The 53,867-nt window shown below is 66.8% G+C and carries 59 protein-coding genes, 1 tRNA gene and 1 pseudogene (2 of these 61 running past the window's edge); 33 read left to right on the plus strand and 28 right to left on the minus strand.

Annotated features, from left to right (window positions below):
- Positions 1-171: the end of an acyl-CoA reductase gene (locus AB0P21_RS18640; protein WP_363698084.1), read on the plus strand. Its footprint begins 1,275 nt before the window's first position; 171 of the gene's 1,446 nt are visible here — the last part of the coding sequence; its start codon lies off the left edge, out of view; its stop codon occupies positions 169-171.
- Between the two features lie 512 nt (positions 172-683).
- Positions 684-1,457, plus strand: a complete 774-nt coding sequence (locus AB0P21_RS18645; protein ID WP_363698451.1) for a cytochrome P450 — start codon at positions 684-686, stop codon at positions 1,455-1,457.
- On the opposite strand, the pseudogene AB0P21_RS18650 reads toward AB0P21_RS18645, so the two are convergent.
- Together AB0P21_RS18650 and AB0P21_RS18655 are read right to left on the minus strand one after the other, a co-directional pair.
- A pseudogene (locus AB0P21_RS18650) lies at positions 1,443-1,535 on the minus strand (hypothetical protein); the annotation flags it as partial. The gene AB0P21_RS18645 and the pseudogene AB0P21_RS18650 sit on opposite strands and share 15 nt — an antisense overlap.
- A gap of 9 nt (positions 1,536-1,544) precedes the next feature.
- The gene (locus AB0P21_RS18655) at positions 1,545-2,060 is read right to left on the minus strand and encodes a hypothetical protein (RefSeq protein WP_363698085.1); all 516 of its coding nucleotides are present in this window, start codon (positions 2,058-2,060) and stop codon (positions 1,545-1,547) included.
- 372 nt (positions 2,061-2,432) lie between these two features.
- On the opposite strand from AB0P21_RS18655, the gene AB0P21_RS18660 reads away from it, so the two are divergent.
- A complete protein-coding gene (locus AB0P21_RS18660) occupies positions 2,433-5,840 on the plus strand; it encodes a S8 family peptidase (RefSeq protein ID WP_363698086.1) in 3,408 nt (1,135 codons plus the stop codon).
- An 18-nt stretch (positions 5,841-5,858) separates the two neighbouring features.
- On the opposite strand, the gene AB0P21_RS18665 is transcribed toward AB0P21_RS18660, so the two are convergent.
- Complete coding sequence (locus tag AB0P21_RS18665) at positions 5,859-7,409, minus strand: SbcC/MukB-like Walker B domain-containing protein (RefSeq protein WP_363698088.1); 1,551 nt, start codon at positions 7,407-7,409, stop codon at positions 5,859-5,861.
- A gap of 72 nt (positions 7,410-7,481) precedes the next feature.
- Between AB0P21_RS18665 and AB0P21_RS18670 the strand changes: the two genes are divergently transcribed.
- Together AB0P21_RS18670 and AB0P21_RS18675 are read left to right on the plus strand one after the other, a co-directional pair.
- Complete coding sequence (locus AB0P21_RS18670) at positions 7,482-8,030, plus strand: Scr1 family TA system antitoxin-like transcriptional regulator (protein ID WP_363698089.1); 549 nt, start codon at positions 7,482-7,484, stop codon at positions 8,028-8,030.
- Positions 8,027-8,239, plus strand: a complete 213-nt coding sequence (locus AB0P21_RS18675) for a DUF397 domain-containing protein (RefSeq protein ID WP_363698091.1) — start codon at positions 8,027-8,029, stop codon at positions 8,237-8,239. The genes AB0P21_RS18670 and AB0P21_RS18675 overlap by 4 nt, the downstream gene beginning before the upstream one ends.
- A gap of 169 nt (positions 8,240-8,408) precedes the next feature.
- Here the strand turns inward: AB0P21_RS18675 and AB0P21_RS18680 are convergent, their stop codons facing one another.
- From AB0P21_RS18680 to AB0P21_RS18700, 5 genes are all read right to left on the minus strand, one after another.
- Entirely contained in the window at positions 8,409-8,846 is a 438-nt protein-coding gene (locus AB0P21_RS18680; protein ID WP_363698093.1) for an Imm1 family immunity protein, read from the minus strand.
- The gene (locus AB0P21_RS18685) at positions 8,843-9,598 is read right to left on the minus strand and encodes a DddA-like double-stranded DNA deaminase toxin (RefSeq protein ID WP_363698096.1); all 756 of its coding nucleotides are present in this window, start codon (positions 9,596-9,598) and stop codon (positions 8,843-8,845) included. Before AB0P21_RS18685 ends, AB0P21_RS18680 begins: the two co-directional genes overlap by 4 nt.
- Before the next feature lie 78 nt (positions 9,599-9,676).
- Positions 9,677-9,877 (minus strand): hypothetical protein, encoded by a 201-nt coding sequence (locus AB0P21_RS18690; protein ID WP_363698098.1) that lies wholly within the window; start codon positions 9,875-9,877, stop codon positions 9,677-9,679.
- 362 nt (positions 9,878-10,239) lie between these two features.
- Positions 10,240-10,572: a hypothetical protein gene (locus AB0P21_RS18695; protein WP_363698100.1), complete on the minus strand. Its 333-nt coding sequence runs from the start codon at positions 10,570-10,572 to the stop codon at positions 10,240-10,242.
- Between the two features lie 82 nt (positions 10,573-10,654).
- Positions 10,655-10,852, minus strand: coding sequence for a hypothetical protein (locus AB0P21_RS18700; protein ID WP_363698102.1), 198 nt, complete (start codon positions 10,850-10,852; stop codon positions 10,655-10,657).
- Positions 10,853-11,209: 357 nt separating this feature from the next.
- Here AB0P21_RS18700 and AB0P21_RS18705 point away from each other — a divergent pair, with 357 nt between their 5' ends.
- The gene (locus AB0P21_RS18705; protein WP_363698103.1) at positions 11,210-12,622 is read left to right on the plus strand and encodes a helix-turn-helix domain-containing protein; all 1,413 of its coding nucleotides are present in this window, start codon (positions 11,210-11,212) and stop codon (positions 12,620-12,622) included.
- Position 12,623: 1 nt separating this feature from the next.
- Here AB0P21_RS18705 and AB0P21_RS18710 read toward each other — a convergent pair whose 3' ends face one another.
- Positions 12,624-13,184, minus strand: a complete 561-nt coding sequence (locus AB0P21_RS18710) for an NUDIX hydrolase (protein WP_363698105.1) — start codon at positions 13,182-13,184, stop codon at positions 12,624-12,626.
- Here AB0P21_RS18710 and AB0P21_RS18715 point away from each other — a divergent pair.
- On the plus strand, positions 13,140-13,658 hold the full coding sequence (locus AB0P21_RS18715) for a DddA-like double-stranded DNA deaminase toxin (protein WP_363698106.1): 519 nt from the start codon (positions 13,140-13,142) through the stop codon (positions 13,656-13,658). The genes AB0P21_RS18710 and AB0P21_RS18715 overlap by 45 nt on opposite strands.
- On the plus strand, positions 13,658-14,101 hold the full coding sequence (locus AB0P21_RS18720) for an Imm1 family immunity protein (RefSeq protein WP_363698108.1): 444 nt from the start codon (positions 13,658-13,660) through the stop codon (positions 14,099-14,101). The genes AB0P21_RS18715 and AB0P21_RS18720 overlap by 1 nt, the downstream gene beginning before the upstream one ends.
- A gap of 435 nt (positions 14,102-14,536) precedes the next feature.
- On the opposite strand, the gene AB0P21_RS18725 is transcribed toward AB0P21_RS18720, so the two are convergent.
- A tRNA-Thr gene (locus tag AB0P21_RS18725) sits at positions 14,537-14,609 on the minus strand.
- Positions 14,610-14,689: 80 nt separating this feature from the next.
- Here AB0P21_RS18725 and AB0P21_RS18730 point away from each other — a divergent pair.
- Complete coding sequence (locus tag AB0P21_RS18730) at positions 14,690-15,883, plus strand: MFS transporter (protein ID WP_363698110.1); 1,194 nt, start codon at positions 14,690-14,692, stop codon at positions 15,881-15,883.
- On the opposite strand, the gene AB0P21_RS18735 is transcribed toward AB0P21_RS18730, so the two are convergent.
- Complete coding sequence (locus AB0P21_RS18735; protein WP_363698112.1) at positions 15,855-17,036, minus strand: MFS transporter; 1,182 nt, start codon at positions 17,034-17,036, stop codon at positions 15,855-15,857. The genes AB0P21_RS18730 and AB0P21_RS18735 overlap by 29 nt on opposite strands.
- A 281-nt stretch (positions 17,037-17,317) precedes the next feature.
- Here AB0P21_RS18735 and AB0P21_RS18740 point away from each other — a divergent pair, with 281 nt between their 5' ends.
- A complete protein-coding gene (locus AB0P21_RS18740) occupies positions 17,318-18,007 on the plus strand; it encodes a response regulator transcription factor (protein ID WP_363698114.1) in 690 nt (229 codons plus the stop codon).
- A 122-nt stretch (positions 18,008-18,129) separates the two neighbouring features.
- On the opposite strand, the gene AB0P21_RS18745 is transcribed toward AB0P21_RS18740, so the two are convergent.
- Positions 18,130-18,405, minus strand: coding sequence for a GNAT family N-acetyltransferase (locus AB0P21_RS18745; protein WP_363698453.1), 276 nt, complete (start codon positions 18,403-18,405; stop codon positions 18,130-18,132).
- 102 nt (positions 18,406-18,507) lie between these two features.
- On the opposite strand from AB0P21_RS18745, the gene AB0P21_RS18750 reads away from it, so the two are divergent.
- Positions 18,508-20,547 (plus strand): family 43 glycosylhydrolase, encoded by a 2,040-nt coding sequence (locus tag AB0P21_RS18750; protein WP_363698116.1) that lies wholly within the window; start codon positions 18,508-18,510, stop codon positions 20,545-20,547.
- A 6-nt stretch (positions 20,548-20,553) separates the two neighbouring features.
- Here the strand turns inward: AB0P21_RS18750 and AB0P21_RS18755 are convergent, their stop codons facing one another.
- The 5 genes from AB0P21_RS18755 to AB0P21_RS18775 form a co-directional block, all read right to left on the minus strand.
- The gene (locus AB0P21_RS18755) at positions 20,554-21,465 is read right to left on the minus strand and encodes a hypothetical protein (protein WP_363698118.1); all 912 of its coding nucleotides are present in this window, start codon (positions 21,463-21,465) and stop codon (positions 20,554-20,556) included.
- A gap of 92 nt (positions 21,466-21,557) precedes the next feature.
- Complete coding sequence (locus tag AB0P21_RS18760; protein WP_363698119.1) at positions 21,558-23,492, minus strand: heparinase II/III family protein; 1,935 nt, start codon at positions 23,490-23,492, stop codon at positions 21,558-21,560.
- A 233-nt stretch (positions 23,493-23,725) separates the two neighbouring features.
- On the minus strand, positions 23,726-24,550 hold the full coding sequence (locus tag AB0P21_RS18765; protein ID WP_363698120.1) for a carbohydrate ABC transporter permease: 825 nt from the start codon (positions 24,548-24,550) through the stop codon (positions 23,726-23,728).
- Position 24,551: 1 nt separating this feature from the next.
- Positions 24,552-25,472 (minus strand): sugar ABC transporter permease, encoded by a 921-nt coding sequence (locus AB0P21_RS18770; protein ID WP_363698121.1) that lies wholly within the window; start codon positions 25,470-25,472, stop codon positions 24,552-24,554.
- Positions 25,469-26,818: an extracellular solute-binding protein gene (locus AB0P21_RS18775; protein ID WP_363698123.1), complete on the minus strand. Its 1,350-nt coding sequence runs from the start codon at positions 26,816-26,818 to the stop codon at positions 25,469-25,471. Before AB0P21_RS18775 ends, AB0P21_RS18770 begins: the two co-directional genes overlap by 4 nt.
- Positions 26,819-26,990: 172 nt before the next feature.
- Here AB0P21_RS18775 and AB0P21_RS18780 point away from each other — a divergent pair, with 172 nt between their 5' ends.
- Both AB0P21_RS18780 and AB0P21_RS18785 read left to right on the plus strand, forming a co-directional pair.
- Positions 26,991-29,279, plus strand: coding sequence for a glycoside hydrolase family 3 N-terminal domain-containing protein (locus AB0P21_RS18780; RefSeq protein WP_363698125.1), 2,289 nt, complete (start codon positions 26,991-26,993; stop codon positions 29,277-29,279).
- A 4-nt stretch (positions 29,280-29,283) separates the two neighbouring features.
- Positions 29,284-30,324: a LacI family DNA-binding transcriptional regulator gene (locus tag AB0P21_RS18785; RefSeq protein WP_363698127.1), complete on the plus strand. Its 1,041-nt coding sequence runs from the start codon at positions 29,284-29,286 to the stop codon at positions 30,322-30,324.
- Here the strand turns inward: AB0P21_RS18785 and AB0P21_RS18790 are convergent.
- Positions 30,317-30,811, minus strand: coding sequence for a helix-turn-helix domain-containing protein (locus AB0P21_RS18790; RefSeq protein ID WP_363698129.1), 495 nt, complete (start codon positions 30,809-30,811; stop codon positions 30,317-30,319). The genes AB0P21_RS18785 and AB0P21_RS18790 overlap by 8 nt on opposite strands.
- Positions 30,812-30,866: 55 nt before the next feature.
- On the opposite strand from AB0P21_RS18790, the gene AB0P21_RS18795 reads away from it, so the two are divergent.
- Complete coding sequence (locus tag AB0P21_RS18795) at positions 30,867-31,382, plus strand: GNAT family N-acetyltransferase (protein ID WP_363698131.1); 516 nt, start codon at positions 30,867-30,869, stop codon at positions 31,380-31,382.
- Here the strand turns inward: AB0P21_RS18795 and AB0P21_RS18800 are convergent.
- On the minus strand, positions 31,372-32,067 hold the full coding sequence (locus AB0P21_RS18800; RefSeq protein WP_363698133.1) for a GAF and ANTAR domain-containing protein: 696 nt from the start codon (positions 32,065-32,067) through the stop codon (positions 31,372-31,374). The two genes, AB0P21_RS18795 and AB0P21_RS18800, sit on opposite strands and share 11 nt — an antisense overlap.
- Before the next feature lie 99 nt (positions 32,068-32,166).
- Here AB0P21_RS18800 and AB0P21_RS18805 point away from each other — a divergent pair, with 99 nt between their 5' ends.
- Both AB0P21_RS18805 and AB0P21_RS18810 read left to right on the plus strand, forming a co-directional pair.
- Entirely contained in the window at positions 32,167-33,117 is a 951-nt protein-coding gene (locus AB0P21_RS18805; RefSeq protein ID WP_363698135.1) for a ring-cleaving dioxygenase, read from the plus strand.
- Positions 33,110-33,733, plus strand: a complete 624-nt coding sequence (locus tag AB0P21_RS18810; RefSeq protein ID WP_363698137.1) for an alpha/beta hydrolase — start codon at positions 33,110-33,112, stop codon at positions 33,731-33,733. The genes AB0P21_RS18805 and AB0P21_RS18810 overlap by 8 nt, the downstream gene beginning before the upstream one ends.
- Here the strand turns inward: AB0P21_RS18810 and AB0P21_RS18815 are convergent.
- Complete coding sequence (locus AB0P21_RS18815) at positions 33,714-34,064, minus strand: UBP-type zinc finger domain-containing protein (RefSeq protein ID WP_363698139.1); 351 nt, start codon at positions 34,062-34,064, stop codon at positions 33,714-33,716. The two genes, AB0P21_RS18810 and AB0P21_RS18815, sit on opposite strands and share 20 nt — an antisense overlap.
- A gap of 42 nt (positions 34,065-34,106) precedes the next feature.
- On the minus strand, positions 34,107-35,312 hold the full coding sequence (locus tag AB0P21_RS18820) for an ROK family protein (RefSeq protein WP_363698141.1): 1,206 nt from the start codon (positions 35,310-35,312) through the stop codon (positions 34,107-34,109).
- Positions 35,313-35,432: 120 nt separating this feature from the next.
- Here AB0P21_RS18820 and AB0P21_RS18825 point away from each other — a divergent pair, with 120 nt between their 5' ends.
- From AB0P21_RS18825 to AB0P21_RS18855, 7 genes are all read left to right on the plus strand, one after another.
- Positions 35,433-35,738, plus strand: a complete 306-nt coding sequence (locus AB0P21_RS18825) for a DUF4287 domain-containing protein (RefSeq protein WP_363698143.1) — start codon at positions 35,433-35,435, stop codon at positions 35,736-35,738.
- 51 nt (positions 35,739-35,789) lie between these two features.
- Complete coding sequence (locus tag AB0P21_RS18830; protein WP_363698145.1) at positions 35,790-36,188, plus strand: hypothetical protein; 399 nt, start codon at positions 35,790-35,792, stop codon at positions 36,186-36,188.
- Positions 36,189-36,212: 24 nt separating this feature from the next.
- Positions 36,213-36,968 (plus strand): RNA methyltransferase, encoded by a 756-nt coding sequence (locus AB0P21_RS18835; RefSeq protein ID WP_363698146.1) that lies wholly within the window; start codon positions 36,213-36,215, stop codon positions 36,966-36,968.
- A 111-nt stretch (positions 36,969-37,079) separates the two neighbouring features.
- The gene (locus tag AB0P21_RS18840; protein WP_363698148.1) at positions 37,080-38,720 is read left to right on the plus strand and encodes a sugar ABC transporter substrate-binding protein; all 1,641 of its coding nucleotides are present in this window, start codon (positions 37,080-37,082) and stop codon (positions 38,718-38,720) included.
- Complete coding sequence (locus AB0P21_RS18845) at positions 38,717-39,658, plus strand: ABC transporter permease subunit (RefSeq protein ID WP_363698150.1); 942 nt, start codon at positions 38,717-38,719, stop codon at positions 39,656-39,658. Before AB0P21_RS18840 ends, AB0P21_RS18845 begins: the two co-directional genes overlap by 4 nt.
- On the plus strand, positions 39,655-40,530 hold the full coding sequence (locus AB0P21_RS18850; protein ID WP_363698152.1) for a carbohydrate ABC transporter permease: 876 nt from the start codon (positions 39,655-39,657) through the stop codon (positions 40,528-40,530). The genes AB0P21_RS18845 and AB0P21_RS18850 overlap by 4 nt, the downstream gene beginning before the upstream one ends.
- 12 nt (positions 40,531-40,542) lie before the next feature.
- Positions 40,543-41,544 (plus strand): LacI family DNA-binding transcriptional regulator, encoded by a 1,002-nt coding sequence (locus AB0P21_RS18855; RefSeq protein ID WP_363698154.1) that lies wholly within the window; start codon positions 40,543-40,545, stop codon positions 41,542-41,544.
- Here AB0P21_RS18855 and AB0P21_RS18860 read toward each other — a convergent pair.
- On the minus strand, positions 41,541-42,050 hold the full coding sequence (locus AB0P21_RS18860) for a methylated-DNA--[protein]-cysteine S-methyltransferase (protein ID WP_363698156.1): 510 nt from the start codon (positions 42,048-42,050) through the stop codon (positions 41,541-41,543). The genes AB0P21_RS18855 and AB0P21_RS18860 overlap by 4 nt on opposite strands.
- Positions 42,051-42,113: 63 nt before the next feature.
- Here AB0P21_RS18860 and AB0P21_RS18865 point away from each other — a divergent pair, with 63 nt between their 5' ends.
- Genes AB0P21_RS18865 through AB0P21_RS18875 form a run of 3 tightly spaced genes read left to right on the plus strand, consistent with a single transcriptional unit; the run spans position 42,114 to position 44,227 of the window.
- Positions 42,114-42,863 carry an aminoglycoside 3'-phosphotransferase gene (locus tag AB0P21_RS18865; RefSeq protein ID WP_363698158.1) on the plus strand — a complete coding sequence of 250 codons (750 nt, stop codon included), beginning with the start codon at positions 42,114-42,116 and terminating at the stop codon, positions 42,861-42,863.
- A 58-nt stretch (positions 42,864-42,921) separates the two neighbouring features.
- Complete coding sequence (locus AB0P21_RS18870) at positions 42,922-43,812, plus strand: hypothetical protein (protein ID WP_363698160.1); 891 nt, start codon at positions 42,922-42,924, stop codon at positions 43,810-43,812.
- 34 nt (positions 43,813-43,846) lie between these two features.
- Positions 43,847-44,227: a peptidase inhibitor family I36 protein gene (locus AB0P21_RS18875; protein ID WP_363698161.1), complete on the plus strand. Its 381-nt coding sequence runs from the start codon at positions 43,847-43,849 to the stop codon at positions 44,225-44,227.
- 47 nt (positions 44,228-44,274) lie between these two features.
- Here AB0P21_RS18875 and AB0P21_RS18880 read toward each other — a convergent pair whose 3' ends face one another.
- Together AB0P21_RS18880 and AB0P21_RS18885 are read right to left on the minus strand one after the other, a co-directional pair.
- Entirely contained in the window at positions 44,275-45,240 is a 966-nt protein-coding gene (locus tag AB0P21_RS18880) for a hypothetical protein (protein WP_363698163.1), read from the minus strand.
- On the minus strand, positions 45,230-45,718 hold the full coding sequence (locus tag AB0P21_RS18885) for a SigE family RNA polymerase sigma factor (protein ID WP_363698165.1): 489 nt from the start codon (positions 45,716-45,718) through the stop codon (positions 45,230-45,232). The genes AB0P21_RS18880 and AB0P21_RS18885 overlap by 11 nt, the downstream gene beginning before the upstream one ends.
- Before the next feature lie 51 nt (positions 45,719-45,769).
- Here AB0P21_RS18885 and AB0P21_RS18890 point away from each other — a divergent pair, with 51 nt between their 5' ends.
- On the plus strand, positions 45,770-46,309 hold the full coding sequence (locus tag AB0P21_RS18890; RefSeq protein ID WP_363698167.1) for a molybdenum cofactor biosysynthesis protein: 540 nt from the start codon (positions 45,770-45,772) through the stop codon (positions 46,307-46,309).
- A 44-nt stretch (positions 46,310-46,353) separates the two neighbouring features.
- Positions 46,354-47,166, plus strand: coding sequence for a class E sortase (locus AB0P21_RS18895; RefSeq protein ID WP_363698169.1), 813 nt, complete (start codon positions 46,354-46,356; stop codon positions 47,164-47,166).
- A gap of 1 nt (position 47,167) precedes the next feature.
- On the opposite strand, the gene AB0P21_RS18900 is transcribed toward AB0P21_RS18895, so the two are convergent.
- Positions 47,168-47,587 carry a hypothetical protein gene (locus AB0P21_RS18900; protein WP_363698171.1) on the minus strand — a complete coding sequence of 140 codons (420 nt, stop codon included), beginning with the start codon at positions 47,585-47,587 and terminating at the stop codon, positions 47,168-47,170.
- Between the two features lie 112 nt (positions 47,588-47,699).
- On the opposite strand from AB0P21_RS18900, the gene AB0P21_RS18905 reads away from it, so the two are divergent.
- Complete coding sequence (locus AB0P21_RS18905; RefSeq protein ID WP_363698173.1) at positions 47,700-48,185, plus strand: GNAT family N-acetyltransferase; 486 nt, start codon at positions 47,700-47,702, stop codon at positions 48,183-48,185.
- The gene (locus AB0P21_RS18910; protein ID WP_363698174.1) at positions 48,178-48,735 is read left to right on the plus strand and encodes an NUDIX hydrolase; all 558 of its coding nucleotides are present in this window, start codon (positions 48,178-48,180) and stop codon (positions 48,733-48,735) included. The genes AB0P21_RS18905 and AB0P21_RS18910 overlap by 8 nt, the downstream gene beginning before the upstream one ends.
- Here AB0P21_RS18910 and AB0P21_RS18915 read toward each other — a convergent pair.
- Positions 48,657-49,157, minus strand: a complete 501-nt coding sequence (locus AB0P21_RS18915) for an AAA family ATPase (RefSeq protein ID WP_363698176.1) — start codon at positions 49,155-49,157, stop codon at positions 48,657-48,659. The genes AB0P21_RS18910 and AB0P21_RS18915 overlap by 79 nt on opposite strands.
- A gap of 64 nt (positions 49,158-49,221) precedes the next feature.
- Here AB0P21_RS18915 and AB0P21_RS18920 point away from each other — a divergent pair, with 64 nt between their 5' ends.
- Positions 49,222-50,013: a methyltransferase domain-containing protein gene (locus tag AB0P21_RS18920; RefSeq protein WP_363698178.1), complete on the plus strand. Its 792-nt coding sequence runs from the start codon at positions 49,222-49,224 to the stop codon at positions 50,011-50,013.
- Here the strand turns inward: AB0P21_RS18920 and AB0P21_RS18925 are convergent.
- A complete protein-coding gene (locus AB0P21_RS18925) occupies positions 50,010-50,411 on the minus strand; it encodes a PPOX class F420-dependent oxidoreductase (RefSeq protein ID WP_363698179.1) in 402 nt (133 codons plus the stop codon). The two genes, AB0P21_RS18920 and AB0P21_RS18925, sit on opposite strands and share 4 nt — an antisense overlap.
- Positions 50,412-50,438: 27 nt before the next feature.
- Positions 50,439-51,206: a glucose 1-dehydrogenase gene (locus AB0P21_RS18930; protein WP_363698181.1), complete on the minus strand. Its 768-nt coding sequence runs from the start codon at positions 51,204-51,206 to the stop codon at positions 50,439-50,441.
- A 188-nt stretch (positions 51,207-51,394) separates the two neighbouring features.
- On the opposite strand from AB0P21_RS18930, the gene AB0P21_RS18935 reads away from it, so the two are divergent.
- A complete protein-coding gene (locus AB0P21_RS18935; RefSeq protein ID WP_363698183.1) occupies positions 51,395-52,576 on the plus strand; it encodes a neutral zinc metallopeptidase in 1,182 nt (393 codons plus the stop codon).
- A 23-nt stretch (positions 52,577-52,599) separates the two neighbouring features.
- On the plus strand, positions 52,600-53,867 hold the 5' portion of the coding sequence (locus AB0P21_RS18940) for a neutral zinc metallopeptidase (protein ID WP_363698185.1). Its footprint extends 43 nt past the window's final position; only the first 1,268 of its 1,311 coding nucleotides appear in the window; it begins with the start codon at positions 52,600-52,602; the stop codon falls past the right edge of the window.

A 53,867-nucleotide genomic window follows, 5' to 3' on the forward strand; every position in this document is an offset into this window, starting at 1 on the left:
GTCCAGCGGCTGGTGCCGCTCGGGTTCGCGACCCACTTTCGCCCGGAGCTGCCCCAGGACGCGATCGAGCCGACGCGACGGATGATGCGTTGGATCGTGGACGAGGAGCCGCCACCCGGAGCCCATCCGTTCGACCAGCTGGCGCCTGGCGCGGCCGTGATGACTCCATGAATGTCGCCGAGGTGGAACGGCTGGCAACCGACCTCGATCACCACGACGCCGCTTTCACCCCGGATCTTGCCCGCAAGGTGCACGATGTGATCCGCGAGCGTTCCCGGGTCGGGTTCTCCCGGGCTCACGGCGGTCTGTGGATCCTGTCACGGTACGACGACGTGGCCGCGGCGCTGCGCGATCACGTGAACTACAGCTCGGCCTCGGGGGTGTTCTTCCCGCGGGCGGCCGGAGCCCCGATGTTCGCGCCGCTCGAATACGACCCGCCGGAGCAGTCCCGGTTCAGAAAGCTGATGCGTCCGCCATTCTCCGCGGCAGCCGTCGACGGGGTGCGGGCACGGATGTCCGGGACGATCAGGGATCTGATCGCACCGATCGTGCACCGCGGGTCCGGCGATTTCGTGGCAGAGCTTGCTGTCCCGTTGCCGCTGGCCGTCGTCGGGATGGCAGTCGGGTTCTCGGCGAACGCGCAAGCCCGGATCCGCGAGCTGACCACGAACACCTGGTCGCGAATGGCAGTCGACCGGGACGCCGGGGGATTCTGGCCGCCGTTCGCCGAACTGTTTCGCCAGGAGATCGCGCGCGCACGCAGTGAGCCGGGTGACGACTACTTGTCGGAACTCGTACGAGCCGAACCCGACGGCGTGCCGGTCTCTGACGAGGACCTGCAGGCCATGCTGGTCGCTTTCGCCATCGCCGGCCACGAAACGTCGATGAACACGCTCGCGCACCTGCTGTGGCAGCTCGGCCGCAGGCCGGACCTCCAAGAGCAACTGCGCGCAGCACCGGAGCTCATCCCGGTCGCGATCGAGGAGACTCTGCGCCTGTGGTCGCCGGTCGACCATGGCACCCGAGTGACGACCACCGAGGTCGTCATCGGCGACACGCGCATCCCGCCGGGCGCCCGCGTCGTCCTGCTGACCGGTGCGGCAAACCGCGACCCACGGATCTACTCCGACCCCAACACCTTTCGCCTCGATCGTGGCCTGGCGCGGCATCTGACCTTCGGACACGGCATTCATTTCTGCCTCGGCGCCAGGCTCGCGCGGATCGAGTTCGCCGCGGTCCTGCGCGAGCTGGCCCGATACCCCAATTATCGGGTGACCACGGCGCCACGACGCTACTTCGAGAACGGCCGCCACATCTGCCTGGACCAACTCCAGGTCAGCTGGATCGGATGTGAGAACGGCGGCGATCCGTTCCGGCTGTCAGTACCAGTGCCGGCGGCCACCGACCGCCCGTCCGGTTGCCCCAAGCAGCCAGATCACGGCGCCGATGGCCAGTAGAGCAACACCGATGAAACAAATCGCTGGAGTTTTCAGCACCAGCCCGAGAATCAGAACGACCACTCCGCCGACAAGCATCGGTCTCCCTCAGTCGGTGAGTTTCCAGGTCTGGGACCACCAGCCGGGATCGCATTTCTGCAGCCCGACCTCGCCGGGGTCTCCGGTCCGGAGGACGCGAATGCAATCGTAATAGCTGCCGTTGACGTGGCGGGCAAGCTGGACGCTTCGCCAGTTCGGCCCGTCAGCGACGATCCGGGTCTCCTGCAAGGCAGGAGTAAGCGCCGCGCCCAGTCCGCCGCTGCCGATGAAGAGGTACCGTCTGCTCTTGGCGTTCCAGATCGCCACCAGATCGTGACCGGCTTCCGAACCGATCTGCTCGATTCGCCAGGTCTGGTACTGGTTACGAGCTTCGCACGGCTTCAGGTAGACACGTCCGGCGTCATTCGAGTCGAGGCACCACCCTGGTGCGGACTTACTCTCGAAGCGCCCGAGCAGGACGTAGCCTGCCTGAGCGGACGAGACCGTCAGCCCGGTCGCTGCCGCGACGGTCAGCAGTGCCAGTGAGATCCGCGCCAGCGCGCGACCTGCTCGAGGGCCTCTCACTACAGCATGATGTGACTGGTTGGACACAAGAATCCCCTCCGGGGGCAGTGGGGCAGCGGATGGACAATGGTCAGCCCGGCTTCACAGCATTGAAGGTTCGACGGCACCGTCTTGTCGATAGTTCATTCCCTGTCTGTGACAGAACTACGGTCTTGCGCTGAAAACCTACGGCGCCGCCGTGGGTCGCGAACGGCGTCGTTGTGCGAACATCCGCCTGGCCGGCACGGCGTCTTCCTCGCCTGGTCGTTGATCTCGGCAATGATCTGGCTGATTGCGTGTTTTCGGCACAGCATGATTCGCCGTAGGTTTCTGGACACACCCGGCATTGTTGCTCCTCGGCGCCCCGGTGTCCCTATTCTTACGATTGTCCGAGTGCGGACGGTGACCGAGAACAGGATCGTGATGCGGATTTTTCACAAGCGGTTGATGACGGCAACTGTCGCGGTGGCTGCGGCCGGCTGCGTTGTCGTGGCGGCGAGCGGCAGTCGCACCGGTCGGCCGGTGGCGGCTGACAGCGTTGCTGGGCGATCAGTGTCCAAGCCGGCGCTTCCCGATCAGGTGGTCAGGCTGATCACCGGTGACAGGGTCACACTGGTCGGCGGCGCTACCGAACAGTTGCGGATCGATCGTGGCGCCGGACGGCAGAACATTGTTTTTCGGGTCGAGCGATACGCCGGCCGGGTGATCGTGATGCCGTCGGACGTGGAGGCGGTGGTCGCGGCAGGGCGGCTGGATCAGCGGCTGTTCGACGTGGCCGGCCTGGTCGAGATGGGTTATGACGACGCACACACGTCGAAGATCTCCTTGTTGGTCAGTTATGGCAGCGCGGCCGGAGCCCGATCGGCTCGGCCGGGGACATTGCGGGGTACGACGGTCGCCCGCTCCCTGCCAGTGATCGACGGCGCCGCGGTAACGGTCGCCAAGGGGGACGGTGCGGAACTGCTCGGCCAGCTCGTCGGCGGGCCTGGGGCGAAGGCAGGTGGTACGCCGTTGCGTCGGATCTGGCTCGACGGAAAGGTGAGAACTACGGCCTACGAGAGTGGCGCGACGCGCATCGGCGCGCCGACGGCCTGGAAGGGCGGCTATACCGGCAAGGGCGTCAGAGTCGCCCTTCTCGACACCGGGGTCGATGTCACCCATCCGGACCTGAGAGGCCGGATCGCGGTCTACAAGAACTTCACGAAGGACTCCGCACTCGACTCAGTCGGACACGGCACTCACGTGGCGTCGACACTGGCCGGGACTGGTGCGCTCTCCCACGGTCTGTATCGCGGAGTGGCTCCGGACGCGAGTCTGGTGATCGGCAAGGTCCTGGCCGATCCCGAGGAGGACGGTGAGGAGTCCACGATCCTGGCAGGGATGGAGTGGGCTGCCGTCGAACAGAAGGCCAGGATCGTCAGTATGAGTCTGGGCTACGACGACGAGCCGGGAATCGATCCGCTCGAAGAGGCGGTCAACCGCCTGACCGCGCGGACCGGCGTGTTGTTCGTGACCGCGGCCGGGAACGCAGGACCCGACCCGGGCCTGGGTTCTCCCGCGACGGCCGATGCTGCGCTGGCTGTCGGGGCGGTGGACAAGAACGATCAGCTGGCCCGGTTCTCCAGCCGGGGGCCGCGGCTCGAGGACGGTGCCATCAAGCCCGATGTGACCGCGCCGGGAGTCGACATCATTGCCGCCAGATCGAAGGACAGCTCCCCTCCGGGCGAACAGGTCGGACGCTACTACGTCAATCTGTACGGCACGTCGATGGCGACACCGCATGTGGCCGGAGCGGCCGCGATCCTCGCGCAGCAGCACCCGCAGTGGAAGGCGCCCGAGTTGAAGGCGATGTTGATGAGCACGGCGAAGTCGATCGCCGGGCAGACCGCCTATGAGCAAGGAGCCGGCCGGATCGACGTAGCGACAGCGGTCGCCGGAACGGTGGTGTCCGAACCAGGCAGCCTCAATTTCGGCACGGCGGCGTGGCCGCACCGTGACGACAAACCAGTCGTCCGGACAGTGACGTACCGCAACCTCGGGACGAAGCCGGTGAAGCTCACCCTGAACGTGGTCGCCGCCACCAAGGACGGCCACCGGGCGCCGGTCGGCGCGCTCAAGCTCTCGGTCAGGGCTCTGTCGGTCCCGGCCGGTGGCCGGGCAACGGCGTCGGTGACCTCGAACACCCGGCACGCGGGAGCTGACGGCCTGTACTCGGGCCGGGTGATCGCCACCGATGACGACGGCATCGAGGTCGGCACGCCGTTCGTGGTCGACAAGGAGATCGAGACCGACGACGTCACCGTTCGGCACCTGCTGCCCAACGGTCAGGGCGCGGTCCAGAACTCCACCAGGATCTACAGCCTCGACCGGCCGTTCAGAACCGAGCTCCAGACCGATGCCCACGGGACCGCGAAGATCCGGCTGCCGAAGGGCCGCTATCTGGTCGACGCGACTCTGCGTGACACAGCGGACCGGACCTACCAACTCGTCTGGCCCGCTCTGACCGTCGACGGTCCGACCACTGTCGTTGCCGATGCACGCAAGGCCAAACCGATCAAGATCACTGTGCCTGCCACGAGCGCCAGATCAGCCGGCGTCACAGTTGGTTACAGTCGGACGATTCCGAACCGGCAGGCTGCCAATTACCTGACCGCGCCCGACCAGGACCGGCTGTTCGTCGCCACGATGGGTATCCCGGCGCCGGCCGGAGAGATGCTTTCGTACATCGAGTCGAGCTTGGGGGTTCCGGGCAAGGACGGCAGCTTCACCGACTCGCCCTACACTTACGAGCTGTTCCAGACCACCCGTGGGCGGTACTGGTCAGGTTATCGACGAGTCGTCCGCGATGGTCAGCTGGCGACAGTGGTGGCGCAGTACGTCGCGGACAGACCCGGCCAGCTCAACACCGAGTTACGGGCAGCTTCGGTCTCCGGAACCGAGATCGCGGCCAGCGGACGAAACTTCCGTTTTCGGTCTCCGGCCAAGGTCGTACGCCACGTCGACAGTGGTGAGACGGTGTGGCGAACCATCATGTCGCCGATCGAGGTCGAGGCGGCCGACGACGACCCGTCGGAGCTCGTGGACTATCCCATCGAGGACATGCGCAGCGAACCAAGGACCTACCAAGCCGGTGAATCAGTGGCTGAGCGGTGGGGGGCTGCCGTCGACGGTCCGGACACCTCCGGCCTCTCGGTTCGAACGGGAAACAAGGCCTCTTTCGAGTTCCCGCCCAACTCCGATCAGGACGGCCATCAAGGCACGTCGTCAGATTTCTCAGCTGCGGACACCCGGTTGCTGTGCGACGGCAAACTGATCGCCTCGAACGACTCCACCAATCAGTTCCGCGCCGACATACTTGCCCTCCACAAGGTCGGCTGCCGGCTGGACTTCACGATGACCCGGCCGAGAGCTCAGCTGGCCACGAAGATCGACTACACCTGGGCGTTCAGCACGGAATTCACCGACGCACCGGTCACTTTCCCGCTCTGGGCAACTCGCTACCGACCCGCGGTGGACCCCGACAACTCCTTGCCACGCGAGCCGGTGACCAGGCTGCCGTTCACGGTGGAACAGCAGAAGGGTGCCAAGGCATCGGCCCTGCGGAAGATCACGGTCCAGACCTCCGGCGACGCCGGCAAGACCTGGACGAACACCACGGTCATACCGACGAGCAGTGGCAACTACCAAGCTGTCTTCACCACACCGGCGACGGCCAAGACCATCTCACTCAGGTCGTCGGTAGCCGACGCGGCCGGGAACAGCAGCACCCAAACCATCATCGACGCCTACAACGTTCGTTGATTCGAGCGGCTTGAGGAGCTAAGTCGGAACCTGGACCTCGTCGGCGCTCAGATCGTGACCGTCCCAGGTGAATCTGGCAGTCGTGACGGCGTCATCACCATCAACGGCGGTGACGAGCTGGTGGATCCCGATTCCGGGCAGCTCCGCATACGTGCACCACTCATGGTCCGAGGTCAGCATCAGATCGAGATCCAGCGCGGCCAGGAGCGCGAAGACCTGCCCGCGGTTGGCCGAGTCGACGCCCACGAAGACCTCATCGAGAAGAATCACGCGTGGTGCGTCCAGCACCGACTCGTAGTGCGCGGCGACCACGGCGAACAGCGGCAGGTGCAGGGCTATCGCCTTCTCGCCGCCCGACAGTGCGCCGTGCAGTTTTCTGGTCAGCGGTTGCAAGCCATCGCCTCTGCCCCGGTCGACCTTGACGACGAAGTGGTGCCAGGCGGTGTAGTCGAAGACCTGAGCGAGTTGTTCTGCCCAGGTGGTGGCAGTGTCGTCCGTTCTGGCCAGTTCCACCCGATCACGCAGGAACCGGTGGAGCGATTCGCGGTCGGCGTCGGAGAGGTCGGCAGGATTCTTGAGCAGCAACTGCCGTGCAGACCTGGTGCCGGCGGCGAGTTCGGGAGCAACCTGCCAGACCAGCTGAACGGCCACCTTGGAGGCCGTCTTGACCTGCGCGAGCCGGAGGTTCATCTTGTCGACCATCTCGTTCGCCTGCCTGATCCTGCTGGCCAAGTGCCGACGGGTGTCACCGGTGAGCGTCCGGTCGAAGAGTTCACGTTCCTGATCGGTGATCTCGAGACGGCTCTGATCGGCGTCGTGACGCAGTATCCGCAGGAGTTCGGCCGCCCCGACCCGCAGTCCGTCAACGATCGCCGCGAGCACCTGGACCTCTTCGTCGGTCTCGACATCGAGGTCGGCGCGTGAACGGAGAGTTTCACGGCACTCGTGGACACTTTGTGCCAGGAGCCGTACCGCGTCGGCGAGGTGATTGGGTGCGTGCGGAAGGCTTGGCCATGCCGCTGCGACCCGTCGTGCCGCGTCGAGGGCCGTGCGGACCCCGTCGGACCCCGCCAATCCGTCGTTGAACTCGGCGACATTCGGTAGATCGCTGTCCATCGGGAAGGTTCCGACGGTCAGTCGCCGAAACCGGCCGGCGGCATCGTCCCGGTGGGCTACGGCAGTAGCGTGGTCCGCGGTCGCTGTCTCGAGGCGGCTGCCCAGCTCGCCGATCTCCCGAGCGAGGTTGGTCTTCTGGACCACCGTGGCTCGCCAGATCGACCCGGGCGGCCGCACCCGCTGTCCGCCTGGCGGCCTTCCGTGCACTCTCGACCTGCTGCCGCGGATTGTCCATGTCGCCGACATCTGACCGATGTTCAGCAAGCGCGCCAGATCTGCTTGGTCACGCTTGAGCGCCTTTCTCGCCAAGCGGATCACTCGGCCGAGATCGCCGGCCATCAAGGCGGCGTGCCCGTCGGCCGAGTTCAATGCGGCGATGCTCCGGGAGGAAGCAGACACGACAGCTCCGGTGGCAACCGTGGCCGTGACGAGTCGCAAGAGGCGTTGTCGCATCTGTCATCGTGTAGGTGTGCAAGCTCTCAGACTGAGAGATAAAGTGCTGTCGATCCGCGAGACAGGAGTCGTATGAGTGAAGCGCGGGGCTCAACCGTTCCTCGGCGTCAGCTCGGCCGGCAGTTGCGAGAGCTTCCTCACCAGGCGCGGTTGACAATCTACGGCTCTGACCCAGAGCTCACCCAGTCGCTGATAGCCCGTGCCCGAGAGACGAAGGCAAAGGGCTGGTGGCACAGCTACAACGACGTCATCAACGAGGACTTCGCTGGCTGTGTCGGCCTGGAGGCGGCGTCCGACCTTGCCTGGTACGAGTCCGAGCTGATCCCTGGGCTGCTGCAGACCGAGGAGTACGCCTGGGCGATGCTGACTACCGAGCCACTGCCGTCCGGGACGCGAGACGACGAGACGGTCGAAGCCGTGCTGCGCCCGCCTGTCGGCGATGGAAAGTCGCTGGTTGGTCAGCTGAGCCATCTGTTGGATACCGGACACCGTCCCAACGTCCATATCAAGGTGATGCCGCACAGCACAGGCATTCACGCGGGCATCGTCTCCGGGCCCTTCGTGATCCTCCGGTTCCCACGCAAGTTCATCTCCACCGCATCGAAGGAGCTAACAACGTGAACGACCTCAGCGGCGCGGTATGGCGCAAGAGCAGCCGCAGCAACAACTCGAACAACTGTGTCGAGATCGCGCTTCTACCTGACGGCGGTGCGGCGGTCCGCGACACCAAAGACCATGGTGCAGGTCACACACTGCGGTACACCGCCGGTGAATGGGTTGCCTTCCTTGAAGGCGTCAAGGCTGGTGAGTTCGACCGGCCCACCTCGTAGCGCACGCGCTGCCTGCGCGCTCATTGACTGGATGGATCCTGGTAAAGGTTGGCGAACCCGTTGATGACGGCTTGAGGGTCGTAGCGGAGGTGACGGCCTACTCGCTGACCAGGTGGGCCGACACGTGGTCGACATCCCAGAGGTTGTCGACTAGATCGACCGCGATTCGTCACAGGTTCGAAGGCCATTCGGACCAGATTGGGGAGGTCGGTCGGTTGCCGTCTGATGCGAGGAACTCGTTGGTGGCTGTGCGGATGTCGTCGATGGTGATCTCGGAGTCTTGGGGGTACTGCTCGTCGTGGCCCATGTAGAAGTAGACGACTTCGTCGAGGTTGGACTGTTGGCCGACGGCGTACCAGGCGTTGTTGCCGGACATGTAGCGGATGGCTCCGACTTTGCGTTCGCCGTCGATGGCGATGCGGAGTTCGTGGTCCGGGAGGCCTTGGGGTGTGGTGTGGCGTTCGTTGATGTAGATGCTGGCGATTGTGTTGTCGCCGTCGTCGGTGGACAGGTCGAGGATCAGGGCGTCGATGTCTTGTGGACCGGTGATCTGGGTTGGGTTGGTGGCTTGGCCCCGCTTGTGGTTGGCGCGTGCTGTGTAGGTCATCGGCTGCTCCCGTCTTCTGAGGTGGGGTAGGTGCGTTTGAAGTTGTCGGGTGCGTAGATTGTCAGTTTCGCGCCTGGTGGGAGGAACCTCTTGAGGAGGTTCTCGCAGGAGAACTCTTCGTCGTCGCAGGGGACGTTGTTCAGGATCAGGCGTGCGTTGGTGAGGCCACGCTCTCGCATGAACATCGCGAACTTTATCTCGACGTGAGAGGTCGTCCAGAGACGGCCGAGTCCTAGTTCGACTGCGAGGTCGTCGGCCTGCTTGCGGTATTCGTCGAATCCGCTGATCCACTCATGACGCCGGCCTGTCTCGTCGACCCAGACACCCCGAGTCTTGTCCTTGGGTTTTCGTGCGGGTAGATCGCGCATGACCCGGCTGGCAGTTGGGTCGAACGGATCTTCCGGTTCGGGCTCCGATGCTCGTCGGCCAGGATCGCGCCAGGCGGCCGGGCTGGGGTGGGTGCGGTCGCTTCGGCCCGGAGCTGTTCGCTGACCGCTGACCATCTCCTGGACCCAGCCGCGCGCCTTAGACGGGGCGAGGGACAGGTGATGTGCGGCTTCTTCGCAGCGCCTCGCAGCTTCGTCCAGTTGCATCGCCGCCATCTGGGCACTCGGGTTGTTGCTCATGCCGCCAATCCACCCGGCCGACTCCCGATACTTACCTGCGCGATCGTGCAGATACGCCACGACCCGTGGAATCTCGTCCAAGGTGGCGAGCAGCTGCTGGGCGACTCGTTGTAGCTCTGAAGGCATGGCCGCCGCCTCGGCCGGCTAGATCTGGTCGGCGTAGCTGCGACATCCAGCCTCAGCGATCTGAAGCGCCTGGACGGCCTATTCGACGGACTTTCCCGCAGCATCGAGGACCGCGGAGATATCGCGGTCCGCGCCGGTTGCCGATCCACGGATCAGCGCCTGTACTTGCTCGCCGGATTGCTCAAATCGTTGCTTGAACCCAGCCAGGCTGGCAGCTCCTTGGCGGGATTGGTCGGCCAGACCATGGAGCTGCATCTTCATCTGCTCGACTTGCGACATAGCTACCTCACTTCTCGAGAGTGGTCGATCAACAGGCCCACCCGCCGTCCCTCGCCAGGCGATAAGGGACGGCGTAGATCAGGCCGGCGTGGTCTCCAACTGGGGGAGGGGAATCCCGGTGTTCGACACACCGCGGTCACTGCCAACGGATTCCGGTGTCGGGGAGGTTGGAGCGGCTGGCGCAGATCAGCCTCGTCCACTGATCCGCGCCAGCCGGTCTTTGAAGTCCCTGTCTGAGCCGCCAGGAGAAACAGGGGTGGGGACTCAGACAGGGACGTCGTGAGGACTGAACCGACGAGGGCGTGCAGAGATCGCACCGCACCGAGGAGATGAGGACGACGACTTCCACTGGTTCCGTCGGATCATGGAGTGGAGGCCGCAACGACGACTCGGGCGCCGGTCGCTCGCTCGAAGGTGTCCTTGACGTTGTGCGTGATTGCCAGAGCGGCGAAGTGAAGCCGACTCGGGATGACCACGGTCGTCACCTCGTATCGGTTGACTGCTGCGATCAGGGCTTCGAACGCGGCCGGTGTTGTGTCGGTTTCCTCGACGTAGGTGGTGCCCATCGCGAAGCCCTCGATCCGCGCGAACTCTTCGAGCTGGGACCTGATGTCGGCAAGTTCGCCATCGGTCATGAGCAGGTGCTTCAGTACATAGCCGAGCAGGAGCGGACGCGTGTAATCGACCTCGCTCAAGGCTCCTCGTCCTGCCACTGCCGGAACTTCGCGACTAGACGCCGCCAGAGCACCTCCCACCAGCGCCGACGGCGCTGCCCCTTCACGAAAGGTCTGCATCTGGTACTACCGTGCTTGCCGGCTCGTTCGTCACCCGAAGGCTGAGGAAGCGGCGTCGCATCGCCGCTTCGTACGAGGCAGCCGACTCCGGATCGCTGATGTAGTCGGCGATCAGGTGACCACCGAACCAGACGCACACCTTACGACTCGTCGGTAGGACAGGCTGGGTAGGACTCGTCATTCGCCACGCACCTCTCGCGCGATATCGCGCAGGATGAAGCCGTACAGCACGGCGGCGATGATCGTCAGCAGCCACATCTGGTGGTTCACGGCCCTCACGTCCCCGGTTCGGTTGATTCGTAGAGCACCACCATCCGACAGCGGACCGTGATGGGAAACCTCGTTTCCTCATATGCACATCGGGCGATATGCGCGACCTGCATACGGGCCCTGCGTCACCGGTAGTGTTGAGTTCGTGACGCGTTCCGAGCGGCGGCCCTGTCGTTCATGCGGCGCATATCTGGCGGCAGACAACCGAGGCGACCAGTGTGGGCCGTGTAGACGGCATGCCCCGGACCTTGCAGCTGATGCCCCTCGGTTGGCTGGTGACTTCTGGGAGGCGGCGGCGCTTGTTGAGGCCGCGACCGAGCGGCATTTCGGTAGGTTCCTCTTGGCTTATCGCAAGCTGCAGCATCCCGAACCAACGCAGGCGCTGGTCGGAAGATGGCTCGGACTGACACAGGGACAGGTAAGCCGGATCGAACGCAGCGCGATGCCCGTGCGTGATCTGGACAAGCTCGACCGTTGGGCACGAGCACTGCATGTTCCACAGCAGCTGCTGTGGTTCAGCTTGATGGTTCGCCCGACAGATCAGGGTGACGGAGCTGATCTGCCGAGCCCTTATGCACAACGCAAGCGCAGCGATGTCATCGGTGCATCCTTGTCGTCCGACAGCGGATCTATCGTGCGGGCACCAACGCCCGACGAAGGAGACGAAGTGCAGCGGAGACAGTTCATCAGGTCGGCCGGCATCGGACTATCAGCAGTCGGAACGAGCCTGTTGGTGGGTACCTCGCCGTACCCGAGTAAACGTACAGGGCGGGGGATTCCTGATGTCGGCACCGAGATCAAAGAGATGACCCAGGTGTTCCGCAGACTCGACAACCGTTACGGCGGCGGCCACAGCCGCTCGGTCGTGACCTCATATCTGAACTCAACGGTCGCACCATTACTCAAGGAGAACGCCGCGATCGATCGAGGCCGATCAGAGCTGTTCGGTGCCGCGGCGGAGCTCCACCACTTGGCCGGCTGGATGGCCTACGACACCGGTCAGCATGCCGATGGTCATCGCCATCTACGTCAGGCGTTGCGTCTGTGTCACGAAGCCGACAACGATGCACTCGCGAGTGAGATGTTGGCCGGTATGAGCCATCAGGCCGCATTCCATGGCGCACCTGATGGCGCTGTCGATCTCGCGCTCGCAGCTCAGCACAGCGCGAAACGATGCGGCTCGAAGTCCTTGCAGGCCGAGGCTGCTGTCATGGAAGCCCACGGCCTCGCACTGCAGGGCGACAAGGCCAGCTGCCTCGCCGCTCTGAGCCGCGCGGAGGAGGCTTTCAACCGGGCAGACGCTGAAGAGAGACCGCCCTGGCTCACGTACTTCGACCATGCCTATCTGGCTGCGAAATTCGCGCACACATTTCGCGACTTGGGCTTGCCCCACGAAGCCGAGCCCTTCGCTCGGCGATCTCTTGAGATGACCGAGGGGTACGAGCGAGGTCGTCTCTTCAACACAGCATTGCTCGCAATCATTCTGGCAGACCAACGCCGGCTTGAGGAATCCTGCGCGCTTGGAATGGAGGCCGCGACGCTAGCCAGATCCGTACGATCGATGCGAGGTACCAGCTATCTGCTGGACCTCGGCAAGCAACTCTCGCCGTACCAGGACGTCGCTGTCGTCAGCTCTCTGTTCGACGGCCTGATCGAGATCGGGATTTCACCTGGCGAATAGGTCAGCCAGTACCGAACGCGAGCACGTGCAGCAGGCCGACAAGAGATGCCGCGCCGACAATCTCGCCGGCCTCGATGCGTTGGCGGATCGACGCCAGAGGAACCCAGTCGATGCGTTCGGCTTCGTTGATGTCTTCCGGTTCACCGATGTAGTCAGCGCCGTCCGACACGAAGAGCAGATTCTCGGCGTCTGTTGTACCCACGGAGGGCTGGAGCGAGACCAGCGGCTTCACGTTCCTAGGACGCCAGCCGGTCTCCTCTTCGACCTCTCGCGCGGCAGTGACGCTTGGATCCTCATCCGGATCGACATATCCGCCGGGGAGTTCCCACACCCAGCGATCGATGATGAAGCGATGCCGCCACAGCATCAGTACGTTGTCTTGCTTGTCGTCGAGCACGATCATCATGGCGGCTTTGGGCATCCGGAGGACGTACTGCTCGAACTGCACACCATCTGGCAATTCCACCGATGCGATGCTCAACTGCAGCCGACGAGTGTCGTCAACCAGGCGCTCGCCGTGGATTTTCCACAGTGTGGGCTCTGTACCACCATCAGCTGTCACGCCACGACAGTATCAACGCACGTCCCATCCTCCCGCACACCGACCAGAGGATGTCTCCGGCCGGCGGCGCAAGCGAACTGGGGCAGTCGCCTTCTTGAACAACTACCCGTACGACTGGATCCCGGACACTGCGAGAAGGTCAGCGGTGCGTGGCGAGATCCCAACGGCTACGTCCAGCGCATGATCAGCGGGGTCGACCAATACCGTGAGATCGGCGATCAGTTCGCAAGAGAGCATCAGCTGGGCGATCCCCGGCACAGGCTGGCGGTGACATCGCACGTCGAGGTCAAGTCTGCACTGATCATGCGCGAACGCGGTCTCACCAACGAAACTATCGTGATCAACAAGGCCACCTGCGACGGCCGGTGGAGCTGCGAAAAGATGCTGAAAGAGTTCCTTCCACCGGGCTCGCGCCTGGTGGTTTACGGGCCGGACGGGATCGGACGGCCGTACTACGGAAAGGGTGACGCCTGATGGCGAACGTCGAGGCCTACTACAAGAACGGCGCTGGCGCGACGATGCTGTCGTCAGCCGCGGACGTCGATGCTTTGGTTGATGCCGTGTTGGCCCAGCCGTTCGAGAACTCGGTGATCGCGCTCTACTCCAATGATCGAGCGCTCACCGAGCAGGGGTATCCCGATCATGAACTACGCATTGCACTGTATGCAGAGGCCAAAGTCGGTGGTATCCGCTACGCCGGCAGCGACGGTACGACGCGAGGCGTCTGGTTCGTCCCCGGCGCACCTAGCGAGCGGGACGAGACCTTCTACTACTACCAGGGGCATGACGAGGGATGGCCGCAAGACTCAGAGGTCAGTATCGACCAGCTGCGTCAGGCGGTGCGGGAGTTTGTCGAGGGCAACGGCACGAGGCCGGCTGGCTTCGAGTGGACTGAGTGGCCGCAGGACATCAGCTGACACGAGAACCGGCGACCACAAGAAGCGGTGAGTTCCGTCCTGCAGGGGAGGTCGCGAGTTCGTGACCGACTGGACTAATGCAGCCCGCGAGCTCGTCGACGAGATCACTGCGGATGCGCCGGAGTGGCACGACGCGATCTGCTCCACACCTCGGCATCAACTGGAGCGGAGGTGGCGGCCGCCTGCACGATGTTAGGCGGAGCGTCCACGAACACGACCGGTCAGCAGCGGGAGATCTGGTGCCTAGGAAGACGCGGCGCCGACGTGCCGGGTTTGATCGCGCGCGCAGCGCGCAAGTGCGGGCGCAGCCCGCCAAAGGCAGGGTGGGCGGGAGCAGGCGGAGCTGCTGCGACGGAGGAGCAGTTGCGGAGCATGCGTGGGAAAGAAAACCAGGCCGATGGAAGATGCCTAGGAAGGCATATCCGCAGTTCAGAGGGCCGACGAGGGGACTCGAACCCCTAACCACCGCTTTACAAGAGCGGTGCGCTACCAATTGCGCCACGTCGGCTGGTGCACCGGAGTGCGGGTCCATCGTAGTGGATGGGAAATGGGAGGCGGGTGGGGTGGGTGGTGGGGGAGGGTGGGGGGATGGGTGCGAGGGGGGTGTTGCGGGGGAACAGCGGGTTTCGGCGGTTGTTTTTGGCTCGGGGGGTGTCCTTTTTGGGGGACTCGTTGGGGCTGGTGGCGTTGCTGTTGTTCATGGAGGCGGAGACGGGGGCGGCGCTGGCGGTGGCGTTGTTGCTGTTGGCGGGGGACTTCACGCCGGGGTTGTTCGGGGCGTTCGCGGGGGTGGTGGGGGATCGGGTTGATCTGCGCAAGGTGATGGTGGGGTGTGATCTGGCGCAGGGGGTGATGGTGGTGGCGATGGCGGTGTGGTTGCCGCCGTTGCCGGTGTTGTTGGTGTTGGTGGCGGTGCGGAGCCTGATGGCTCAGGTGTTTCAGGCGAGTAGTCGGAGTGCGGTGCCGGGGCTGGTGCCTGATGAGCAATTGGAGGCGGCCAACTCGACGTTGGGGGCTGGGACGTACGGGTTGGATGCGGTGGGGCCGTTGGTGGCGGCTGGGTTGTTTCTGGTGCTGGATGTGCGCGGGATCTTGGTGATTGATGCGGTGACGTTCTTCGTGTCGGCGGCTCTGTTGTGGGGGTTGCCTAGTTTGCCGCCTACCAATGAGCACAGTGGGGCGTCGGTGATCGCTGATGCCAGGGAGGGGTTGGGGTACATCTGGCGGACGAAGGCCGTGCGGGTGATCGGGCTCGGGTTCTTCGCGGTGGTGGCGTTCAGTGGGGTTGATGACGTGGCGATGGTGTTTCTCGCCAAGGACGAGTTGCGGGGTGGGGACTCGGCGGCGGCTGTGCTGTACGCCGGGGTGGGGATCGGGCTGGTTGCTGGGTATGCGCTGCTCACCAGGCATGCGACGCGGTTTGCGATGCCGGTGCTGCTGGTTGTCGGCTTTGCGGTGAGCAGTTTGGGGAATCTGTTCACGGGGCTTGCGTGGGCGATCTGGGCTGCGTTGGCGATGCAGACGATTCGCGGGCTGGGGATTGCTGCGCTGGACGTCGCAATCAACACTCACCTGCAGCGGGTGGTGCCTGCGGGCATGTTGGGGCGGGTCTTCGGCAATCTGTACGGCGCGATCGGGCTGGCGGCAGGGCTGTCTTATGTCTTCGGTGGGCTGTTGCTGGAGCACACCGATGCGCGCACGACCTTTGTCGCGGCAGGGGTGGGTGGGCTGCTCGCCACGGCGGCTACCGGGGTTACTTTGGCGCGTCGAGCTCGGCGATAGGTCGGCGCAGCGCCCGAGCCCCCGGTACTGCGATGAGCGCGACTCCTGCCATCACCAGGAAGGCTGCCAGCGGGTGGTCGACCAGTACGCCGACCGCGATCGCGACCAGCAGGCCGCCGAGGTTGCCTGCCATCCAGATCAGGCCGGCTGCGGTGCCTTCGGCCTCGCCCGTACGCCGTTCGACGAGTTCCAGCACGATCGGGAGAGCCGGCAGCAGCAGGAAGCCGATCACGGTGATTGCAATGAAGCCCATTGCAACGCCCGGCCACAGCGCGAGTGCGACACAGGCCAGGGCGGTGACAGACAAGCTTGCCACCAGCAACGCTGACTCGGCATGGCGGCGGACCACCAGGATCGGTACGACGGCGCTGCCGATGACTCCGGCAACGACATTGATCAGCAGGATTGTCGACGCGGTGCCGGCGCTCACTCCGGCCGGTTCGAGCAGTGCCTGGGAGAAGGTGGTCATGGCAACGAAGACGCCGAACGGGAAGATCGCCAGCACGCACAGTCGCCGGATCAACGGGTCGCCCCAGGCGGTCTGCAAGGCGCCGCGAGAAGGGCCGCGGCGCTCGACCTTGTGTTCGCCGGGCTTGCGGAGGGCAACGATCAGGTAGGCCGCGGCGAGCACCGAGAAGATTGCCGTCAGCCACAGCATGGTCGGGAGTTCGTTGCTGTCGGCGAACACCGCGGAGAGCAGGAAGGCGATCACCATGCCGGCGAAGATGCTCGCCGTACCAGCCGCGATTCCGGTCGGGCGGTCCTTCTCGGCGAGGTAGCGGCCGGTGATTCCGGTGACGGCGTTCAGTACCAGTGGTTGAGCGACCGAGGCAACGATCTGGCCGGCCAGCAGCCAGCCGTAGTCGTCGCCGCCGAGGCGCAGCAGGGCGCCGAGCGCGGTCAGTACGGCGCCGGCGATCAGGCCGCTGCGGAACCACTTGTCGAGAATCAACCCAGCGGGGATCGCGAGTACGACGTACAGGAGCGGGAAGACCTGGGCCAGCCAGCCGATCGCGTTCTCGGAGACGTCGTACCGCTCGGCGGCGACTGTGGTCACGCCGGCGAAGTTCAGCCAGACCAGCTGGGTCGCCGCTCCCACCACGGCGAATGCGGCGATCGCTCCCCAGCGACTCCGCAGTCGGACCTCGACCATCCCGTACTCCCATCCCCAAAGGCTTACCGAAGAGTAGCGTCCGGTGATCCGGTTCGGCGAGACCTCTCCGCGCACTGGTCTGACGGCCGGCGCCAAAAAACCATCGGTTTCAGAAATCGAAATCTGGGAATTTCATCAGTAATGGTCCATCGAAAGCGCACCTGGATATTGTGGACAATTGACTGAAGCATCAATTATCCATTGTGTCCAGCGTCACGTCGCGAGGCGGGGCGCGCGGAACTCCGGGGGCGGGCCGCGGGGAATTCGGCGATACTCGTGGGGTGCGAGTGCTGATTGCGGGTGTGGATCAGGAGTTCGTGGCAGCCACCGCGCGAGAGCTGCGCAGGTTGTCGATGGCGGTCGATGTCTGTGCCGATGGGAGTGCCGCGCTGGAACGCATCGGCCTGCATTCGTACGACGTGGTCGTGCTGGACAGCGAACTGCCGGAGGTGGCGGCCGACGACGTGGTCAGGAAGGTGGTCGCGTCGGGGGAAGGGCCGCGGTTGCTGTTGCTGACCCGGTCGGCGGAAGTGCTGGATCGGGTCGAGGGGTTGGCGATAGGCGCGGATGACGTGCTGTCGTGGCCGTTCGCGACCGTCGAGTTGGTGGCGCGGGTCCAAGCGCTCGGGCGCCGGTCGATGCGGGCGTTGCCGCCGGTACGCCGGTGGCAGGGCGTCGTACTGGATCTGCCGCGGCATCAGGCCAGTCGGGAGGGGCGGTTCCTACAGTTGTCGCCGAAGGAGTTCGCCGTACTGGATGTGCTGATGCGAGCCGCGGGCGTGGTGGTCAGCGCGGAGGAGTTGCTGGAGAAGGCGTGGGACGAGCACGCGGATCCGTTCACGAACGCTGTCCGGGTGACGATGATGACGCTGCGGCGGAAACTCGGTTCGCCGGCGTTGATCGAAACCGTTCCGGGGGTTGGATATCGGCTCCGGCGGACCCCGGAGACAATGACCGCGAAGTGCGGGTGAATGCGGGCCGGAGTTCGAACCTTCCGCCCCCGGAGGTCGATCCCCGGCCCGCCGGGCGTAGTGACGTCACCACTTCTTTGATTCAACACGACCAGGGCTATTGGCGGCATCAAGGAAATCCCTTATCTCACCCTTATGTCTTGGCCGAGGGTGATCCAGTAGCGCAGTACTGCGCTGTCGGGGCGCGGGTCGAGGATGCCGCCGTTGCGTTCGATGGTTCGCGCGGAGGCGGGGTTGCCGGCCAGGCAGATGAGGAGCACTCGGTCCATCCCGCGGGCCTGGGCTTCCAGCAGAATCTGGCCGAGGGCCCAGGTGGCCAGGCCGCGGCCTCGGGCTGAGGGGCGGATGCCATAGCCGATGTGGCCGGTGCGTTCGTTGAGTTCGTGGCGCAGAGCGATGCCGCGATCAGGGCCGGGGGCATTTCTTCAACGTATCAACGCGATGGCCGATGTCGGTCAGGTTGGTTGACCGGGGGTGAGGGGCGACGCAGCATCGGGCAGATGAGGATCCGTGGGTTGCTCGGGGTGTTGTTGCTGCTGGTTGGTTCAGCACAAGCGCAAGCACAGGCGGCGCCGGCGCCGGTGGTGACGATCGTCAACGGCGACGAGGCCGGGGCGACCGCGCGGTTCGTGCCGGGTGGTGACGCGGTGGACGCGCATGACGGGGAGATCCAGAAGTTCGGTTCGCGGTATTACCTGTACGGGACCAGCTACGGCTGCGGATTCGAGTGGCAGACGCCAGGGAGCCCGTTCTGTGGGTTCCGGTCGTACAGCTCGACCGATCTGGTGAACTGGCGGGACGAAGGATTCCTCTTCGATGCGAAGACCGCGGCTTGGCAGCAGCGGTGCAACGGCGCGACGTACGGGTGTTATCGGCCGCATGTCCTCTACAACGCCAGCACCGGGAAGTACGTGCTCTGGATCAACTCGTACGACGTCGGCGTCGGCTACCACGTCTTCACGGCGAGCTCGCCGACCGGGCCGTTCGTGGAGCAGGCGATTCCGAAGCTTGCCGTGAACAACGATATTCCACCAGGCGTCAACAACGGCGACCATGACGTGTTCCGCGACACCGATGGTACGGCGTACCTCGCCTACACCGACTGGCGAGCCGGCGGCGACATCATCGTGGAGAAGCTCGATCCGTCGTATCGGACCGGGACCGGGCAGCACGCGAGGCTCGGGGTGCGGTCGACCGAGGCTCCGTCGATGTTCAAGCGCAACGGCGTGTACTACCTGACGCTGTCGGATCCGAACTGCGGCTACTGCACCACCGGTACGTCCTACTTCCGGGCAGCAGCGCCTCTCGGGCCGTGGCAAGGGGCAACAAGCAACTCGGCGTGGCAGCTCAAAGATCAAGCGCTGCAGGTGACTGGCGGCGGAGTGGGGCTGAGCAAGGCCGGGGCGCAGTGGAGCGACTACGATCTGTCGTTCCGCACGACGCCACTAAAAAACGGCAGTTACGCCCAAGCAGGGTGGACTTTCAGGGCCACCGATGCGGGCACCGGCTATGTATGGATGCTGGGCAACTATCCGCATCCCGGCGCTGAGGGCGGCAATCTCACCAAAGCCGTGTTCCGCAACGGCTCGGTGCAGCGGCTGGAGGTGGTGAAGACGCCGATGCCGATCGTGAGCGGTCAGTCGTACGCCGTCCGGACGCAAGTAACCGGAAGCACCATCCGGACCTGGGTGGACGGCACCTTGGTGGACACCACCACCGACACCTCGTACGCCGCCGGCCGCGTCGGGTTCCGCGAGAGTGACGGTGAGAGCGCGCGGTTCGACGACGTACGGGTCACTGCAGCGGACGGAAGCTCTTTGCTGGCTGACGATTTCCAAACCAACCTCGAAGCTTGGTCTCCGCCCGCGGCCGCCGTGCAAGGCGTGAAGATCAGCACCGACTCCTGTGGCGGGCAACCAGCCGACGTCGCCGAGCTCCCCGGCGCCAACGGATCGACCTATCTCTACCAGAGCGACCGCTGGAACAACCGCGCTCCGAACGAGGCGCTGGCCACGCATCAGTGGGAGCCGCTGAGGTTCCGCGCCGACGGGTCGATCGAGCCGCTCGAGTGCGGCACCCGCTACGGCATCGGAGCGTTGACGGCAGACGAAGGCTTCCACTCGTACTGCGATATCGGAGCCGGCATTGCCAGGGCGCAGACGTTCACGGCAGCCAAGACCGGCGAGCTGAAGGAAGTTGCCTTCACCACCTTCCAGAAGGGACATCCGAACGCTTCACTGGAGTTCAAGGTGACCCGACTGGTAGCAGACGGTATGCCGGGCCAAACGATCGCCAGCCGCACAGTCGCAGAAGCGGACGTGAGCTGGTCGCCGTCGCGCATCGTCGTATCAGCCAAGGTGCAGGCAACCGCAGGCGAACGATTCGCGGTGGTAGCGAAGAGCGCGACGACCGGCGGCTGTTACGGGTTGGCCTACAACGACCATGATCCGCTAGCCGGCGGCGCCGCGCTCTACAGCAACGACAACGGAACTACCTGGCGGCAGGAGCAGTCCCGCGACCTCCGCGTGGACCACTCCTGACCGCGATCACTCGCCGGTGAGGTTGTCGATCTCGGGGGCCCAGCGGAAGTAGTGCGGGTCGTTGAAGGTGCCGGGCACCTTCCCGAGGCTCTTGATCACCGTCTCGGTGCTACCGACGTGGCCGAACTGGTACAGGTAGGCGGAGTTGGTGTCGCGATCGATGCCTAGGACAAGGGATCCGTCCGGACCACAGGGCGTGGCGATGAGCTGCTCGAAGACCTGCCAGGTGGAGCTACGGACCGTCCGGCCGTAGGTCTCCATCGGGTAGGTGCCGACCGGGACCAGTACCACCGACAGCGCACCCGCGCGGGTGTTCGTCAGGAAGGACTCGTAGAAGTCGTCGCGCCCGATCAGGGTCATCGACTTGACCGTGCTCAGCCCACCGACACCGCCGGTGTCGCGCCAGCCGCCGTTGCTCTCCAGGTTCCAGCGCTCGAAGGTGCCGGCGGTGTCCTGGGCGAAGAGCGTGGTCCGGGTGGGGCCGCTGACCTTCTGCTCGACCGACCGCTCGATCCAGCGGAAGTTCGACCAGCCGCCACCGACCCGGCGGTTGACGACCGGCTTGGCCGGGTCGACCTGGCCGTTGTCCTTGAGGTTGTAGGTGGTCTCGTACAGGGCGTCGCCCATCACCACCAGGCCGGACCGGGCCCGGGCCGCCTGCGGGGCGGGCACGTCGCGGAAGGTGCTGATGTGCTTGACCGAACCCGCCGGGAAGACGCCGGGGACGGACTGCACGGCGCTGACGCTGATCGGGGCGCCGGCCGTGATGGTACGAGTGGTCTGCGCGCCGGCCGTGGTGACCGAACCGAGGTCGAGTGTGCAGGCCGCGGTGGTGCCCGCCTGAGCCGGTACTGCGGTCGCGCCGAGCGTCACGGCCAGCGCCGCTGCACCCGTGAGCGCGATGGTCTTTCGGAACATGAGATCCCCTCCCCTGTGAAGAGCCCCCCTTTGTGGCCCTTGTCTGCTTAGAAGCCGCTCGGCCGCCAGAAGTTGGATATCTGTCTAGACCGTTATTTCACTCGGCTGATCGTTCCGTCAGCCTGTACTGCGACAGTCGTGCGCAGCTTGCCCACGGTGAGGTCGACGAAGACCGTCGAGCCGGTCGTGCGGGTCTTGTAGCTGACCGCGGCCTGGTAGTCGGCCGGGACGATGACGGACAGCACGGTCGCCGACTTGCCATTGCGGTTGAAGCTGACCGTCGAAGCCGGCTGCTTCGTGTTCGTGCTCGGGTAGTGCCAGCCCTGGACCGGATCCTCCTGGCCGCGTGTCACCTTGGTCGCGTCAGCCGGAAGCGCCGCCTGGTAAGGGATTTGTAGCAAGACGGTCTTCACCTTGTCGGCCGGGTTCATCGCGACAGTGGTCGTTGGCGAAGAGACAGTCACCTGCTGGCCGATCGGCAGGTGCCACTGGGTCTGGAACTCCTGGTCCTGCTCGGAGGTTGCCCGGTCGAGCGCGACGATCAGGTCCGGGTCCTTGAGCACCAGCACCGACCGCTTCCGCGACATCCCTGGCCCGGGGGTGTCAGACAGCTCGTAGAACTCCGAGGTCGGTTTGATGTCCGAGCGGACCAGCTTGGTCTCGGTCGCCCGGCCGGCCATCAGCGGGCTGGACATCACGTTGTGCGCGGACTCGCTCTTGGCCCAGCTGCGCCACTTGTCGACCTGGTAGCCGGCGTGCCCACCGTCGACCAGGATCTCGCGGCCGTGCGAGGTGTAGGTGATCGACATGTGGTCGTCGTGGCCGTGCAACGTGCGGGCCGGTCCGAACCTGATGCTGTACGTCGACTCCTGGGCGAAGGGCCGCTGTTGGCCCCAGCCGGTCCGGCCGAAGATGTACCCGGCGTCATAGATCGCGATTCGCTCGGCGGGCGGGCGCCCTTTCGCACCAAGGGTTCCGGCGTACTCCATCGGCGTACCGGGGAACAGCGTGGGCGTCTTGAGCCGCTCGGAGTCGCCGAGCTGGTGCAGCTTGCCGAAGGAGTCGGTGGCCATCGCGATGAAGTTCGCGAGCCCGGCGCGGCGGGCCTTGATGGTCGGGCTCGGGTCGGCGCCGCACTCCTGCAGGGCCTTGATCGCGCGGCCCCACAGCGTGTAGTTGAAGATCGCGTAGCCGGTGGACTGCTCGTTGGTCGCGCCCTGAGCGTCGATCGACACGGTGATCGCCCGGGCCAGCCGTCGCTCGGCGAGAGTCTTGTAGGACTCGCGGCCCAGCGTGCAGCCGATCCCGAACATCGCGATGCTCTCGTCGGTGCCGTGGTTGCCCTCGCCACCCCAGTTGATCTCCATGAACCTGGCGTGGTCCAGCAGCGACTGGTCCAGCCAGGCGTAGGCGGCCGGCAACATCTTCACCTTCAGGCCGCTGAGAATGGCCTGCCGGGTGCAGATCAGCACGTTGGTGCGGTGCATCGTCGCCTCGTGCGCGCCGACGTCGCCCTTCCAGTCGTACGGGTTGTCGTTCACCCAGTCGTGGATGATCGTCGTCACCCGGGCCATCGCCTTCTTGTCGCCGGCCCGCGCTGCCTCGATGCCCTGCCCGAGCCAGCGCAGCGAGTGCAGCCACATGTACCAGCTGGGCTGGTTGTACGGGTTCGAGCGCCAGTTGATGTCGCCCTTGCCGTTCCCCACCTGGTACGCCGGATGCACGCTCCACTGGAAGGTGTCCTCGTACAACCGGGGCAACGGGTTGGGAGTGTCGATCCCGCTGTACTGCGGACAGGCGTACGTCGCCGGCTTCACCTGGCCGGGTTTGGCCGGAGTGGTCGGCCTGGTGGCGCTCGGGATCGCCTTGGAGCCGACCTTCGCCGCGTGTTCGGACCGGGGTCCCCAGGCGGTCTGCGGTGACAGGACCACGCTGATCAGCGCGATCACCACGACGACGATTCCCGCCGTCAGCAAGGGCAACCACTGCCTGCGGGGGAGCCCGCCCAGGAGCCGTGGGGGAGTCATGCCGTCCTCACTTCGTTCAGGTCTTGACAGTTCTGGTCTAGACCGGTATTGAGGGCGGGCGTGGCCCTGGAAAAGTTGGGGATTGGTTTTTTGCTGCTACGAGATAGACGTCTGAACAGGCCCGGAATGTTGTGGCCGCAGGCAAGAAAAAAAGAAGCTCGAAGTGAGGACATGGTGAACCCCCGGTCTGCTAGGAGCAGGCCGGGGGTTCGGGTACTACGGGGGTTACGGGGTCAGCGGCTGAAGCCCGCGGTGAGGCCGCTGAGCAACTGCCGACGGCCGAGCGCGTAGAGGATCACGATCGGGAGCGTGGTCAGCACGACCGAGGCGAGCACCGCCGGGACGTTCACGGAGTACTGGCCCTGGAAGCTCCACAGGGCCAGCGGCAGGGTCCGCTTCTCCGGGCTCTGGGTCAGGATCAACGGCAGCAGGAAGCCGTTCCAGACGCCGAGGCCGTTGTAGATGCTGACCGTGACGAGGGCCGGCCGGGTGAGCGGCAGCGCCAGCATGCGCAGCATCCCCCACTCGGTCGCGCCGTCGACCCGCATCGACTCGAACAGCTCCTTCGGCACGTCCCGGATGAAGTTCGTCAGCACCAGCACCGACAGCGGGATGGAGAACGCGATCGACGGCAGGATGATCGCCAGCAGGCTGTCGTACAGCTGCATCTTGATGATCAGCAGGTAGACCGGGATGATCGTCGCCTGCAGCGGGATCGCCAGGCCCATCAGGAACAGTCCGTTCGCGCCGGCCAGGAACCGGCTGCCGGCTCCGCGGACGATCGCGTACGCGGCCATGAACGCGATCGCCACGGCCGGGAGGATCGTGCCGGCCGTGACGATCACGCTGTTCACGAAGTACCGGGGGAAGTCGGACTGGATGACGAGTTTGTAGTTCTCGATGGTCGGGTCGGCCGGTAACGCGAACGGGTTCTGGATGAAGAAGCCGGCCTGGTCCTTGAAGCTGGAGACGACGATCCAGTACAGCGGGATCAGCACGATCACCAGCCACAGCCAGCCCGCCGTGCCGCCCAGCCAGTTCCGCCGGATCAACCGCATCTCAGGCACCTTCCTGCTGGCTGGCCGTGGTGCTGCCGCCGAGCCGGCGCAGCAGGAGGGCGAGGGCGAGACCGATCAGGACCAGCAGGACCGCGATCACGCTGGCCGGTCCCATCAGGTTGGCCTGGAACCCGCGTTTGTACATGTCCAGCGCGAGCACCCGGGTGGCGTCACCGGGCCCACCCGCGGTGAGCACGAAGATCAGGTCGAAGAAGGTCAGCGAGCCGACCACCATCAGGGTGGACGAGGTGATGATCGTGTACTTCAGCTGCGGCACGGTGATGGAGAAGAACTGCCGGATCCGGCCGGCCCCGTCGATCGAGGCGGCCTCGTACATCGTGGTGGGGATCTGCCGGACGCCGCCCTGGTAGATCAGCGAGTGGAACGGGATGAACTGCCAGGAGACGACGAAGATCACCACGCCGAGCGCGAGGTGGTCCCGGCCGAGCCAGTCCTGGGTCAGGAACTCCAGGTGCAGGCCGGCGCCGAGACCGAAGTTCGGGTCGAGCAGCGCCTTGTAGGTGATCGCGATCGCGGCCGAGCTGAGCAGCAGCGGTACGAAGTACAGGACGGCGAGCAGGGCGCGGTAGCGCTGCCGGCCGGCCAGGAAGACGCCGAGCAACAGGCTGATCGGGGTCTGCGCGGCCCAGGACAGGATCATGATCTCGAACGTCACGAACAGCGAGTGCGGCAGCCCCGGATCGCTCAGCACCGTGCGCCAGTTGGCGAAACCGGCGGGGTGCAGAGCGCCGAGGCCGTCCCACTGGACGAAGCTGAGCAGCAGTACTCCGACCAGCGGGACGACCCCGAACACCGTGAAGATCGCGAGGGCGGGGAGGGCCATCCACGCGACCGAGCCGCTCCGGCCGGCGTGCGAGGGCGTCCGCCGCGCCCGTACGACGGTCGGAGCGGCCGCCGTCACTTGCCGATCACCTTGTTCATGTTGTCGGCGAACTGCTGCGGCGAGATGGAGAGCTGGAACAGCTTGGCGATGTTGTCCAGCAGCGTCTCGGCCGCGGTCGGGCTGAGCGCCTGGTCCCAGGACTGGGCGAAGACCTTCGCCTTGCTGGAGGTGTCGTAGACGAACTTCAGCCACTCGGCGTCGTTCTTGTCGGTGACCGAGCCGAGCTTCTCGTTGGAGCTCTTCACCACCGGGATGTTGCCGCTCTTCACCCAGGCGTCGACCGAGGCGTCGTCGAGGGTGGCGGTGGCGAGGAACTTCTTCGCGACGGCCTTGTCGGCGTCGCTGGCCTTCGAGGAGATCGACAGGTACTGGCCCGGGTTACCGACCGTGCTGCTCGGGTCGCCCTTGCCGCCGTCGACCGGCGGGAAGTTCATGTAGCCGAGGTGGCCGTCGGTGACGAACTTGCCGCCGTCGGCCTTCATCCCGCCGTAGGTCCAGGCGCCGTGCACCATCATCGCGGCCTTGCCGGTGTAGAGCAGGGCCTGGTCGGCGTTGGAGTCGGCGGTGATCGAGGAGAAGCCCTTGATGAAGCCGTTCGCCTTGATCAGCTTCTGCATCTCCTCGAGGGCCTTCAGCGCCGACGGGTCGGACCAGCCGTTGGCCTTGCCGTCGAAGATGTTCTGGAAGACCTCGCTGCCGCCGATCCGGTCGAACAGGAACTCCAGCCACATCATGTTGGTCCAGCGCGACTGGCCGCCGAGCGAGAACGGCGCGATGCCCTTGTCGTTGAACTTCGGCACCAGATCCAGGATGTCGCCCCACGACTGCGGCGGCTCGGCGCCGATCTTCTCGAACGCGGTCTTGTTGTAGTACAGGACGATCGGCGTGGTGGTCTCCACCGGCATCGCGTAGATCTTGCCGCCGACGGTGGCCGCGCCGAACGCGGACGGGAAGATCGAGTCCTTCAGCGCGGCGTTCTCGCCGAACCAGCTGGTCAGGTCCTCGACCTGGCCGGCGTCGACGTAGCTCTTCAGGCCACCACCGCCCCAGCCCCAGATCAGGGTCGGGCCCTGGCCGGCCCCGATCGCGGTCTTGATCTTCTGCTTGAAGGCGTCGTTCTGGAACGTGTTCGTCTTCAGCTGGGTGCCCGAGTTGGCCTCGTTGAACCGCTTGACCTGGGCTTCGCGGATGCCCTGCTGGGGCTGTCCGGTGAGGTACCAGTACGAAGCGCCGGTACCGGTGGCTTCGCCGCCCGTCGTGCCGCCGGTGGTCTTGGGGCCGGATGTCCCGCAGGCGGCGAGGCCGGCGGCCATCGCGGCGCTGCCGGCGGACAGGCGAAGGAAATTGCGCCGAGAAGTCGTCATGTTTCGTAACGTAGATTTCGGGAGTATTGCTGTCAAGGGCTTGAAGAGTCCGTATTTATGAGTCAGATTAAGACATATGGGTGACGACGGAGTAACGAAACATTTCGAAACTATCGCTTGGCGTGATGTCTCGTTACCGGCTGAAAAGCGTGCCGAACTGCTCTTGCAGGCGATGACGCTGGCGGAGAAGGTCGCCCAGCTCGGCAGCCGCTGGGTCGGCAACGACATGGCCGAGACCGAACAGCCGGTCGAGGAGCAGCTCAACGTCGCGCCGATGCAGGACGTCTTCGCCGCGGGCGGATCGATCTCGCTGGAGGATGCCAGCCGGGACGGGCTCGGCCAGCTGACCCGGGTCTGGGGCAGCGTGCCGCTGACTGTCGAGGAGGGCGTCGCGGAGGTGATTCGCCAGCATCACGTGGTGCTGGCCGGGTCGCGGCTCGGCGTACCGGCGCTGGTGCACGAGGAATGTCTGACCGGCTTCACGACGTACGGTGCAACGGTTTATCCGACAGCGCTGGCCTGGGGCGCGACCTTCGATCCATCGCTGGTCGAGCGGATGGCGGCGGCGATCGGGCGGGACATGGCCGCCGCTGGTGTGCAGCAAGGGCTGTCGCCGGTGCTTGACGTAGTACGGGATTATCGGTGGGGGCGGGTCGAGGAGACGATCGGCGAAGACCCTTATCTGGTAGGGATGCTGGGCTCCGCGTATGTGCGCGGGCTGCAGAGCGCAGGCGTGATCGCGACCCTCAAACACTTCGCCGGGTACTCCGCCTCGCGGGCCGGACGCAACCACGGACCGGTGTCGATCGGACGGCGGGAGCTGCTCGACATCCTGCTGCCGACCTTCGAAATGGCCATCTCCACCGCCGATGCGGGCTCGGTGATGACCTCGTACTCCGACCTGGACGGGCTGCCGGCCGGCGCTGATCCGTGGCTGTTCACCCAGGTACTCCGCGACGAGTGGGGCTTCCCGGGCACGGTCGTTTCGGACTACTGGGCCGTGCCGTTCTTGGCCAAGATGCATCGGGTGGCGGCCACCGTCGACGATGCCGGAGCGCTGGCCCTTGCCGCAGGCACCGATGTCGAGCTGCCGGACACGATCGGCTTCGGGGCCGGGCTGATCGAGCGGGTCGAGTCGGGTGAACTCTCCGAGGACCTGATCGATCGCGCGGTCCGCAGAGTCCTGCTGCAGAAGGCGCAACTGGGTCTGCTCGATCCGGACTGGACGCCGGAAGGTTCGGTCGCGCCTCGCGACTTCGACTCGGCGGAGAACCGTGCGCTGGCGCTCGAGTTGGCCGAGCGGTCCGTCGTCCTGCTCGACGCCGGGATCGCCTTGCCGCTGGAAAGCCTCGAGCTGCGCAAGATCGCGGTGGTCGGGCCGACGGCCGGCGATCCGCGCAGCTTCATGGGCTGCTACGCCTTCCCCAATCACGTCCTGCCGCGCTACCCGGATCGCCCGATGGGCATCACTGTGCCCACCCTGTTTGATGCCTTGGGCAAGGAGTTGCCCGGGGTCGAGCTGGTCCACGAGCACGGGAGCGCTGTGCTCGGTGAGGACCGGTCCGGCTTCGCTGCCGCGGTCGAAGCGGCGCGAGGCGCCGACCTGGTGATCGCGTGTGTTGGCGATCTGTCCGGCTTGTTCGGCCAGGGATCGTCCGGGGAGGGCTGCGACGCGGAGGATCTGCGGCTGCCCGGCGTACAAGGAGAGTTGCTGGCGGCACTGCTCGACTCTGGTACTCCGGTCGTCGTGGTGGTCGTCTCCGGTCGGCCCTACGCCTTGGGAGATGTTGCCGGGCGGGTGGCTGGGTTGGTGCAGGCGTTCTACCCGGGCCAGGAGGGTGGGTCGGCGATCGCCGGTGTGCTGAGTGGGCGGATCGTGCCCAGCGGCAAGCTGCCGGTGCAGATCCCACGGCAGCTTGGTGGCCAGCCGGGGACCTACCTGCAGCCTCCGCTTGGGAGCGTGGAGAGTGCAGGCATCAGTGGGTTGGAGGCGTCGCCGCTGTATCCCTTCGGATTCGGGGCGTCGTACACGAGCTTCGAGGTCGACGATCTGCGGCTCAGCGCGGACGAGATCGCGACCGACGGCACGTTTGAAGCGACCGTTCGGGTGCGCAACACCGGCACGCGAGCCGGTGACGAGGTCGTCCAGCTCTACCTGCACGACGTGGTCGCGCAGGTGGCCAGGCCGTTGAAGATGCTGACCGGATTCGCCAGGGTGTCGTTGCAGCCAGGCGACTCGGCGGAGGTCGCCTTCCAGGTGCATGCCGACCGGACCGCTTACAGTGGGCCCGATCTGCGACGCATCGTCGAGGCGGGCGAGCTCGAAGTACTGGTGGGGACTTCGTCGGCTGATCTGCCGTGCCGCGCGACCGTGCGCGTCACCGGTGCGACGCGGGTGGTGGGCCACGATCGTACGATGATCACGCCTGTCGAGATCCGCCCGACAGGACGAGAAGGGTGAGGAGGTGCCGCGCTTGACCGGCCGTGTCACGTTGGCCACCGTTGCCGCCACCGCGGGAGTCTCGGTCGCGACCGTCTCCAAGGTTCTCAACGGGCGCAGCGACGTCTCCGAATCGACCCGTGCCCGCGTGCAGGAGATCCTGCGTGAGCACGAGTACGTCGGCCGCCGGCCCGAGCAGGTCGAGCGGATCACGGTCGAGTTGTTCTACCAGGGATTCCTCAACAGCTACTCGGTCGAGGTGATCCAGGGTGTGGTCGAGGCAGGGCAGGCGGCTGATGTCGATGTCGTCCTCGGATCGCGGCCGCTGCCGACTGCTCCCCGGAGTACGGGGCGGGCGGCGCAGTGGATCCGCGAGCTGACCGCGACCGGACGGCGCGCGGTCATCGGGATCACCTCCGAGCTGACCGATGCCGACCTCGCCGCGTTGTCGCGGGCCCGGTTGCCGCTGGTCGTGGTCGATCCGATCAGCATCGCGCAGCCCGACGTGATCAGCGTGGGATCGACGAACTTCGCCGGTGGGATGGCCGCGACGCAGCACCTGCTGTCACTCGGGCATCGGCGGATCGCCTACCTGGGCGGGCCGCCGAGCTCAGGCTGCAACCAGGCCAGGCTGAACGGCTTCCGCGGCGCGATGGAGGCCGCGGGGGTCGCAGTACCGAAGGAGTATGTCTGGCTCCGCGAGTTCCTGTACGACGACGGTCTGGCCGGCGGCGCCGCGCTGCTCGACCTGCCCGAACCGCCGACCGCGATCTTCGCCGGCAGTGACGAGACCGCCCTCGGCCTGATGGAGGCCGCCCGGGCTCGGGGGCTTCGGGTCCCTGAGGACCTCAGCGTCATCGGCTTCGACGACACCCAGGTGGCGCGCCTCGCATCGCCGCAGTTGACGACCATTCGCCAGCCGCTGCGTGACATGGGCGCCGTCGCGCTGCGGACCGCGTTGCAGTTGGCGGCCGGCGAGAAGGTCGACTCCCATCACGTCGAGCTGGCGACCCGCTTGATCGTCCGCGACTCCACGGCCGAGCTGGCCCGCGTCCCCGTCAGCTGACCGCGCGGGGAGTTGCTCCGGGGCCGGGGCGGAAGGCGACCTCGCGGGGCGTCGGGACATGGCCGGCATCGCACTGGAGAGTGACCGTCACCGCGCCGCCGCAGCCTCGATGCTCGGGCAGCAACGGCGGGCCGTCGTCCAGCGGTAGGTACTGGTCGCCCCACTGCACCAGCGCGACCATCACCGGATAGAGGTCGAGACCGGCCTGGGTCAGCCGGTACTCGTAGCGTTCGCGTTGACCCGGGGTGCGGTACGCCTCGCGGCGGAGCAGTCCGCGATCGATCAGTGACGCCAGCCGGTCGGTCAGCACTTGGCGCGGGATGATCGCGCGGGCTCGGATGTCCTCGAATCGCCGGACGCCGACGAACACCTCACGCAGCACGTGGAAGGTCCACTTCTCGCCGAGGATCTCCATCGTGCGGGAGATCGTGCAGTTCTCGGTCGACCAGTGCATGGCCTCCGGTACCGCGTGCTCTGCTGTGCTCATGGTTCGAGGATAAGTCTGCTTGACAGACTCAGCCAAGTCGGGCCAAGCTGAATCCGTGAATCAGACTCAGGTGATCGAGCCGCCGGCCACGCATCAGCTGGTACTCCGGCCGGCGGGTGGCGCGGATGCGGCGTCGCTGTCGGAGATGTTGCTGGGGCTGCCGGAGTGGAGTCTCTACATGCGCTTCCAGACCGCGATCGGGAGTCCGCCGCGGCCGGAGTTGCTGCAGCAGATGCTCGAGCCGAACGGCGCTGCCTGGGTCGCCGAGCGCGACGGCCGGGTGATCGGTCACTCGATGTGGGCGTGGGTCGCGGGCGTCGAAGTACCGACTGTGGAGTTGGCCGTGATCGTCGCCGAGGCGGAGCAGCGCCGCGGGCTCGGCGTACAGCTGATGACGGAGTCTGGTCGGCACGCCTTGGCGGCCGGCGCTGGTCAGTTCCTGGTGATGGTCAGTGCGATGAACGACAAGGTGCTGCGGATGGTCCGGCGCCGCTGGCCGAGCGCGCGGGTGGAGCGCGACGGCGCGCTGCTCAACTTCACCGTCCCGGCGGCCGACTTCTTCACTGGCTGACCGGTGGCAGTTTGCGGGTGTCGATGAGCTGCTGGGCCACGTCGCGGAGCTTGGTGTTGCTGTCCTGGGAGTAGCGGCGCAGTACGCCGAAGGCCCGGTCGGCGTCCAGGTCGAAGCGCTCCATCAGGATGCCCATCGCCTGGCCGACCAGCTTGCGGGCGTCGACGGCCTGGGCCATCGTCTCCTCGTTGCGGGCGTTCGCGACGGCGATCGACGCGTGCCGGGCCAGGATGTGGCCGATCGCCAGGTCGTCGGAGTCGAAACTGTTCGGTTGCTCGCCGAACAGGCTGAGCACCCCCACCGGCTGGCTCGCAGGCATCAGTGGCAGGTGCAGGACGCTGCGGATCCCGATCGACGCGGTGAGCGCGGCCCATTCCGGCGACCAGCGGTCGTCGGTCGTCGCATCGGCGACCGAGACGGGGGTGCGGCTCTCGAGGCTGGCCATCAGCGGGCCCTGGCCGCTGTCGAGCTGCAGTTGGTAGAGGCGGGTGATCACCGGGGCCGTGACCGCCGCGATCACCGGGGTCTGGCCGCGCTCGATCAGCACCAACCCGGCGTACCGGCAGGACAGGGCCTGGCGGGCGAACTGCACCGCGGTCTCGACGGTCTCCGCCACGCCGTCGGAGTCGTGGAGCTCCACGGCCAGCTGCGCGAAAGCATCCGCCGTGGGGTGCTGAGAAGACATCCGTCCGTTTCCTCCTCCTCGCCGAGTTCAGGAGTCAGCCTAGCCATTCGCTTGCCCGCCGGGGCAAGCTGGTGAGCGTCCCGGAGAGAGGAATCGCAGATGTCTGCCGCACTCGCACCGCACGGTCTGCACCACGTCACTGCCATCGCGGAGGACCCGCAACGCAACGTCGACTTCTACACCACCGTGCTGGGGCTCCGACTGGTCAAGCGCACCGTCAACTTCGACTCGCCCGGCAACTATCACCTGTACTACGGCGACGAGTCCGGCCGGCCTTCGACGCTGCTGACCTTCTTCCCCTGGCCGGGAGCCGACGCCGGCCGGCAGGGCACCGGGCTGACCACGGCGACCGCGTTCAGCATCCCGCCGGAGGCGCTCGGCTGGTGGCAGAAGCGGCTCAAGGATCTCGGCGTCGACTCCGACGAGCCGGTCGCGCGCTCCGACGAGGAGGTACTCCGGTTGCGGGATCCCGACGGCCTGGTGATCGAGCTGGTCGCCTCTGACGGCGACTCGCGATCGGGGTGGGACGGAGCGGCCGCAGTACCGGCCGACAGTGCGATCCGAGGCCTGTACTCCGTGACGATGACCGAGCGCGAGCTCGAACCGACCGCCGAGTTGCTGTCGGGGATGCTGGGCATGTCCTTCGGCCACAACACCGCCGACCGCACGCGGCTGGTGATGTCAGGCGGCCAGGAGGGTACTGCGGTGGATGTCCTGCCCAGCAAGGAGTCTCGCGGCTTGCAGGCGGCGGGCACCGTGCACCACATCGCCTTCCGTGCGCCGGATCAGGAGACGCAGGCGCAGTGGCGGCTGCAGCTGATCGAGGCCGGGATCAACGTCACCGAGATCCTCGACCGGCAGTACTTCACCTCGATCTACTTCCGCGAGCCAGGCGGGGTGCTGCTCGAGATCGCCACCGACCAGCCGGGCTTCACCGTGGACGAGCCGCTGCTGGAGCTCGGTCAGCACCTCAAGCTGCCGCCGTGGCTGGAGCCGAACCGCGAACAGATCCAGAACGCGCTGCCACCCCTGCGTGTGCCCGGTGAGTGACATCCTGCACCGGTCGCACGTCTGGCAGCCAGGGACCGGGACGCCGCTGCTGCTCTTGCACGGCACCGGGGGCAACGAGTTCACCCTCTTGCCGCTGCGGGAGCATCTCGTGCCCGGGGCGCCGGTGCTGTCCGTGCGCGGGACGGTGCTGGAGAACGAGATGCACCGCTTCTTCCGGCGGGTGCAGGAGGGCGTCTTCGACGAGGACGACCTGCGCGCGCAGGCCGACAAGTTGGCTGAGTTCCTGGTGGCGGCCGAGGCGAAGTACGGCGTACCGGCGGGGGCTTGGGTCGCCGTCGGCTTCTCGAACGGGGCCAACATGGCATCCGCGCTGCTGCTGCGGCGGCCGGAGTCGCTTGCTGCTGCTGTGTTGCTAGGGGCAATGGTTCCGTTCGCGGACCCGGGCCCCGAGGACCAGACACTGGCGGGCAAGCGGGTGCTGATCGTCAACGGCGATCAAGACCCGATGGCGACGGCCGACCAGACCCGGACCCTCGCGGCCAACCTGCGGCGCCGCAGTGCCGCCGTCGAAGTACAGGGCTTCGACGGCGGCCACACGATCGATCCTCGGCAGCTGCCGAGGATCAGGCAGTTCCTTACTGACGGATGTGCTTGACCCAGTCGGCCGGTACTGCGCCCTCCGGGCCGGGGGCCGGTTGGGTGACCGGGTGGTTGATCGGCGGGGCCAGCTCGGGGCCCTCGACGATCTCCTCGGTCCTGAAGTCCCAGAACCAGTCCTCGCCCGGCTCGTAGGACTGGATGATCGGGTGGTTGGTCTCCGCGGCGTGCGCGCTGGCGTGCTGCGAGGGGGAGCTGTCGCAGCAGCCGATGTGCCCGCACTCGGCGCAGCGGCGCAGGTGGAACCACCAGCCGCCGCCGTCGGTGCACTCGACACAGCCCGGTCCCGAGGGTGCGACCTCAGGCTTGATCCCGGCGTCGTTCGTCATCCCGTCAACCTCTTCCGTCGATTGCTCGCAGCCTAAGCGTAATCAGGCGCCGGGGACGGTCAGCAGCCCCGCGAAGACCTCGTCGAGCGCCATCTTGGCCGCGCCGAGGGCGACCGAGTCGGCGCCCATCGTCGAGGTGACCACGTCGACCGGGAGCAGCGTCAGCTTGGCCAGTTCACGCCGGAACGGCTCGGCGATGATCGCGCCACCGCGTGACATGCCGCCGCCCAGGACGACCACCTCGGGGTCGATGGCCAGCGCCAGTACGGCGGCGCCGCGGGCCAGCACCTCGGCGAACTCGATCAGTACCGCGAGGCTCTCCGGATCCTGCAGCGCGGCCGAGGCGATCACGAACTCGCCCTCCTGACCGGACGGCGCACCCACCTCGGCGGCGAGCGCCGCGCCGCGGGCGTGCAGCCGCTCGACCGCCTCCGCCCAGCCGAGCATCGGCAGCACACCGATCTCGCCGGCGGCGCCGTGCCTGCCCTGATGGACGTGCCCGTCGATCACCACACCGGACCCCGCCCGGTGGCCGGCGAACATGTAGACGATGTCGCGGTGCTTCTGCGCCGCGCCCTTCCAGTGCTCGGCCAGCGCCGCCAGCTTCACATCGTTGGCGACGGCAACAGGTTTCCCGAGGCCGTCGGAGAGGAGCTGCGGGACGTCGACCTCGGTGAATCCAGGCAGCGAGTACGGTGCCAGCCCTGATCCGTACGGCCCGACCCGTACGTCGGACACTCCCTCGGCGGCCCGCAGCGCACCAGTGATCCCGCAGGCCACCCCGGTGATCACGGCCGGATCGAGTCCCGCGTCGGCCCAGCAGGCCAGCGTGGTGTCGATCGCGGCCTGCAGCCGGTCGGTGGCGGGCAGGTCCGGACTCAGCTCGACCCGGCGCGACGCCAGGGTGTTCCCGCGCAGATCGGTGACGACTGCCATTGATTTATGTGCGCCGATGTCGATTCCGCTGACGTAGCCGGACTCGGCGCGGAACCTGAAGTGGCGAGCGGGGCGGCCGGCGGCGCGGCTGGACGACGTACGGGGTGGGGCTGTTTCTTCGACGCGTTCCTCGGCCAGCAGCTCGGCGAGCAGATCCTCGGCGGTCGGGCGGGAGACGCCGATCGCGTGGCGCAGCTCGCGAAGGGTGAGGCTGGGTGCCTCCACGAAGGCGCTCAGGGCGGCGGAGAAGTTGAGTCTGCGGAGCAGCGACGGATCGCCCAGCCGCCCACCCGACTTCTCGTCACTACTCACAATCAGACACTAACCAACGGGCCGAAAAGTTTTCTCGGAGGTGGTGTCGAGAACCGGTGGTCGAGTTCGACGCTGGGGTGTGGCAGCCGCAAGGGTTGCTCCGACCGAGAGGGAATCGAGATGTCGTTCCAGGCGTACTTGGACAAGATCGAGGACAAGACCGGCCTGACCCCGCGCGAGCTGGTCGAGCTGGCGAAGGAGAAGGGCTTCGATGCGCCGGCCACCAAGGCGGGTCAGATCTGCGACTGGCTGAAGGCGGACTACGACCTCGGCCGCGGGCACGCGATGGCGCTCGTGTACGTGATCAAGAACGGCGCCGGCATCGGCGACAAGCACGTCGGCAGCACCGGGGTGCACCGCGACGAGTCGAACACCCTGTGGCTGGACGGCAAGGCCAGCAAGCCCGCCGACTGGGCTCAGGCGTGAGACACACCTGAGCCCAGCACGCTCGCCGTCGCGCCGTGGCAGGCTCTTTCTATGCAGACCTGGGTCTGGCGGTTGCACACGATCAGCGCTGCGGCATGCGCGGCGTACTGCGTGCTGCTGCTGGCCGTCCTGCAGCAGAGCAGAGGCGCTGAGTGCGCGCCGGGCACGGACTGCAATCCGCATGGCTTCCTGACGATCTTCGTGGTGGTCACCGGGATCATGCTGGCCGGGCCCAGCCTGGCCGCCTGTCTGTTCAGCAGGAGGCACAGCGAGGCGGGGCCGGCGCTCGGGCTGCTGACGTCGATCCTGTTGCTGGGCCTGAACGCCGGGATCGAGCACGTGCCGGCCTGGCTCCCGCCGCTGACCTGGGTGGTCGGCGGCTGGTTCCTGGTGATCAGCCTGGCCGGTCTGGCGCTGTTCCGCGGCGCCCGGTCGCCGTCCGTCGGCTGAGCGGAACGCCTGTACCGTACTGGGGTGGATCAGGAAGCGCGGGAGAAGCTCTCTCCCCGGGACAAGTGGATCACCATCTTCGGGCGTAAGCCGGTGCTCGAGGCGCTGAACGATCCGTCGTTGTCGGTGGCGAAGGTCGTGGTCGCGGACAACGCCGGCGGCGGTTCGCTGGACGAGATCGTCCGGGCCGCGTCCCGGACCGGTACGCCGGTGGAGCGGGCGACCGCGTCACGGGTGAAGTGGCTGGCCGGCAACGGCAAGCACGACCAGGGCGTGGTGGCCGACGTGAACGCGCCGCGGATGACACCGCTGGCCGACTTCGTGCGAGCCCGTGGCAAGCGGCCGACCAACGTGTTCCTGCTCGACGGGGTGACCAACCCGGGCAATGTCGGGATGATCCTGCGAACCGCGACCGGGGCCGGCTTCGACGGGGTGATCCTGCCGCGCGCCGGCACGCCGCATGTCGGGCCGCTGGTGATCAAGGCGTCCGCGGGGGTCGCGTTCCAGGCGCCGATCGTGAACGTGGCGACGGCGAAGGCGGCCGTCAACCTGCTGGTCGAGGCGGGGTACCGCGTCTACGGGCTCTCGGCTCGGTCCAAGCAGTCGCTCTTCAAGGCGGAGTTGGCGCCGCGCGCGGTCTTCGTCCTCGGCGGCGAGACGAACGGCATCACCGTCGAGACCGACGAGGATCTGCAGATCCCGTTGCATGCCGGGGTGGAGTCGCTCAACGTGGCGGTCGCCGCGGCGATCGTTGCCTTCGAGGTCACCAACCGCGACTGAGCTGTCGCCGCACCCCCTCAATTACTGATTCGGCCTTGCGTGATCGCAACGGTCCGGTTTACCGTCCCGGTTAACGTTTAAGTGCGCGTTAGTGAGCGAAGGGCGGCTGGGATGAGCAAGTTCGGGCGACGGAGGTTCTTGGAGCTGAGCGGTGGCGCACTCGGGGCGGCCGCGCTGGGCTCGACGCTGGCGGGGTGTGGCGACGGCGGCGCGGCCGGTGGGGGCGCGAAGGCTTCGGGTGACGTGGCGCTGCCGACGTACAAGGCGTTCGAGGGGCTGCGGCCGGAGTTGGCTGGGGCCGAGTCGGGGCTCGAGCCTGGGTTCCTGCAGTTCCCGGAGAACGCGATCGCGAGTGTTCAGGGGCCGCCGCTGAAGAGCGCGGTGACCGCGTTGACCGAGACGTTCGCGACGCCGCCGCCCCCGATGGGCAGCAACCCGATGTGGCAGGCGCTCAACCAGGCGCTCGGCGGCGAGCTCAAGCTCACCATCGGCACCGACCCGGGCTACCCGGAGAAGTTCGCGACGCTGCTGGCCGGCGACTCGCTGCCGGACCTGATGTGGTTGCCGCCGAACCAGGGCATCCCGAACATCGGCCCGATGCTGGAGGCCAAGTTCCAGGACCTGACCAAGTACCTCGTCGGCGACGCCGTACTGGAGTATCCGAACCTCGCCGCGCTCAAGCCGGCCTCGTGGCGTACCGCCGTGGTGAACGGCAAGATCTGGGGCGCGCCGATCCCGTCCACGCCGTTCGGCCAGGTGATGATGGGCAACCCGCGGACCTGGGAGAAGGTCGGCGGCCTGCAGTGCAAGACTGCCGACGAGTTCTTTGCCAAGTGCAAGGACTTGACCCGCGGCACGAACTACGCGCTCGAGCCGGCGATCGTGAACATGCTGCACATGTTCGGCGAGTGGTTCGGCGCCCCGAACTCCTGGCGGGTCAACCCGGACCGGTCGCTGACCCATCTCTACGAGACCGACAACTACCGGGCCGCCGTCGAGTACGCCGCCAAGCTCTGGGCAGCCAAGGTGTTCTACCCCGACCTCAACCTCGCGGACGCGACGCCCAAGACGGTCAACGGCCAGATCGCGGCGCAGGTCACCGTCGGGCCGCGGGCGACCGCCGACTTCCGCGCGGCCGATCCGACGTTGTTCGTCGACACGTTGATCCCGTTCGGCCATGACGGCAAGGCCAAGCCGGTCTACGACATGGGCTACGGCACCGTCGGGTTCACCCCGTTCCGGCAGGCCGACGAGGGCCGGATCCGTGAACTACTTGCCTTGGTCAACTACCTGTCGGCGCCGTTCGGCACCAAGGAGTACCTGCAGAAGAACTTCGGCACGGCGGGCCAGCAGTACACCCTGGACGCCAAGAAGAACCCGGTGCTCAACTCGGCCGGCAACCAGCAGGCGCCCGGTCTGGTCAGCGCGCTGCAGATCATGACCGCGCCGGAGTCGGTGATCTTCAACCCGGCCTTCCCCGAGGACACCCGCAAGATCCACGCCACCGAGCAGAAGCTGCTCGCGTACGCGATGCGCAACCCGACCGCGGGCACCTACTCCGACACCAGCAGCAAGGTCGGCACCAAACTGACCGCGGCCTTCCGCGACACCATCGTCGACATCGTCACCGGCCGGCAGCAGATCGGCGCGTACGACGCGGCGCTGAAGCGCTGGAAGAGCGGCGGCGGCGACAAGATGCGTGGTGAGTTCGAAGCCGTGCTGCCCGCCGGCGTACCGGTGACAGGGTCTTGAGCCGGCGCAAGCAGCAGGAGTTGCCGTTCGGCGTCAGGCTGCGGCGGGACTGGCAGATGCTGGTCCTGATGGTGCCGGGGGTGCTGTTCCTGCTGGTCTTCTTCTACCTGCCGGTGCTCGGCAACGTGGTCGCCTTCCAGGACTTCCAGCCGTACCTCGGCATCATGCACAGCGAGTGGAACGGCATCCAGAACTTCGTCAACCTGTACGCCAACCCGGACTTCTGGGACGCGCTGCGCAACACGCTGCTGCTCGCCGCGGTGCAGCTGGTGCTGTTCTTCCCGGTACCGCTGGGCCTCGCACTGATCGTGGATTCCCTGGTCAGCAACAAGATCCGGCGTGCGTTCCAGACCATCGCCTACCTGCCGCACTTCCTGTCCTGGGTGCTGGTGATCGCGTTGTTCCAGCAGTCGCTGGGCGGCGCGGGCTTCGTCAACAACCTGCTCCGGCAGGCCGGCTTCGACCCGATCCCGTTCATGACCAACCCGGACACCTTCCCGCTACTGGTCGTCGGTCAGCTGATCTGGAAGGACGCCGGCTGGGCGATGATCATCTTCCTCGCCGCGCTGTCGGCGGTCGACGTCTCCCTGTACGAGGCTGCCGCCGCGGACGGCGCGGGTCGCTGGCGGCGGCTCTGGCACATCACCCTGCCGTCGATGCGCACGGTGATCGTGTTGCTGCTGATCCTGCGGATCGGCGACATCCTGAGCGTCGGGTTCGAGCAGTTCATCCTGCAGCGCGACTCGGTCGGGCCGGGCGCTGCCGAAGTACTCGACACCTTCACGTACTACGCCGGCGTGGTCGGCGGCGACTGGAGCAGCGGGGCCGCGGCCGGGCTGGCCAAGGGCGTCATCGGCGCGCTGCTGCTGTGGGGCGCGAACACGATCGCGCACCGGCTCGGCGAGCCGGGCATCTTCCAGAAGCGAGGTGAATCGTGAGGCCGATCTGGAAGGAACGCCCGAGTCCGGCGTACCAGACGATCAAGGCGGTGGTGCTGGGCGGTTTCGCGCTCGCGATCGTCATCCCGATCATGGTGGTGATCTCGACCTCGCTGGCCAGCGACCAGGACATCATCGAGGCCGGCGGCTACGTGCTCTGGCCGTCGCACCCGACGTTCAAGGCGTACGACACGTTGTTCAGCGGTGGGCTGATGGCGCGGGCGATCGGGGTCAGCGTCTTCGTCACGGTGATCGGTACGGCGATCGCGCTGTTCACCACGATCGCGCTCGCCTACGCCACCTCGCGGCCGGTGCTGCTCGGGCGGCCGGTGTTGCTGCTGGTGCTGTTCACGCTGCTGTTCGCGCCGGGCATCATCCCGATGTTCCTGATCGTGAAGCAGCTCGGGCTGATCGACAGCCTCTGGTCGCTGATCCTGCCGGGCGCGCTCGGTGCCTTCAACTTCGTGGTGATGCGGACCTTCTTCATGAACGTGCCGGCCGAGATCCTGGAGAGCGCACGGATCGACGGCGCGAGTGACTTCACCATCCTGCGCCGGATCGTGATGCCGCTGTCGAAGGCGGTGATCGCGGTGGTCGGGCTGTTCTACGCGGTCGGCTTCTGGAACGCGTTCTTCAACGCGCTGCTCTACATCAACGACACGTCCAAGTGGCCGGTGCAGGTGATCCTGCGGACCTACGTGCTGCAGGGCAAGTCGCTGTCGGCCGACCAGCTCGGCGTGACGCCGTTGCCGCAGCCGCAGTCACTGCAGATGGCGGTCGTGGTGGTCGCGCTGGTGCCGATCGCAATGGTCTACCCGTTCCTGCAGCGGCACTTCAACAAGGGCGTCATCACCGGAGCGGTCAAGGGCTGAGAGAATCGGTTCATGGCCACGGGGATGACCGACAAACCGACGCTGCGGACGGTTGCCGCCGCCGCGGGCGTCTCGATCGCGACGGTGTCGTACGTGCTGTCCGGGCACCCGCGCAGTCAGACGATCTCGGACAACACCGCGGACCGGGTGCGGGAGGCGGCCGCGCGGCTCGGCTACCGGCGCAACGATGCCGCCCGCGCGATCCGGACCGGCAAGTCCGATCTCGTCCTGCTCTCGCTGAGTGTGCTGGCCGATCCGTGGGCGCAGGCGGTGGCGGCCGATGTCAGCGCAGCGGTCCAGCCGCTGGGCAAGACCGCGCTGATCGTGGCCGACGGCGACTGGCGGACCGTGCTCGCGAACCGGACGCCGGACGTGATCTTCATCGACCACGTGCACGACGACCCCTCACTGGTCGCCGATCTGCTGGCGTTCGCGGCGCAAGGCGTGCAGATGGTCGTGTTCAGCGAGGTGCTGGAGCCGCAGGGCTTCGATGTGATCCGCTCGGGTGCCGAGCCGCGTTGTCACCTGGCCGTCGAGCATCTGCTGGAGCGGCACACGCGGATCGGCGCCCTGACCTCGAAGCTGGCGGGCTGGCCGCGGTACGACGCCTATCTGCGCACGATGGCGGCAGCCGGAGTACCGGTGCTGGACGAGTTGGTGGCGACGTACGAACCGCATCCCGAAGGGGCTTACCGGGCGGCGATGTCGGTGCTCAACCGGCCCGATCGGCCGACCGCGCTCTACTGTACGACGGACTTCGCGGCGATCGCCGCGATCCGGGCGGCGCACCGGTTGCGCCTCGACGTACCGGGCGATCTGGCCGTGATCGGGGTCGGGAACACGCCGGAGGGCGAGCATCTCGACCCGTCCCTGTCGACGGTCGGGCCGGTCGGGTTCAACAAGGCGCTGTGCCGGATCATGGTCGCCCGCCTCACCGACCGCGAGGGCGCGGAAGGCAAGGTGTACGACTTCCCGTGGCAGCTGATCGCGCGCGAGTCGACGGCTTCTGGCTAGAACAGCCTCGCCTCTTTGCGCGCGGCCGGCTCCTCCAGGTCGAGCAGGAACTGCTTGCGGGTCAGCCCACCGGCGTACCCGGTGAGTTTGCCGTCCTTCCCGACCACGCGGTGGCACGGGACGACGATCGAGAGCGGATTGCTGCCGACCGCCTTGCCGACGAGCTGGGCCAGGTGCTTGTCGCCGACGCGCTCGGCGAGTTCGCCGTACGTCGTGGTGGCGCCGCGCGGGATGTCGTCGAGCAGGGCCCAGACCTTCTGCTGGAACGCGTCGCCGCCACGCAGCTCGACGGTCAGGTCGAAGGTGTCGCGCTCGCCATTCAGGTATTGGGTCAGTTGGCGGGCGGCCTCGGTGAGGAGCGGGTCTTCCTCGACCTTGTCACCCAGGGTCGCTGCTGTCGGCTTCACCCAGTGGTGCGGGAAATAGACGCCGATCAGGGCGTCGCCCGAGGCGACCAGGGTGAGGTCGCCGAGCGGGGTGCTGACGGTCGCGTGCCGGTTGTTCATCTCTCTCCTCCAGGGTCTCCTGGGTAGAACGTTTCGGGACTCGCATTGTGTGAGGATTGCGGGATGTTGTTGCCGGGCGGTGGTGACTGGGAGCTGGTGGAGGCTGGGGAGTCGGCGACCTCTGTTTATCGGCGGGGATTGGTCTATGCGAAGACCTGCGGGCCGACCGGGGTGGCTGAGTTGGTGGCCGAGCGGGACCGCTGCGAGTGGCTGGCCGGTACTCCGATTCCTGGCGCTCGCGTGCTCGATTGGATCGAGGGTGCTGAGGGGGCGGCTCTGCTGACCTCCGCTGTGCCTGGGGTCGCGGCTGGGGATCTGCCGTGGTCGCCGGCGTTGGTGTCGGGCTTCGCCGGGGCTCTTCGGGCGTTGCATGAGTTGCCGGTGGCGAGCTGCCCGTTCGAGCGGCGGCTGGACGACGTGGTCGCTCAGGCGGCGGACGTCGTACGGCGGGGTGCGGTAAATCCCGACTTCCTGACCGACGAGTCACGGCTGGTCGCGCCGGAGGAGTTGCTGGCTCGGGTGCTGGCGGCGGCGCCGTCGGTGTCAGCGTCGCTGGAGTTGGTGGTGTGCCATGGCGATGCGTGCCTGCCCAACTTCCTCTTCGACCCGGACACGCTCGAGTGGACCGGCATGATCGATCTCGGCCGGCTTGGTGTGGCTGACCGGTACTCCGACCTGGCGCTGGCCAAGGCACAGCTCGAGGACGAGTGGTCTGCCGATCCGGCCGGCTTCTTCGCGGCGTACGGCGAGGCTGAGCCTGATGCCCGGCGGCTGGACTTCTACCTACAGCTCGACCCGCTCACCTGGGGATGACTGCGGGTTGTCATCTAAACGTTCGTTTGGACCTCCTGGATCACCTACGCTCTGGTGAATGACGTTCACGCTCCGTGGTCGGCGACGCCTGCCTGCCGCTCTGCTGCTCTGCGGTCTGGTGGTGGCGGGCGGCGTTTTCGCGCTCAATCGACAGGGTCAGGAGGCGATCGCGGTTGGTCCTCCGGTCAGTGCGCAGGACAAGGTGCTGCTGCGTGGCGCCGAGGAGCGGTTGATCCGCGAGTGCATGAGTGCCGCCGGTTTCACGTACTACGAGAAGCCGCGGCCGCCGAAGTCGGGTGAGCCGGACTTCCCGTACGTCGTGACCGACGTGGCGTGGGCGCGGGCGAACGGGTATGGCGTCAAGCAGAGCGCGCCGCCCGCCGATCCGACAGCGCAGTACTTCGCGGGCCTGTCGAAGGATCAGCAGGATGCGTGGCGCACGACGTTGGTTGGCTCGGGCAAGCAGATCTCGGTCGAACTGGCACCGGGTGAACGGCTCTCGGTCAGCGACAAGGGCTGCATCGCCTCGGCCCGGCGGACCCTGTACGGCGATCTGCCGGGCTGGTTCAAGGCTCGGCGGACCGTCGACAACCTGGAGTTTCTGGTCCAGGACAAGGTGCGGCGCGATCAGCGGTACGGCGTCGCGATGGCGGACTGGGCTGGGTGTGTCAGAGGTCGCGGTTACGACGCCGGCGGTCCTGGGGCGCTGCGGGAGATTGTTGCCCAGCGCATCAAAGGGCGCGCGGCCGACGTCGTACGGGCTGCTGAGCTCGACGCCGCTGTGGTCGAGGCGACCTGTGCGAACTCGACCTCGCTGGCCGCGACGCTGCTTGCGCTCGAGCCCGAACACCGGGCCTCGGTGACCGCCGACCATCGGCGCGAACTGGCGGAGCTGAACGTCTTCGAACAAACCGCTCTGCCGCGGGCGAGAAGCGCACTGCGGCAGTGACGACAACCCTTCTACAGTTAGGACTCTGAAACAGATGCGTTCGCTCACCTGGAAGACCGCGGCCTTCGCCGCGGTGACCCTGATCGCCACCGCCGCCCCCGTGATGCCGGCCTCCGCCGCGCTGACCGACTGCCCGTCCGGCTACTTCTGCGCCTGGGCCGACGACAACGCGCAAGGTCACCGGGCGCAGTGGTCCGGCAACGACGCGAACTGGGGCGACGACGGCATGCACGACAACGCCGAGACCGTCTTCAACAACGGTACCCCCGGCGCCTGGGACCACGTCTGGCTCTACTACAACGTGAACTACGACGCCTACAGCAAGTGCGTCCGGCCGGGCGAGTGGTACGACGCGAACCTGAACGACAACGACTACGACTCGCATTCGTGGTCCACCGCCTGCAAGTTCGACTGAGCCCGACCGGGCCCGCTGCTCGCCGTACTGCGAGCAGCGGGGCCGGGTCAGCTGAGGCCGACCTCAGCCGGGAACCACTGCGACCGATCCGTCGGGTCGGCGACCCGGATTCCTTGGGCGATCGCCAGCACCATGGCTGATTGGTCGACCTTGGTGGAACTCTTCGCATGGATGACGAGGTCGTAGCTACCGAACGGCATCCGCAGCTCGCCGTCAGCACGGATCCGGGCGGCGCGTCCGTTGATCTGCACCGTTCGCTCGCCGGCGAAGACTTGGGTGCGCGGCGGCCAGTTGAGCGAGACCATGATCGCCTCCGTCGGGCCTTTGCTGATCCCGAACTCGATGTAGTCGGCGGTGGCGTTCACCCCTTGGATCCTGGCGCCAGGCGGTAGATAGCCGAAGTCGATCGGGGCCTTGAGCTGCTCTGGTCCGAAATCGACGCTCTCGGCGAAGCTCAGGAGTTGCTGCTCGGCCCGGTCGAGATCGACGAGGTCAGGCGAACAGTTGGCCAGCGCCCAGCTGCCGGCTTGGTAGCTCCAGGCGATCATGAGGTGTGTCTGCGGGGCGGGCGATGACGGCTTGGGTTTGGTCCCGGACTCGGCAACGCCTGGCCTGGGTGGCGTTGTGACGGGTTGCTGGATCAGGTCGGCGGGGTGGCCGTTGATTGTCGTCTTCTTCCGGAGCTTGCCGAGCTGGGCCAGGGTGTAGCTGCCGGGCTGGGCGGTGACCCGGCAGGTCGACTGGTCCGACCCGGAGTAGGTCCGAGTGACGCTGTTCGACTCCACGCTCAGTTGCTGGTGAGTCCACTTGAGTGGCGGCTTCGCCGGCGGCGGCGCCTCATGATGGGTCAGCGCGACCGGTACGACGACCGCTGCGGCGACGGTCGCGGCGACGGCGGTCAGGACGACGGAACGGCGGGCGCGGCGTACCGGAGTACGGGCTGGATGTTCTGCCTGTTCGGCTTGTTCGGCGAAGAACTCGAGGGCCTCGCGCAGGGACTGTTCAGTGCGCATGGTCGGCGACCTCCGCGGTGAGCTGGATCTTGAGGGTGGCCAGCGCGCGGGACGAGTAGCCGCGCACCGTGCCTTCGGTACAGCCGAGGGTCTCGGCGATCTGGGCGTCGCTCTGGCCGGCCAGATAACGCAGTACGACGACCGCGCGCTGCCGTTTCGGCAAGGCGCACAGCTCGGTCAGCAACTCCATCCGCGCGGCGATCGGGCCCGCCGGATCGGGGACCGAGCCGACCACCTCGAGCAGTCCGCTCGGCTCGATCCGGGCCCACTTGCGGCGCCAGGACAGGAACTCGTTGACGACCATCTTGCGGATGTAGCTGTCCGGGTGCTCCAGTTCGCTGATCGAGTCCCACTTGCGGTGCACCCGGACCAGCACCTCCTGGACGACGTCCTCGGCGAGGTGCCGTCCGCCGCAGAGGACGGTGGCGAAGGCGAGCAGTCGCCCGCGTTCGGCCCGCACCCAGTGGTCGAAGGTCATACCTGTAGAACGCGTCCTGACCCGGATTTGTTGTGCGGTTATCTTGATGCTGTGGGGACTGAGGTGCGGGTCGAGATCGTGGCGTTGGTCGTCTCGGCGGTGCATGCTTACGAGGGGCGGCCGTCGGAAGGTCCGCGGGTGGATCCGGAGCCGGTGACCCGGGCTGAGGTCGAGGTGCGGGCGGGGCTGGGGATCGTGGGGGATCGGTACTTCAACCGGCCGGGGCAGCGGAACGCGGCGGTGACGGTGTTCGATGCCGGGGCGCTGGACCTGCTGGATTCTGCTGAGGTGCTCGATCCGGTGCTGACCAGGCGGAACATCGTCATCCGCGGCTACTCGATCGATCAGTTGGCGGTGCGGCGTACGGCGTCGGGTGAGCGGGTGCCGGGGCGGGTCTTCAGTCTGGACAGTGGGTCGGGGGCGGTGCGGTTCCAGGCTCATCGGCCGGCTAATCCGTGTGCGTGGATGGACGTCGTACTGGGTCCTGGGGCGTTCAAGGGGTTGCGCGGGCACGGTGGTGTGCGGTGCGAGCCGTTGGACTCCGGGACGCTTCGGGTGGGACCGGCTGTGTTGGAGATCCTCGACTCTTGACCGCCTGCCGACGTCGGCGGACGCTGGCGGAGGAGGTGGGTCCATTGGCTGCTGATCGCGGCGGCCGCCGGGCGGGCCTGGACGGAGTAGGTTTTCGGCTGGTTTTCGGTACTGCGGGTTACGGTCCGACGATGGTCGGGCGCTGGGTGGTCGCGGTGGTGCTGGCGGCTGCGTTGGTCGGGTGTTCGGACACCGAACCGGCCGGTACTGCGACGCCGACACCCGCGCCGTCTGTGCCTGAGACCTCGCGACCTAGCGCAACCCCGCCGCCTGCCTCGACGCCAACACCCGCTTCGACGCCGACGCCGACGCCGACTCCAACGCCTTCTCGGTCGACGCCGGTGTCGACGGTCGTGACCTTGGCGATTCCGTCGATCGGTGTCCGGGCGTTGCGGGTGATCAGCTACACCGGCACCGCGGACGACAAACCCGGCACCCTGATCCAGAACCGCGGCGTCTTCGCCTCACCGCGTGGACCGGCGGGCGGCGTCGGCGCGGGTGAGATCGGCAACTTCATCGTCACCGGGCACCGGACCACGCACGGCCGGCCGCTCGGGCGGTTGCCGGAGCTGAAGAACGGCGCGCACGTGTTCGTCACGGCCGGCGGGACCGTCTACGACTACGTGGTGAACCGGACGATGAAGATCTCGTTCCGCAAGCCGGCCGAGAAGGCGCAGCAGAATGCCGCCGTACCGGGCAGCCCGGGCGTCACCCCGACGGCCGCGATGCTCACCCTGTCCACCTGCGCGACCCCGGAAGACCATGCCGAGGGCAACTACTGGAAGGACGCGCTGAAGAACCCCGAGCACCGGATCAACAAGATCGCGACGCTGGTCGCCACCAGCCCGGGCCGCTGACTCAGCTGCGGCCGAACTTCCACCACTTCGGCTTGTTCGCCTTGATCTCGTCGTCGGTCAGCGGCGGCGGCACCGGCGGGCGGGACTCCTCGGTGAGGAAGTCGCCGGACTCGGTGTCGTACGGCGTCGCGCCGAGCTTGCTGGAGATCGCCATCACCAGCGGGATCGAGCGCGGCCCGTCGATGTAGAAGGTGATGTCGCGGACGTCGACGTTCTTGCCGATCGTCATCTCGACGTCGTAGGTGTCGCTCTTCAGCTGCAGCCAGGAGCGCTTGGTCGCGTCCAGGTCGGGGACCACCTCGCGAACCCGGTCGACCACCTCGTCCGCAGTACCGAGGGAGGGCGGGGCGTAGCCGTCCGGAATGTCCTCGAGACGACGTACGCCTCCTGGCCCTCGCATTGCGTAGATAGCCCAGCTCATACCACCAGCATTGCTCAGTGCCGGCCGGCGGCGTACACCCGGGTCGGCACAACAGGATTGCAAAGTGTCGGTGCGGGCAGGCAGAGTGCGGTGGCATGGACGGTGTGCGCGGATGCAGGTGAGGGCGATCGACCCCGACGGTCTCCGGCAGGTCGAGCAGTGGCTGGCGGCGGATCCCGTCGGTGGCGCGATCTTCGGCGGCTTCTACGGCCACGCCGTCGAGCGCTGGACCCCGTTGCTCGCGGCCCCGAGCCGGCACGGCTGGCTCACCTTCGACCAGACCGGCCCGATCGGCTTCATCGACCTGGAGATCCTCGACGAGGAAGCCGAGATCACGTACTACGTGAGCCCCGCGCGCCGCGGCCAGGGTCTCGGCCGCCCCACGGTCGAGCACGTCATCGAGCTCGCCGGCCAGCTGGGAGCCCAGCAGATCCACGCCTCGGTGGACGCTGCGAACGCCGCCAGCCTCGCGGTCCTCCGCTCGTCAGGTTTCACCGACGAAGGCACCAACGAATTCGACGAGATCGAGTTCACCCTCCAGCTCACCTCAGCCGACCCCGACCCCGACCCCGACCCCGCACCGACCCCCGGTGACTGACTTCGCCGGCGTCCTCGCCTTCCGCGCCGGCCGGGTCGCGCTCGTCCGCGAGCACTACGAGGACTGGACCAACGAGCAGTGGTCCCTCCCGAGCGGCAAGATCGAGCCAGGCGAGTCACCCTCCGAAGCAGCCGCCCGCGAACTCCGCGAAGAGACCGGCCTACTCGTCACCCCAGACCAACTCACCTTGATCGCCGAAGTCCTCGTGGTGAGCCACGACGGCACTTCCCGCAGTACGGCGTGGAACTACTCAGCAGACGTCCCCATCGGCGACTTCACCATCGACGACCCCGACGCCTCAGTCCAAGAAGCCCGCTGGTTCTCACCCGCCGACGCCATCCCACGCGTGGCAGCCATCCCCTACCCACCCCTCAGCACCCCAGTCGCCGCCTACCTCAGCGACCCCACCCCCACCCGCTGGGACCTTCACCTACGACCCAGCCGCAGCCTTCCTCGACCGCACCTACAAAATCACCAGCTCACCGCTGTCCTGATCCGCTGGACAGAAGTGCCAGTCGACTCCGCCGAGGTGTCGATCAGCAACTCGTAGGAGTGGGTGCCGAGCACCTCGTACTCCGTCAGGTCCGGCTCGAGCGGACCGTTGTAGCGATCGGTCCGCCGGAGTTCGCGCTCGCGGAGTACGGGCAATGGACAGGTGACGCCGATCAGCGTCACGTCGAACTCGCCGAACAGCACGTCGTATCGGGGCAGGTCGGCCGGCAGGATGACCGACTCGGCGACGACGTCGATGCCGCGGAGTGCGACCTCACGCAGGCAGGAGACATACGCGTCGACGACCCGTTCGAAGAGACCGGGCACCCGTCCGCGGCGCCAGAACTCGGGGCGGATCGAGCGGCGGAAGTCGTCGAGCGACTGGTAGAAGACCGGGTCCGGCAGGCTCGCGTGGAGGGCGCGGGCGAGCGTGGTCTTGCCTGTGGACGGGGCGCCGTTCAGGAAGACGATGCGGGTCATCGGGGCAGGGTACGGCGTGGGGAAATGGGGTGTCCTCGGGTTTTTCCGTGCGGATGATGGGGTGATGGTTGAACTGGATCCGTTGGTCAGGGCGTTCTATGCCGAGCGGTATGTCGAGGATGATCGGCTCGTGCGGTCGGGGCATGGGCAGCTGGAGTTCTTGCGGACGCAGGAGCTGGTACGGCGGTACCTGCCGGGGCCGGGGGCAACTGTTTTGGATGTGGGTGGTGCGACCGGGGTGCATGCGCGGTGGTTGGCGAGTGACGGGTATGCGGTGACGCTGGTCGATCCGGTGGAGGAGCATGTCGCCAAGGCTGCTGAGGTGGGGACATTCGCGGCGATGCGTGGGGATGCACGTCAGCTGGAGCAGGCGGATGACAGTGTGGACGTGACGTTGCTGTTCGGGCCGCTGTATCACCTGCTCGAGGCGGCGGATCGCGCTCAGGCGTTGGCGGAGGCGCGGCGGGTGACCAAGACGGGTGGACTGGTGGTTGCTGCAGGCATCAGTCGGTACGCCGGGCTGCTGGAGTACGGCACCAAGGGGTTGCTGAGTGAGGAGAGCGTCCAGGGGTTCGCCGACAGCCTGGCGACCGGGCGCAACTATGACGAGCCGGACGGGTTCACCAACGCGTACTTCCATCACGTCGACGAACTGCGGGGCGAGTTCGAGCAAGCGGGTTTCAGCAATATCGACGTACTGGGCGTTGAGGGACCCGCTGCGGCGACGCTCGAACACTCAGCACCGGAAGACATCCCGCGGCTGCTGCCGTCGGCGCTGGTGCTCGCTCGTCTGCTGGAGAACGATCACCGGGTGATGTCCGCCAGCTTCCACTTTCTCGCCTTCGGTCGCGCCTAAGCTGCCGGTCCGGTGAGCCGCTGCGGGGTGATGCGGATGACCGTGCGAACGACCTCGGCCGGCAGATCCAGATACTCCTGCCCGGCGCCTTCGCCCACGTAGTGCTCGGCGAGACGGACCGCGAGCGCCCGGTCGGGATCCTCGGTGACCACCGCGGTACCGCGGATCTCGACGTACTCGTCCGCGTCGTCCTTCGCGATCACCAGCAGGCTGGCCCGCGGATCGCGTCGCAGGTTCACGTCTTTGCGCCGCCCGGCCGCCGTCGAGATCACCACGTCGTCCCCCTCCCGCCCGACCCACACCACCGACGTCTGCGGACTCCCGTCCGCGTTCAACGTCGCCAGCACCCCCGGGTTCGCCCCGTCCACCAGCTTCCGCGCGCCCTCGCTCAATCCCATGCCGACAACACTAAACACCGACAAACCTCAGTAGACCGAGTAGCCGCCGTCGACCAGCAAAATCGACCCGGTCATGAACGACGAGGCAGGGGAGGCCAGATAGACCACCGAAGGCGCGATCTCCTCAGGCGTGGCATAGCGCTGGAGCGGCGCGTCGAGGATCCAGTTCTGGCGGAACTCAGGACGGTCGACCGGCGCCATGTCGGTCTTCACATAGCCGGGCGCGATGGCATTGACCCGGATGTTGTGCGGAGCCCACTCAGCGGCGAGGCTTCTGGTCAGGTGATGCACGGCAGCCTTCGAGGCGTTGTACGACGCCTGCATCTGCGGCCGGTTGACGATCTGCGCGGACATGCTGCCCACGTTGACGATCACCCCGCCACCGGCGGCGATCATGCCGCGGGCGACCGCAGTACTGGTGTTCCACAGGGCTGTCACGTTGAGGTCCATCACCTGCTGCCACTCCTCGTCCGGGACCTCCAGAGCCGGCCGGTGGATCGCGATACCGGCGTTGTTGACCAGCACGTCGATACCGCCGAACGTCTCGGTCACCTCGGCGACCATCCGGGTCACGTCGGCGCGCACGGTGATATCAGCCCGTACTGCGAACCCGCGCCGCCCGCGCGCCTCGATCTCCGCCACCACCGCCGCGTTGCGCTCGGCGTCGCGCGCCGCGATCGCCACGTCGGCGCCCGCCTCGGCCAGCGCGAGCGCGAAAGCACGGCCCAGCCCGCGGTTGCCGCCGGTCACCAGCACCCGCCGGCCGGTCAGCGCGAAGGTCTCCAGCACATTCATTCCGTACTCCTATCAGCACACAGCGTCAGGTCGGGTCGCGGGGCGATGTCAATAGCTGCAATCGAGTACGCCGAACGCCCGCTTGCGTCGTAGCATCATGCGGCGGTCCGGGCTAGGGGTGGTCCCGATCGCCAATGACAGAGGTGAATTCCGGGAGCTGCCCGGACCTGGGGGAGAAGCGGGGAAGTATGGCCGAGCAGTCTGGGCCCAAGCCAGGACATTTCCTGCCGAAGGACGATCAGCCGGAGCAGCCGACCGCCGGACGTCGACCCGGCGTACCGGCGTACGGTGCGCCGTCGGAGCCGCTCGCCGCGCCGACCCCGCGACTCGGACGGGACGCCAAGGAGACGGACGGGCCGCCGGTGCTGAGCGGTTCGCGGCTCGGTCCGCCGCCGCCCGGTGATCGCGCCGCGGCCGCGTACAAGGCGCGGTACCAGCCCGAGCCGATCCCGTTCCAGCCGAAGAAGCGGTCCAAGGCGCTGGTCGCGGGGATCGTCGCCGGTGCGCTGGTCGTGCTCGGCGGTGGCGTCTTCGCGGCCACCAAGGTGCTCTCGTCGTACGACGACTTCGTCGCGAACCCGCTCGGCACGCCGTCGGTCAAGGCACCCGGTGACCAGCCATCGGACCAGCAGCCCGCCGGTCAGCCGACCGACGATGTCGCCGTGCTGCAGAAGAACGCGCTCTACACGACCGGCGCGCTGGCCCCAGTGAAGTGCAAGGAGCCGACCTTCCGGCCGTCGTCCAAGGAGAACGTCCGCTCGTACTACCAGATGCTGATGGTCTGCCTGGACAAGTTCTGGGCGCCGGCGGTCACCAAGAGCGGGCACGAGTTCCACCCGCCGAAGCTGATCATCTTCGACGACGGCCAGGAGACCGCCTGCGGTGTCCAGGAGGAGGTCTCCTCGTACTGCGCCTCCGACGGCGGCAGCGTCGCGCTGCCCTGGGAGGACCTGGCCGACGACTACAGCGCCAATCGCTCGCTGACCCGGATCGACATGGCCGAGGCGCTCGCCTACGTCTACGCGGTCCACGTCCAGAACCTGACCGGGATCCTCGACTCGGTGGAGAACAAGCGGTCGGAGGCGGCCACCGAGGCGCTGAAGTTGGAGCACTCACGGCGGCTGGCCCTGCAGGCGCGCTGCCTGGCGGCGGGGTTCCTGGGCGCCGAGCGGGCCACTTTCCCGGTCACCGGCGACCTGCTCACCTGGTGGACCTGGCGCAGCAAGCACTACGGCGATGAGACCGACACCGACAAAGTGCGCGACCATGGTTCCGGCAAGAGCGTCGAGCTGTGGATGACCAAGGGCTTCGCGGCCCCGAATCCCGGCTCCTGCAACACTTTCGTGGCAGCGGCGGCCAAGGTCAGCTGACACCGACGGACTGGGGTAGACGGATGAACGACGAGCAGGAGCCCAAGCCAGGGCCCCGGGTCGGGCACTTCCTGCCGGGCGGCGACGGCGATCAGCCGGCCGCGCCCGCCGGAGGCACACCCCGTACTGCGCTGACGCCGCCGGACGCCGTGAACCGACGGCAGCTCGGCCTCGGCAAGGCGCGTCCGCTCGACGCTCCGGTCGACCCCGCGCTGAAGAAGGCGGCTCCGCTGCCGACCGACCCCACCCAGCAGGGCTTCGGGGCGCCGCCGGTCGCGCCCCTGGCGGGTGCGCCGGTCACACCGCTGCGCGGTGGCAGGCAGCTCGGCGGGGCTCGCCCAGTTGGCTGGCACACGACCTCCACGCGGACCGGAGTACCGCAGTTCGCGTCGGAGCCGCCGGAGCTGAAGAGCCCGCGGCGATTCTCCCGGCCGATCGTCGGGTTGCTGTCCGCGCTGGCCCTGATCGCGGTGAGCGGCGGCGCCGTCGCGAGCTACCGGCTGATCGACTCCTTCGACAGCACGGTCGCCAACCCGCTGACCCAGCCGACGGTGAAGCCGTCCGAGACACCGCTGCCGGCGCCCGCAGTACCGACCAAGACCGTCACGGTCGAGCCGATCCCGGACATCGACCGGTTGCAGAAGAACGAGCTCTACAAGGCCGGCAAGCTGGCCACGGTGAACTGCGCGGTCCCGAAGGTCAAGCCGAACACCAAGGCGAACCAGCTGCGCTTCTACCAGGCGATGATGCCGTGCCTGGCCGAGACCTGGGAGCCGCTGGTACTGAAGGCGAAGTACCCGTTCCGGCAACCCAAGCTGGCGCTGGCCGCCAAGAGCACGGCGTCGTCCTGTGTCGGCGAGAGCGACGTCTCCTACTACTGCGGATCGGACGAGACGATCACCATGCAGTGGGAGGAGGAGATCAAGCAGTACAAGCGGAACCCCGAGTTCGCCGTGGTCTCGATGATGAACACGATGGCGCACGAGTACGGGCACCACGTCCAGGCGCTGACCGAGATCCTGACCGCGGCCTGGTCGCGGGAGGGGTACTCGAAGACCAAGGACGAGAAGCTCGCCTGGACCCGGCGCAAGGAGCTGCAGGCGAGCTGCCTGGGAGCGACCTTCATCGGCGCGAACAAGGCCACCCTGCTGCGCGGCGACTCGTTGCGGATCTGGGAGCTGATCGAGAAGAACAGCGGCGACGAGTACAACCCGAAGAAGATCCGCGACCACGGCTCGAAGAAGAGCCAGTGGCTGTGGGCCGGTCCGGCCTTCAAGTCGACGAACCCGGC

This window comes from Kribbella sp. NPDC056861, assembly GCF_040687575.1.
GTDB lineage: Bacteria > Actinomycetota > Actinomycetes > Propionibacteriales > Kribbellaceae > Kribbella.

Bases quoted from the DNA above. Each gene is read 5' to 3' on its own strand.
- AB0P21_RS18645 (WP_363698451.1), top strand. From the start codon at position 684: ATGGCAGTCGACCGGGACGCCGGGGGATTCTGGCCGCCGTTCGCCGAA.
- AB0P21_RS18665 (WP_363698088.1), bottom strand. From the start codon at position 7,409: ATGCGACAACGCCTCTTGCGACTCGTCACGGCCACGGTTGCCACCGGA.
- AB0P21_RS18670 (WP_363698089.1), top strand. From the start codon at position 7,482: ATGAGTGAAGCGCGGGGCTCAACCGTTCCTCGGCGTCAGCTCGGCCGG.
- AB0P21_RS18680 (WP_363698093.1), bottom strand. From the start codon at position 8,846: ATGACCTACACAGCACGCGCCAACCACAAGCGGGGCCAAGCCACCAAC.
- AB0P21_RS18685 (WP_363698096.1), bottom strand. From the start codon at position 9,598: ATGCCTTCAGAGCTACAACGAGTCGCCCAGCAGCTGCTCGCCACCTTG.
- AB0P21_RS18690 (WP_363698098.1), bottom strand. From the start codon at position 9,877: ATGTCGCAAGTCGAGCAGATGAAGATGCAGCTCCATGGTCTGGCCGAC.
- AB0P21_RS18700 (WP_363698102.1), bottom strand. From the start codon at position 10,852: ATGACGAGTCCTACCCAGCCTGTCCTACCGACGAGTCGTAAGGTGTGC.
- AB0P21_RS18720 (WP_363698108.1), top strand. From the start codon at position 13,658: ATGGCGAACGTCGAGGCCTACTACAAGAACGGCGCTGGCGCGACGATG.
- AB0P21_RS18730 (WP_363698110.1), top strand. From the start codon at position 14,690: ATGGGTGCGAGGGGGGTGTTGCGGGGGAACAGCGGGTTTCGGCGGTTG.
- AB0P21_RS18735 (WP_363698112.1), bottom strand. From the start codon at position 17,036: ATGGTCGAGGTCCGACTGCGGAGTCGCTGGGGAGCGATCGCCGCATTC.
- AB0P21_RS18750 (WP_363698116.1), top strand. From the start codon at position 18,508: ATGAGGATCCGTGGGTTGCTCGGGGTGTTGTTGCTGCTGGTTGGTTCA.
- AB0P21_RS18755 (WP_363698118.1), bottom strand. From the start codon at position 21,465: ATGTTCCGAAAGACCATCGCGCTCACGGGTGCAGCGGCGCTGGCCGTG.
- AB0P21_RS18760 (WP_363698119.1), bottom strand. From the start codon at position 23,492: ATGACTCCCCCACGGCTCCTGGGCGGGCTCCCCCGCAGGCAGTGGTTG.
- AB0P21_RS18765 (WP_363698120.1), bottom strand. From the start codon at position 24,550: ATGCGGTTGATCCGGCGGAACTGGCTGGGCGGCACGGCGGGCTGGCTG.
- AB0P21_RS18775 (WP_363698123.1), bottom strand. From the start codon at position 26,818: ATGACGACTTCTCGGCGCAATTTCCTTCGCCTGTCCGCCGGCAGCGCC.
- AB0P21_RS18780 (WP_363698125.1), top strand. From the start codon at position 26,991: ATGACGCTGGCGGAGAAGGTCGCCCAGCTCGGCAGCCGCTGGGTCGGC.
- AB0P21_RS18790 (WP_363698129.1), bottom strand. From the start codon at position 30,811: ATGAGCACAGCAGAGCACGCGGTACCGGAGGCCATGCACTGGTCGACC.
- AB0P21_RS18800 (WP_363698133.1), bottom strand. From the start codon at position 32,067: ATGTCTTCTCAGCACCCCACGGCGGATGCTTTCGCGCAGCTGGCCGTG.
- AB0P21_RS18805 (WP_363698135.1), top strand. From the start codon at position 32,167: ATGTCTGCCGCACTCGCACCGCACGGTCTGCACCACGTCACTGCCATC.
- AB0P21_RS18815 (WP_363698139.1), bottom strand. From the start codon at position 34,064: ATGACGAACGACGCCGGGATCAAGCCTGAGGTCGCACCCTCGGGACCG.
- AB0P21_RS18825 (WP_363698143.1), top strand. From the start codon at position 35,433: ATGTCGTTCCAGGCGTACTTGGACAAGATCGAGGACAAGACCGGCCTG.
- AB0P21_RS18830 (WP_363698145.1), top strand. From the start codon at position 35,790: ATGCAGACCTGGGTCTGGCGGTTGCACACGATCAGCGCTGCGGCATGC.
- AB0P21_RS18840 (WP_363698148.1), top strand. From the start codon at position 37,080: ATGAGCAAGTTCGGGCGACGGAGGTTCTTGGAGCTGAGCGGTGGCGCA.
- AB0P21_RS18855 (WP_363698154.1), top strand. From the start codon at position 40,543: ATGGCCACGGGGATGACCGACAAACCGACGCTGCGGACGGTTGCCGCC.
- AB0P21_RS18860 (WP_363698156.1), bottom strand. From the start codon at position 42,050: ATGAACAACCGGCACGCGACCGTCAGCACCCCGCTCGGCGACCTCACC.
- AB0P21_RS18865 (WP_363698158.1), top strand. From the start codon at position 42,114: ATGTTGTTGCCGGGCGGTGGTGACTGGGAGCTGGTGGAGGCTGGGGAG.
- AB0P21_RS18870 (WP_363698160.1), top strand. From the start codon at position 42,922: ATGACGTTCACGCTCCGTGGTCGGCGACGCCTGCCTGCCGCTCTGCTG.
- AB0P21_RS18875 (WP_363698161.1), top strand. From the start codon at position 43,847: ATGCGTTCGCTCACCTGGAAGACCGCGGCCTTCGCCGCGGTGACCCTG.
- AB0P21_RS18880 (WP_363698163.1), bottom strand. From the start codon at position 45,240: ATGCGCACTGAACAGTCCCTGCGCGAGGCCCTCGAGTTCTTCGCCGAA.
- AB0P21_RS18885 (WP_363698165.1), bottom strand. From the start codon at position 45,718: ATGACCTTCGACCACTGGGTGCGGGCCGAACGCGGGCGACTGCTCGCC.
- AB0P21_RS18900 (WP_363698171.1), bottom strand. From the start codon at position 47,587: ATGAGCTGGGCTATCTACGCAATGCGAGGGCCAGGAGGCGTACGTCGT.
- AB0P21_RS18905 (WP_363698173.1), top strand. From the start codon at position 47,700: ATGCAGGTGAGGGCGATCGACCCCGACGGTCTCCGGCAGGTCGAGCAG.
- AB0P21_RS18915 (WP_363698176.1), bottom strand. From the start codon at position 49,157: ATGACCCGCATCGTCTTCCTGAACGGCGCCCCGTCCACAGGCAAGACC.
- AB0P21_RS18920 (WP_363698178.1), top strand. From the start codon at position 49,222: ATGGTTGAACTGGATCCGTTGGTCAGGGCGTTCTATGCCGAGCGGTAT.
- AB0P21_RS18925 (WP_363698179.1), bottom strand. From the start codon at position 50,411: ATGGGATTGAGCGAGGGCGCGCGGAAGCTGGTGGACGGGGCGAACCCG.
- AB0P21_RS18930 (WP_363698181.1), bottom strand. From the start codon at position 51,206: ATGAATGTGCTGGAGACCTTCGCGCTGACCGGCCGGCGGGTGCTGGTG.
- AB0P21_RS18935 (WP_363698183.1), top strand. From the start codon at position 51,395: ATGGCCGAGCAGTCTGGGCCCAAGCCAGGACATTTCCTGCCGAAGGAC.